General features: G+C 56.5%; 51 protein-coding genes (2 of these 51 cut by a window edge). 35 read left to right on the forward strand and 16 right to left on the reverse strand.

What is annotated here, in order from left to right; translation table 11 throughout:
• Positions 1-1,351 carry the 5' portion of an exopolyphosphatase gene (gene ppx, locus AC0IXH_RS00220; RefSeq protein ID WP_013203376.1) on the reverse strand. Its footprint begins 182 nt before the window's first position, so 1,351 of the gene's 1,533 nt are visible here — the first part of the coding sequence; its start codon is at positions 1,349-1,351; its stop codon lies off the left edge, out of view.
• A 6-nt stretch (positions 1,352-1,357) separates the two neighbouring features.
• Entirely contained in the window at positions 1,358-3,418 is a 2,061-nt protein-coding gene (gene ppk1, locus AC0IXH_RS00225) for a polyphosphate kinase 1 (RefSeq protein WP_013203375.1), read from the reverse strand.
• Between the two features lie 157 nt (positions 3,419-3,575).
• Between ppk1 and AC0IXH_RS00230 the strand changes: the two genes are divergently transcribed.
• The 3 genes from AC0IXH_RS00230 to pstB are packed head-to-tail and all read left to right on the forward strand — an operon-like array spanning position 3,576 to position 8,141.
• Positions 3,576-5,711: an ABC transporter permease subunit gene (locus AC0IXH_RS00230; protein ID WP_471719725.1), complete on the forward strand. Its 2,136-nt coding sequence runs from the start codon at positions 3,576-3,578 to the stop codon at positions 5,709-5,711.
• Entirely contained in the window at positions 5,708-7,354 is a 1,647-nt protein-coding gene (gene pstA / locus AC0IXH_RS00235) for a phosphate ABC transporter permease PstA (RefSeq protein WP_013203373.1), read from the forward strand. The genes AC0IXH_RS00230 and pstA overlap by 4 nt, the downstream gene beginning before the upstream one ends.
• A gap of 13 nt (positions 7,355-7,367) precedes the next feature.
• Positions 7,368-8,141 carry a phosphate ABC transporter ATP-binding protein PstB gene (gene pstB, locus AC0IXH_RS00240; protein WP_013203372.1) on the forward strand — a complete coding sequence of 258 codons (774 nt, stop codon included), beginning with the start codon at positions 7,368-7,370 and terminating at the stop codon, positions 8,139-8,141.
• 50 nt (positions 8,142-8,191) lie between these two features.
• On the opposite strand, the gene purN is transcribed toward pstB, so the two are convergent.
• Both purN and purM read right to left on the reverse strand, forming a co-directional pair.
• Entirely contained in the window at positions 8,192-8,830 is a 639-nt protein-coding gene (purN, locus tag AC0IXH_RS00245) for a phosphoribosylglycinamide formyltransferase (RefSeq protein WP_013203371.1), read from the reverse strand.
• Positions 8,827-9,867, reverse strand: coding sequence for a phosphoribosylformylglycinamidine cyclo-ligase (gene purM, locus AC0IXH_RS00250; protein WP_041692384.1), 1,041 nt, complete (start codon positions 9,865-9,867; stop codon positions 8,827-8,829). Before purM ends, purN begins: the two co-directional genes overlap by 4 nt.
• A 243-nt stretch (positions 9,868-10,110) precedes the next feature.
• On the opposite strand from purM, the gene upp reads away from it, so the two are divergent.
• The 3 genes from upp to hda all read left to right on the forward strand — a co-directional run bounded on the left by upp (position 10,111) and on the right by hda (position 12,877).
• Positions 10,111-10,737, forward strand: coding sequence for a uracil phosphoribosyltransferase (upp, locus tag AC0IXH_RS00255; RefSeq protein ID WP_013203369.1), 627 nt, complete (start codon positions 10,111-10,113; stop codon positions 10,735-10,737).
• Positions 10,738-10,804: 67 nt separating this feature from the next.
• Entirely contained in the window at positions 10,805-12,088 is a 1,284-nt protein-coding gene (uraA, locus tag AC0IXH_RS00260; RefSeq protein WP_151036794.1) for a uracil permease, read from the forward strand.
• A gap of 87 nt (positions 12,089-12,175) precedes the next feature.
• Complete coding sequence (hda, locus tag AC0IXH_RS00265; protein WP_219845779.1) at positions 12,176-12,877, forward strand: DnaA inactivator Hda; 702 nt, start codon at positions 12,176-12,178, stop codon at positions 12,875-12,877.
• Between the two features lie 35 nt (positions 12,878-12,912).
• Here hda and bepA read toward each other — a convergent pair whose 3' ends face one another.
• Positions 12,913-14,373, reverse strand: coding sequence for a beta-barrel assembly-enhancing protease (bepA, locus tag AC0IXH_RS00270; RefSeq protein WP_134822555.1), 1,461 nt, complete (start codon positions 14,371-14,373; stop codon positions 12,913-12,915).
• Between the two features lie 823 nt (positions 14,374-15,196).
• On the opposite strand from bepA, the gene AC0IXH_RS00275 reads away from it, so the two are divergent.
• From AC0IXH_RS00275 to AC0IXH_RS00315, 9 genes are all read left to right on the forward strand, one after another.
• Positions 15,197-15,802 (forward strand): DsrE family protein, encoded by a 606-nt coding sequence (locus AC0IXH_RS00275; RefSeq protein WP_013203365.1) that lies wholly within the window; start codon positions 15,197-15,199, stop codon positions 15,800-15,802.
• Positions 15,803-15,983: 181 nt separating this feature from the next.
• The gene (locus AC0IXH_RS00280; protein ID WP_471719726.1) at positions 15,984-16,997 is read left to right on the forward strand and encodes a LacI family DNA-binding transcriptional regulator; all 1,014 of its coding nucleotides are present in this window, start codon (positions 15,984-15,986) and stop codon (positions 16,995-16,997) included.
• Between the two features lie 34 nt (positions 16,998-17,031).
• The gene (locus AC0IXH_RS00285) at positions 17,032-18,051 is read left to right on the forward strand and encodes an ABC transporter substrate-binding protein (protein ID WP_471719727.1); all 1,020 of its coding nucleotides are present in this window, start codon (positions 17,032-17,034) and stop codon (positions 18,049-18,051) included.
• Positions 18,051-18,929, forward strand: coding sequence for an ABC transporter permease (locus AC0IXH_RS00290; RefSeq protein WP_471719728.1), 879 nt, complete (start codon positions 18,051-18,053; stop codon positions 18,927-18,929). Before AC0IXH_RS00285 ends, AC0IXH_RS00290 begins: the two co-directional genes overlap by 1 nt.
• A complete protein-coding gene (locus AC0IXH_RS00295; RefSeq protein ID WP_134822552.1) occupies positions 18,929-19,750 on the forward strand; it encodes an ABC transporter permease in 822 nt (273 codons plus the stop codon). Before AC0IXH_RS00290 ends, AC0IXH_RS00295 begins: the two co-directional genes overlap by 1 nt.
• Positions 19,750-20,730, forward strand: coding sequence for an ABC transporter ATP-binding protein (locus AC0IXH_RS00300; protein ID WP_013203360.1), 981 nt, complete (start codon positions 19,750-19,752; stop codon positions 20,728-20,730). The genes AC0IXH_RS00295 and AC0IXH_RS00300 overlap by 1 nt, the downstream gene beginning before the upstream one ends.
• Positions 20,731-20,753: 23 nt before the next feature.
• On the forward strand, positions 20,754-21,587 hold the full coding sequence (locus tag AC0IXH_RS00305) for a phosphodiesterase (protein ID WP_471719729.1): 834 nt from the start codon (positions 20,754-20,756) through the stop codon (positions 21,585-21,587).
• Between the two features lie 159 nt (positions 21,588-21,746).
• The gene (locus AC0IXH_RS00310; RefSeq protein WP_471719730.1) at positions 21,747-23,354 is read left to right on the forward strand and encodes a sensor domain-containing diguanylate cyclase; all 1,608 of its coding nucleotides are present in this window, start codon (positions 21,747-21,749) and stop codon (positions 23,352-23,354) included.
• 105 nt (positions 23,355-23,459) lie between these two features.
• Entirely contained in the window at positions 23,460-24,533 is a 1,074-nt protein-coding gene (locus tag AC0IXH_RS00315; protein ID WP_013203357.1) for an AI-2E family transporter, read from the forward strand.
• Between the two features lie 102 nt (positions 24,534-24,635).
• Here AC0IXH_RS00315 and bcp read toward each other — a convergent pair whose 3' ends face one another.
• The gene (bcp, locus tag AC0IXH_RS00320) at positions 24,636-25,103 is read right to left on the reverse strand and encodes a thioredoxin-dependent thiol peroxidase (protein ID WP_013203356.1); all 468 of its coding nucleotides are present in this window, start codon (positions 25,101-25,103) and stop codon (positions 24,636-24,638) included.
• Positions 25,081-25,674, reverse strand: a complete 594-nt coding sequence (locus AC0IXH_RS00325) for a glycine cleavage system transcriptional repressor (protein WP_013203355.1) — start codon at positions 25,672-25,674, stop codon at positions 25,081-25,083. The genes bcp and AC0IXH_RS00325 overlap by 23 nt, the downstream gene beginning before the upstream one ends.
• Positions 25,675-25,832: 158 nt before the next feature.
• Here AC0IXH_RS00325 and dapA point away from each other — a divergent pair, with 158 nt between their 5' ends.
• The 5 genes from dapA (at position 25,833) to AC0IXH_RS00350 (ending at position 31,685) form a co-directional block, all read left to right on the forward strand.
• Positions 25,833-26,711, forward strand: a complete 879-nt coding sequence (gene dapA / locus AC0IXH_RS00330) for a 4-hydroxy-tetrahydrodipicolinate synthase (RefSeq protein ID WP_013203354.1) — start codon at positions 25,833-25,835, stop codon at positions 26,709-26,711.
• Positions 26,712-26,726: 15 nt separating this feature from the next.
• Positions 26,727-27,761, forward strand: coding sequence for an outer membrane protein assembly factor BamC (gene bamC / locus AC0IXH_RS00335; protein ID WP_013203353.1), 1,035 nt, complete (start codon positions 26,727-26,729; stop codon positions 27,759-27,761).
• A gap of 129 nt (positions 27,762-27,890) precedes the next feature.
• Positions 27,891-28,604: a phosphoribosylaminoimidazolesuccinocarboxamide synthase gene (gene purC, locus AC0IXH_RS00340; protein WP_013203352.1), complete on the forward strand. Its 714-nt coding sequence runs from the start codon at positions 27,891-27,893 to the stop codon at positions 28,602-28,604.
• A 172-nt stretch (positions 28,605-28,776) separates the two neighbouring features.
• Complete coding sequence (ypfJ, locus tag AC0IXH_RS00345) at positions 28,777-29,649, forward strand: KPN_02809 family neutral zinc metallopeptidase (RefSeq protein WP_013203351.1); 873 nt, start codon at positions 28,777-28,779, stop codon at positions 29,647-29,649.
• A gap of 2 nt (positions 29,650-29,651) precedes the next feature.
• Complete coding sequence (locus tag AC0IXH_RS00350) at positions 29,652-31,685, forward strand: tRNA(Met) cytidine acetyltransferase TmcA (protein WP_471719731.1); 2,034 nt, start codon at positions 29,652-29,654, stop codon at positions 31,683-31,685.
• 46 nt (positions 31,686-31,731) lie between these two features.
• On the opposite strand, the gene AC0IXH_RS00355 is transcribed toward AC0IXH_RS00350, so the two are convergent.
• Genes AC0IXH_RS00355 through AC0IXH_RS00365 form a run of 3 tightly spaced genes read right to left on the reverse strand, consistent with a single transcriptional unit; the run spans position 31,732 to position 33,427 of the window.
• Positions 31,732-31,920: a YpfN family protein gene (locus AC0IXH_RS00355; RefSeq protein WP_013203349.1), complete on the reverse strand. Its 189-nt coding sequence runs from the start codon at positions 31,918-31,920 to the stop codon at positions 31,732-31,734.
• Positions 31,921-31,937: 17 nt separating this feature from the next.
• A complete protein-coding gene (gene dapE / locus AC0IXH_RS00360; RefSeq protein ID WP_013203348.1) occupies positions 31,938-33,065 on the reverse strand; it encodes a succinyl-diaminopimelate desuccinylase in 1,128 nt (375 codons plus the stop codon).
• A 2-nt stretch (positions 33,066-33,067) separates the two neighbouring features.
• Positions 33,068-33,427 carry an ArsC family reductase gene (locus AC0IXH_RS00365; RefSeq protein WP_013203347.1) on the reverse strand — a complete coding sequence of 120 codons (360 nt, stop codon included), beginning with the start codon at positions 33,425-33,427 and terminating at the stop codon, positions 33,068-33,070.
• A 143-nt stretch (positions 33,428-33,570) separates the two neighbouring features.
• Between AC0IXH_RS00365 and AC0IXH_RS00370 the strand changes: the two genes are divergently transcribed.
• Positions 33,571-33,765 carry a hypothetical protein gene (locus tag AC0IXH_RS00370; RefSeq protein ID WP_013203346.1) on the forward strand — a complete coding sequence of 65 codons (195 nt, stop codon included), beginning with the start codon at positions 33,571-33,573 and terminating at the stop codon, positions 33,763-33,765.
• Positions 33,766-33,803: 38 nt separating this feature from the next.
• Here AC0IXH_RS00370 and AC0IXH_RS00375 read toward each other — a convergent pair whose 3' ends face one another.
• On the reverse strand, positions 33,804-34,238 hold the full coding sequence (locus tag AC0IXH_RS00375; RefSeq protein WP_041692382.1) for a GNAT family N-acetyltransferase: 435 nt from the start codon (positions 34,236-34,238) through the stop codon (positions 33,804-33,806).
• 198 nt (positions 34,239-34,436) lie between these two features.
• Between AC0IXH_RS00375 and ypfM the strand changes: the two genes are divergently transcribed.
• The gene (gene ypfM, locus AC0IXH_RS00380; protein ID WP_141653794.1) at positions 34,437-34,499 is read left to right on the forward strand and encodes a protein YpfM; all 63 of its coding nucleotides are present in this window, start codon (positions 34,437-34,439) and stop codon (positions 34,497-34,499) included.
• An 85-nt stretch (positions 34,500-34,584) separates the two neighbouring features.
• Here ypfM and acrD read toward each other — a convergent pair whose 3' ends face one another.
• Together acrD and narQ are read right to left on the reverse strand one after the other, a co-directional pair.
• Positions 34,585-37,701 carry a multidrug efflux RND transporter permease AcrD gene (gene acrD, locus AC0IXH_RS00385; protein ID WP_346593935.1) on the reverse strand — a complete coding sequence of 1,039 codons (3,117 nt, stop codon included), beginning with the start codon at positions 37,699-37,701 and terminating at the stop codon, positions 34,585-34,587.
• Positions 37,702-37,963: 262 nt separating this feature from the next.
• A complete protein-coding gene (gene narQ, locus AC0IXH_RS00390; protein ID WP_471719732.1) occupies positions 37,964-39,622 on the reverse strand; it encodes a nitrate/nitrite two-component system sensor histidine kinase NarQ in 1,659 nt (552 codons plus the stop codon).
• 379 nt (positions 39,623-40,001) lie between these two features.
• Here narQ and AC0IXH_RS00395 point away from each other — a divergent pair, with 379 nt between their 5' ends.
• The 10 genes from AC0IXH_RS00395 (at position 40,002) to AC0IXH_RS00440 (ending at position 49,808) form a co-directional block, all read left to right on the forward strand.
• Positions 40,002-40,277: a YdgH/BhsA/McbA-like domain containing protein gene (locus tag AC0IXH_RS00395; protein ID WP_013203341.1), complete on the forward strand. Its 276-nt coding sequence runs from the start codon at positions 40,002-40,004 to the stop codon at positions 40,275-40,277.
• Between the two features lie 319 nt (positions 40,278-40,596).
• Positions 40,597-42,066, forward strand: a complete 1,470-nt coding sequence (gene ansP / locus AC0IXH_RS00400; RefSeq protein ID WP_013203339.1) for an L-asparagine permease — start codon at positions 40,597-40,599, stop codon at positions 42,064-42,066.
• A 324-nt stretch (positions 42,067-42,390) separates the two neighbouring features.
• On the forward strand, positions 42,391-42,963 hold the full coding sequence (locus AC0IXH_RS00405) for an ATP-binding cassette domain-containing protein (RefSeq protein ID WP_471719733.1): 573 nt from the start codon (positions 42,391-42,393) through the stop codon (positions 42,961-42,963).
• On the forward strand, positions 42,884-43,150 hold the full coding sequence (locus AC0IXH_RS00410; protein ID WP_471719734.1) for a hypothetical protein: 267 nt from the start codon (positions 42,884-42,886) through the stop codon (positions 43,148-43,150). Before AC0IXH_RS00405 ends, AC0IXH_RS00410 begins: the two co-directional genes overlap by 80 nt.
• A 33-nt stretch (positions 43,151-43,183) precedes the next feature.
• The gene (locus AC0IXH_RS00415) at positions 43,184-44,167 is read left to right on the forward strand and encodes an autoinducer 2 ABC transporter substrate-binding protein (RefSeq protein ID WP_471719735.1); all 984 of its coding nucleotides are present in this window, start codon (positions 43,184-43,186) and stop codon (positions 44,165-44,167) included.
• Positions 44,167-45,144, forward strand: a complete 978-nt coding sequence (locus AC0IXH_RS00420) for an ABC transporter permease (protein WP_471719736.1) — start codon at positions 44,167-44,169, stop codon at positions 45,142-45,144. Before AC0IXH_RS00415 ends, AC0IXH_RS00420 begins: the two co-directional genes overlap by 1 nt.
• Entirely contained in the window at positions 45,141-46,085 is a 945-nt protein-coding gene (locus AC0IXH_RS00425) for an ABC transporter permease (RefSeq protein ID WP_013203335.1), read from the forward strand. The genes AC0IXH_RS00420 and AC0IXH_RS00425 overlap by 4 nt, the downstream gene beginning before the upstream one ends.
• Before the next feature lie 3 nt (positions 46,086-46,088).
• Positions 46,089-47,417: a M20 family metallopeptidase gene (locus AC0IXH_RS00430; protein ID WP_346566330.1), complete on the forward strand. Its 1,329-nt coding sequence runs from the start codon at positions 46,089-46,091 to the stop codon at positions 47,415-47,417.
• A 63-nt stretch (positions 47,418-47,480) separates the two neighbouring features.
• Complete coding sequence (gene nudK, locus AC0IXH_RS00435; protein ID WP_013203333.1) at positions 47,481-48,059, forward strand: GDP-mannose pyrophosphatase NudK; 579 nt, start codon at positions 47,481-47,483, stop codon at positions 48,057-48,059.
• Positions 48,060-48,716: 657 nt separating this feature from the next.
• A complete protein-coding gene (locus AC0IXH_RS00440; protein ID WP_053144486.1) occupies positions 48,717-49,808 on the forward strand; it encodes a DUF1176 domain-containing protein in 1,092 nt (363 codons plus the stop codon).
• Positions 49,809-49,946: 138 nt separating this feature from the next.
• On the opposite strand, the gene tkt is transcribed toward AC0IXH_RS00440, so the two are convergent.
• From tkt to rpiB, 3 genes are all read right to left on the reverse strand, one after another.
• Positions 49,947-51,947, reverse strand: a complete 2,001-nt coding sequence (tkt, locus tag AC0IXH_RS00445; RefSeq protein WP_471719737.1) for a transketolase — start codon at positions 51,945-51,947, stop codon at positions 49,947-49,949.
• 25 nt (positions 51,948-51,972) lie between these two features.
• The gene (tal, locus tag AC0IXH_RS00450) at positions 51,973-52,923 is read right to left on the reverse strand and encodes a transaldolase (protein ID WP_013203330.1); all 951 of its coding nucleotides are present in this window, start codon (positions 52,921-52,923) and stop codon (positions 51,973-51,975) included.
• A 319-nt stretch (positions 52,924-53,242) separates the two neighbouring features.
• Positions 53,243-53,701 carry a ribose 5-phosphate isomerase B gene (gene rpiB, locus AC0IXH_RS00455; RefSeq protein ID WP_471719738.1) on the reverse strand — a complete coding sequence of 153 codons (459 nt, stop codon included), beginning with the start codon at positions 53,699-53,701 and terminating at the stop codon, positions 53,243-53,245.
• Positions 53,702-54,116: 415 nt separating this feature from the next.
• Here rpiB and AC0IXH_RS00460 point away from each other — a divergent pair, with 415 nt between their 5' ends.
• The 3 genes in view from AC0IXH_RS00460 to AC0IXH_RS00470 are tightly spaced (each overlapping or abutting the next) and all read left to right on the forward strand, a layout consistent with a single transcriptional unit that may run on beyond the window.
• Entirely contained in the window at positions 54,117-55,457 is a 1,341-nt protein-coding gene (locus tag AC0IXH_RS00460; protein WP_471719739.1) for an MFS transporter, read from the forward strand.
• Entirely contained in the window at positions 55,454-57,205 is a 1,752-nt protein-coding gene (locus tag AC0IXH_RS00465) for a dihydroxyacetone kinase family protein (protein ID WP_471719740.1), read from the forward strand. The genes AC0IXH_RS00460 and AC0IXH_RS00465 overlap by 4 nt, the downstream gene beginning before the upstream one ends.
• A protein-coding gene (locus AC0IXH_RS00470) for a triose-phosphate isomerase family protein (protein WP_471719741.1) crosses the window boundary here: on the forward strand, positions 57,205-57,671 show its 5' portion. 328 nt of this gene lie beyond the right edge of the window; 467 of the gene's 795 nt are visible here — the first part of the coding sequence; it begins with the start codon at positions 57,205-57,207; the stop codon falls past the right edge of the window. The genes AC0IXH_RS00465 and AC0IXH_RS00470 overlap by 1 nt, the downstream gene beginning before the upstream one ends.

Here is a 57,671-nt window from a genome sequence, read left to right on the forward strand (position 1 = left end):
GACGCTGATTATTCAGCAGCGTGGCAAGGCGCAACAGGAACACTAATGGCAGGAACTGCTTTTTCTTGAACAGGGTAAGACGAGGCATTTCATCGACTTTCACCGCTTTACGGTGGAAGCGTACCAGGGTTGCCAGCAGCGTTTGTTGATCCTGGTTAAAGCCCGGCAAATTGGTATTTTGCAGGATATACGCGGAGTGGCGCTGCATGCCGCTGTGGTTGATGGTCAGTCCGACTTCATGCAGCATCGCAGCCCATTTCAGCATGGCTGACAGCTGTGGATTGGTCAGCTTCGGATTCTGTTCGCGCCACTGAAGGTAGAGTTTTTCGGTGGTTTCCAGCACGCGACGCGCCTGGTCGCTGTCGATGGCATAATGATTTGCCAGACTTTGCGCGGTACGGCTGCGAATATCCTGATGACGGAACCGACCTTCCATTTCATACAGCACGCCTTCACGCAGCGCGCCGTCCGACAGACGCAGTTCGCGAATGGCCAGCGCATCGAACACGCCGCTGAGAATGGCTAAGCCCGGCACAAACACCGCTTTGCGCTCTTCAGACAGGCCTGGCAGGCTCAGGGCATCAAACGATTTATGTTTGATCACTTCGTCGTACAGCATCTCAATGCGTTCAGGCGTGATGAGCTTCTCTTTCTCACCCATCGCCAGCAATACTTCACAGGCGGCTTTGATGCTGCCAGACGCGCCGAGGGCAAACTGCCAACCTGTCAGGCGATATTGCCAGGCCATGGTTTCCAGCTTTTGCGCAGCGGCCAGGCGGGCACGGCGGAAATTCTCTTTGCTGATCACGCCGCCAGGGAAGTAGAGGTTAGCAAAACTGACGCAGCCCATGCGGCGGCTCTCGACCAGCTTGGGCTCGAAGTCTTCACCGATGACCATTTCCGTTGAGCCGCCGCCGATATCAATGACCAGCTTGCGTCCTTTCTCCGGCTGCGTGTGCTCGACGCCCATAAAGATCAGACGGGCCTCTTCATTGCCGGAAATCACCTCAATCGGGTAGGGGATGACATCGGCGGCACGACGCAGAAAATCTTCGGCGTTGACCGCTTCACGCAGCGTGTGAGTACCGACGATGGTCACATTGGCCGGGCTGAAACCCTGCAAACGTTCGGCAAACAGCGCCAGGCAGCTTAACCCGCGCTCAATCGCCTCTTCGCCCAGCACGTTATTGTGATCCAGGCCGTCGGCCAGATGAACCCGCTGTTTCAACCTGCCGAGCACCTGCATGGCACCATCCACCACGCGGGCAATCACCATATGAAAACTGTTCGAGCCCAGGTCGATTGCGGCGAATTCCTGCGGTTTGGGCGTATTTTTCTGGGATATTGGCATAGTGAGTTAGTCAGGTTGTTCCAGAGATTTAATGTAATCGTAAATAGCCAGCTGGGCGCGCACTTTGCGGCGATTGCCGCGCGGAACATACTTATTGCTCAACTCTTTGTCTACGAAGCGCGCTTTAAGCGTATCACTTAACAGGATGCCAATAATATCCAGCACCCGCTGTTTCAGAATAGGGTCAAGAATGGCGACGGCCACTTCGATACGGTAATCGATGTTGCGGGTCATCCAGTCAGCCGAGGAGAGATAGACTTTTTTGTCGCCACCGTTATCAAAAATATAGACGCGATCGTGCTCAAGGTAGCGGTCAACAATACTAATTACGCGGATATTTTCACTGATGCCTTCCAGATTGGGGATCAGCGAGCACATGCCACGGATCAGCAGATCGACCTTCACGCCGACGCTGGAAGCGGTATACAGCCTGTCGACCAGGCCTTTATCCACCAGATTGTTCACTTTAAGCGTGATGCCAGCCTGAATGCCTTTCTGCGCATTGGCGATCTCATTATCGATCAGCTGATACAGCATCTGGCGCGAGTTCTGTGGCGAAACCATCAGATGCTCGAAGGTGACCGGGCGATAAGGGTTTTCAATAAAGTTAAACACCCGGCGCACTTCGTTAGTGATACGCGCATCGGCGGTCAACAATGAGTAGTCGGTATAAATACGCGCGGTTTTTTCGTTGAAGTTACCGGTGCCGATATGGGCATAACGGGCAATCTCGCCGTTTTCACGCCGTGAGATTAAGAACAGCTTGGCGTGAATTTTCAGTCCAGGAGCCGAGAAAATCACGTGTACGCCGGCTTCCGTCAGGCGTTTGGCCCAGTGAATATTCGCTTCTTCATCAAAGCGCGCCTGCAGTTCCACCACCACGGTGACTTTTTTGCCGTTATAGGCCGCATGGATCATCGCGTCGATAATGCGCGAGTTCTTGGCGACACGGTAAATATTGATTTTGATGGCTAACACCGCCGGGTCAAACGACGCCTGACGCAGCAGTTCCAGCACATGCTCAAAGGTGTGGTACGGGTAATACAGCAGCACATCGCGATTACGGATGGCATCGAAGCCGTTGCGGAAACGGTCGAACCAGATGTGGCGCAACTGCGGCAGCGGTTTGTTAACCAGATTGGCCTTGCCGACGTTCGGGAAGGTAATAAAGTCTTTAAAGTTATGGTAACGGCCGCCCGGCACAATGGAGTCGTAGTTGGTGATGTTCAGCTTTTTGCTCAGCATCTCAACCATCGCATCCGGCATATCACGCTGATAAACGAAGCGCACCGGCTCGGCGGTTAAACGCTGCTTCAGGCTGGAGGACATCAGTTCCAGCAGGCTGGATTCCATCTCGGTGACCAGATCGTATTCGGCATCGCGCGTCATCTTCATCGAGTAGGCATTTAGCGCATCGTAATCAAAGAAGCCGCGGAAAATATCGCCCAGGCAATAGCGCAAAATATTGTCCAACAGGATCATCGGTTTGCGGCGGCGCGGCGTTTCCGGCGGCAGGTTGACGAAGCGCGGCACCTTGTCTGACGGGATTTCCAGCAGCGCATAGCTGATCTGATCGCCACGGATGATCTCTACCGCCAGATAGGTGTAGTCATCCTTCAGAAACTCAATCAAGTCGGTGTCGTGATTGACCAGAATCGGCGTGATGTGCTGACGCAGTTGGTGTTTGAAATAGTGGCGCAACCAGCTCTGCTGGTTTGGCGAAAGCTGGCGCTCGTTAATCAGGAAGATCTGATTACGGGCCATCTCCAGCAGCAAATCATTGTACAGGCCGTCGAATTCCTGGTCCGCTTTCAACACCCTGGCCTGAATTTTTTTCAGTAAGTGGCGCGGGGTATTGGGAATGCCTTGCTCTTCGCCAATCAGAATGCGGCGTTTCAGGTCGGCGAAGCGGACTTTATAGAACTCCTCCAGGTTATTGGAGTAAATGCCTAAAAAGCGCATACGCTCAATCAGGGGGTTGGATTTATCTGCCGCTTCCTGGAGAACGCGCTCATTGAACGATAACCAGCTCAATTCTTTTTCTATATACAGCTTTTCCTGACCCATTTTTACTCCGTATGAAGATCCTGCCCTTGACCGGCCATTGTCTCACTTCATTATGGCGAGAGTATGGCAGGAAAGTCCAACGGACATTGTTGATTGTCTTATTAACCACATACGGGCAACATAGCGGCTTCAATGCCCACAGGAAAGCACTTAACGCATGAGTTCGACCCCCATTCCCGCCCAGTTCAACGACCGGCGCCGTCAATTTATTGATCGGCTGACTCGCCGCGTCGTCAGAGTCTGCGGGCTGGCGATCCTGCTGGTGATGCTGCTGCTGTTTGTCTGGCTGCTGTGGGTGGTGGTGCCGCTGTTCTCGTCACCGTCGATTGGCAGTGCGCAGACCATCAGGCTGCCTGCCTCAACACCGTCAGTGGCGCTGGGGATGGATACCCGGCAAAAGTGGGCATGGCGAATTGACCGCCAGGGACAGGGCATGTTTATCCCGCTTGATGCACAGCCGCCGTCAGTGGCCTTTCCGCTTGCCGCTGGCGAAGTCAGTGCCGTGACGTCCGCCGATAATGGCAGCGTGTTGCTGCATAGCGCCAGCGGACTGGTGTTGGTTCAGCCACAGCTAACCGTCAGCCACGACGAACCGGTGTGGAAATTCCCGCTCGGCGATCGACCGTTAGCGGGCAGCGATGCCAATGCAACGGTCATGAGCCTGGCCCATGCCGACGATCGCTGGCTGATTGCTCAGGGCAGTGCGCAGCAGATCACGCTGTTGCGGTATGCGGCAGGCGCTGCGCCTGAGAAATTCACGCTTGCGGTGCCGGATATCAACCAGCTGCTGCTTTCCCCGGATGGCAAACTGCTGTTCGGCGTCGCCGGCAATATTCTCCGCGTCTGGCGGATCGCCCCGGACGGGCCGGTTCTGCGCGATACGCGCACCTTAACCAGCGCACCCCATCGAATTGCCTTACTGAGCGGCGGAAGCTCGTTGCTGTTGTCCGATGCCAATGGGATTGCGCAGTGGTTTGATATCGCCAGCGAAACCGGGCCGCATTTGCAGCCTATCCGCCAGTTTGCCGGAGCAGAAGATCGCGGGCTGCTGTTCAGCGAGGCGCATCGGCGGGTATTTGCCACGCTCAGCCCCGCCGGTGAACTCAAGCTGTATGCCAGTAAGCAAAGAGGCGCGATTTTGTCACGCCAGCTGGCTGCCAATGCCGAAAATGGCGCATTTTCGCCGCAGGGTGATGGTTTGCTGCTGGAGCACGGCGGCATGTTGCAGCACTACAAAATTGATAACCCGTGGCCCGATATCAGCTGGCGAAACCTCTGGCAAAAAGTCTGGTATGAACACTATCCATCGCCCGATTACGTCTGGCAATCGACCTCGGCTAATGACGAATATCAGGGCAAATTCAGCCTGGTCCCGATGGTGATGGGAACATTGAAAGCGGCTGGCCTGGCGATGCTGTTTGCCACGCCGCTGGCACTGGCTGCGGCAATGTATACCGCCTGGTTTATGGCGCCGGGTTTACGGCGCTGGGTGAAACCGGCGATAGAGATGATGGGCGCATTGCCCAGCGTGGTCATCGGCCTGATTGCCGGGCTGTGGCTGGCCCCGCTACTGGCTGACAAACTGCTCGGCGTGCTGCTGTTGCCGCTAATGCTGGCTGGCGTCCTGCTTTTATGCAGTTGGGCCTCGCTGAAACTGCCTGCGCGCTGGCGTCGCCGCCTGTGTGATGAAGGGCGTGAAATCTGGATCCTGCTGCCGCTAATGCTGCTGACCGGCGTCTTCTGCCTGGGGTTGCTGCCCGCCATTGAGCACAGCCTGTTTGGCCAGGGTCTGGCCGACCGTTTCAGCAGCGGCTATCAGCAACGTAACTTATTGATTGCCGGCGTGGCGATGGGCTTTGCGCTGGTGCCGTTAATATTCACCCTGGCGGAAGATGCCATCTTCAGCGTGCCGGCATCGCTAGGGCAGGGCTCACTGGCGCTTGGTGCAACGCAGTGGCAAACGCTCACTCGCGTGGTGGTGCCGGGCGCCTCTTCCGGCATTTTCGCCGCCCTGATGATCGGCTTTGGTCGGGCGCTGGGTGAAACGATGATTGTATTGATGGCAACCGGCAACACGCCGGTCACCGAAGGCGGTTTATTACAGGGCGTGCGCAGCCTGGCGGCTAACGTGGCGATTGAAATGCCCGAGGCGGCTGCCGGAAGCGGTCACTACCGCATCCTGTTCTTAAGCGCGCTGGTGCTGCTGGTGTTTACCCTGACGGTAAATACCCTGGCTGAATTGATCCGCCAGCGCCTACGCCGGCGTTACAGTCAGCAGGAGGAGACGCTATGAGTGGAGTGATGAACAATCACCGCTGGCGCTGGCTGACCGGTGGCGCGGTGGCGGTCAGCCTGCTGGCGTTTATTTTGCTGATCGCTCTGCTTGCCTGGCAGGGCATGAAGTATTTCTGGCCGCATCCGGTCACGCTGTATACGGTTCAGCAAACGGTCGGCACCACGCAGATGCTGGGTGAAGTTGCCCAGTCACAGACGGTTTCCCGCCAGCAGCTTGAGGAGAGTGGCCGCGTGTTGCCAGCCGGGCTGCCGCAAGAGCTGACCCGCTATCTGATTAAAACCGGCAACCGCGATTTCGCCGCCTCCGATTTTCACAGCATCTTAAGCAGCCAGATTGTGTCCAGCGAGCAGCCTACCGGGGTGATCGCGCTGCAACGTCGCACCGGCGGCATGGCGTACGGCTGGTTCGACGGCCTGCTGGAGAACGGTCAGCCGCTGGTGGCGCGCAATATGATGCGCACCTTGCAGCAGCGGATAAAACAGTCGCAACAGCATATGTCGCAGGCGGAGAAAATCCGCCGGGTGAGCATGGCCAGGCTGAACAGCGAACTGGAGCAGCTGGCGCAGCAACAGCGGCATCTTCAGCAACAGCACCAGTACACGGCGCAGGCACAGTCGATCCATCAGGCGGACAGTGCCGAGCTGCAGCGTCAGTTTGTGCAGAAGGCCCAGCAGCTCAGCGACCTGAATGATGAAAGCAGCAGCACGGTGCTGATCCTGCGGGATGCTCAGGGCCAGCAGCACCGCATTGCGATGAACGAGATCCTCGGCGCCTGGTATCCCAATGCGATGAGCTACGGCGAGAAATGGCTGCATCTGGCCTGGCAGATCTGGCACTTTGTCAGCGGCACCCAGGGCGACAGCCTGGGCGAAGGCGGCGTGTTCCCGGCGATATTCGGCACCGTGCTGATGGTGCTGCTGATGTCGATCGTGGTGATGCCGCTGGGGGTGATCGCGGCAATCTGGCTGCATGAATATGCCGGAAACGGCCTGATGACCCGGCTGGTGAGAATTGCGGTGGTAAACCTGGCGGGTGTGCCTTCGATCGTTTACGGCGTGTTTGGCCTCGGCTTCTTTGTCTGGCTGGTGGGCGGCAGCCTCGACAAACTGTTCTTTGCCGATGCCTTGCCCGACCCCACCTTTGGCACGCCTGGCCTGCTGTGGGCCTCGCTGACGCTGGCATTGCTGACGCTGCCGGTGGTGATTGTCGCCACTGAAGAAGGCCTGTCGCGTATTCCTAAATCCCTGCGTCAGGGCTCGCTAGCCTTAGGGGCCACCCAGGCGGAAACGCTGTGGCATGTGACCCTGCCGCTGGCCGTTCCCGCGATGCTGACCGGCCTGATCCTCGCCGTGGCGCGCGCAGCAGGAGAGACCGCGCCGCTGATGCTGGTGGGCGTGGTGAAAATGGTGCCAGAACTGCCGATCGATGCGGTGTTTCCTTATTTGCATCTGGACCGTAAATTTATGCACCTCGGATTCCAGATTTACGATCTGGCTTTCCAGAGCCCGAATGCTCAGGCGGATCGTCCGCTGGTCTTTGCCACCGCGTTGTTGCTGGTAACGATAATTCTGGCGCTGAACCTGCTGGCGATGGTGTTACGGCATCGCCTGCGGGAACGCTATCGCGCCCTGATGAACTGATGGTGAGAGAAAAATGGTGAAGTCCGATTTGCTGGAAAGCACGCTTGAGCTGGAGAACCTGTCGCTGTGGTATGGCGAAAAGCAGGCGCTGAATGAAATCAACCTGCGGATCCCAAAAAATCGCATCACCGCGCTGATTGGCCCTTCCGGTTGCGGGAAATCGACGCTGTTACGCAGCCTGAACCGGATGAACGAACTGATTGATGGCTGCCGCACCGAAGGCGATATCCGGCTGAATCAGCAGTCGATCCTCGGCAGCAGTCAGGACTTATCCTCGCTACGTCGGCGCGTTGGCATGGTGTTCCAGCGGCCCAACCCGTTTCCGAAAACCATCTATGAAAACATCGTTTATGGCCTGCGCCTGCAGGGCGTTCGCGATCGGCGGGTGCTGGATGAAGCGGTTGAGCGGGCGTTGCGGGCGGCGGCGCTGTGGGGCGAAGTGAAGGATAACCTGTGGCAGAATGCGCTGACGCTGTCCAGCGGTCAGCAGCAACGGCTGGTGATCGCCCGTGCGATTGCGATTGAACCGGAAATTTTGCTGCTGGATGAACCGACCTCGGCGCTGGATCCGATTTCGACGCTGGTGATTGAAGAGCTGATGAGCAGCCTGAAGCAGCACTTCACGCTGATTCTGGTAACGCACAATATGCAGCAGGCCGCGAGGGTGTCAGATTACACCGCGTTTATGCATCAGGGGAGCGTGGTGGAGTTTGGCGAGACTGACGAACTGTTTACCACGCCGCGCCAGCGTCGCACGGAAGATTACATTACCGGCCGCTACGGCTAATAAAAAAGGGGGAGATCGACGATCTCCCCCTTAATATGCGCTACGACAAGCTAGTCGCCAGCATGCCCTTCTTCAGGCAGCTTTTCACCGTCCAGCCACGCCGCATCATCACGCATCGCCAGTCTGCCATCGACAAACCAACTGACCACCAGCGGATAAATAGCGTGCTCCTGATGCTGAACGCGGGCGTTCACATCCTCTTCGCTGTCTTCTGCAAACACCGGCACCTTCGCCTGAAGGATCACCGGGCCGCCGTCCAACTGCTCGGTAACGAAATGCACCGAGGTGCCGTGCTCTTCATCGCCATTTTCAATCGCCTGGCGGTGAGTGTGCAGACCCGGGTATTTCGGCAGCAGGGAAGGGTGGATGTTCAGCATGCGTCCGGCATAGTGCTGGACGAAGGCCGGGCTGAGGATCCGCATGTAACCGGCCAGCACCACTAAATCGGGCGCATAAGCATCGATTTCCAGCATCAGCTGGCGATCGAACGCTTCACGGTCAGCAAACTGGGAAGCGGCGAGCGCATGGGCCGGAACACCGGCCTCACGCGCGCGGGTCAGACCGTACGCGTCCGACTTGTTGCTGAACACGGCAGCGACGCTGCCGTGGATCTGGCCTTGCTGGCAGGCATCCAGGATTGCCTGAAGATTGCTTCCCTGGCCGGAAACCAGCACGACTAGCCGTTTCATGCGTTAATGACCACACGCTCTTCAGAATCGGACGCTTTGATCACGCCGATTTTCCAGGCTTTTTCGCCCGCGTCAGTCATCAGCTGTACCGCTTTATCAGCTTCGTCTGCGCTGAGGGCGATTAACATGCCCACGCCGCAGTTAAAGGTGCGGTACATCTCAAAGCGGCTGACGTTGCCCGCTTCCTGCATCCAGCCGAAGACGGCCGGCCACTGCCAGCTTGACTCTTCAATCACCGCCTGGGTGTTGTCTGGCAGCACGCGGGGGATATTTTCCCAGAAGCCGCCACCGGTCAGGTGAGCAATCGCGTGAACATCAACCTGTTCGATCAGGCTGAGGATGTTCTTCACATAGATGCGGGTAGGTTCCAGCAAATGATCGGCCAGCGACTTGCCTTCCAGCTGCGTCGTTTCCGGATTGGTGTTGCTGACTTCCAGAATTTTACGTACCAGCGAGTAGCCATTGGAGTGCGGGCCGCTGGAGCCGAGGGCAATCAGTACGTCGCCGTCCTGAACTTTGCTGCCATCGATGATTTCTGATTTTTCAACCACGCCAACGCAGAAGCCTGCCACGTCGTAATCTTCGCCGTGGTACATGCCCGGCATCTCTGCGGTTTCGCCGCCGACCAGCGCACAGCCAGACTGCGAGCAGCCTTCAGCAATGCCGGTGATCACGCTGGCTGCGGTGTCGACTTCCAGTTTGCCCGTGGCATAGTAATCCAGGAAGAACAGCGGCTCGGCGCCCTGAACCACCAAATCATTCACGCACATCGCGACCAGATCGATACCGATAGTATCGTGGCGTTTAAGGTCCATCGCCAGACGCAGCTTGGTGCCGACGCCGTCAGTGCCGGAAACCAGAATCGGCTCGCGGTATTTTTGCGGCAGCGCACAAAGGGCACCGAAACCGCCTAGTCCACCCATCACTTCCGGGCGACGAGTCTTTTTCACTACGCCTTTAATACGATCGACTAAAGCATTACCCGCGTCGATATCTACGCCGGCGTCTTTATAGCTGAGAGAGGTCTTATCGGTCACTGCGAAATCCCCACGCGGTTTGCGGTTGGTGGTATGGAAAATAAAGCGCGGCAATTCTAACAGCGCAGGCAAACGTTTGCGAGTGCCATCTTCAGACGCGTTGCGGATAACTGGATTTTAGCTAATTATTGACGGGTAGGGACGGTTTAATCAAAAGTTGCACTAAGTCATATGGCGTGGAGCGTAAATGGCGCTATAATCTCGCGATTTTTTTTTGCAGCTTAACACTCCGGGAGTACAACAATGAAGATCGTGGAAGTCAAACACCCGCTGGTCAAACATAAACTGGGTCTGATGCGTGAGCATGACGTAAGCACCAAACGTTTTCGTGAACTCGCCTCAGAAGTGGGAAGTCTGCTGACTTACGAAGCCACCTCTGATTTAGCCACCGAAACGGTGACCATTGAAGGCTGGAATGGTCCGGTAGAAATCGAGCAAATCAAAGGTAAGAAGATCACCGTTGTGCCGATCCTGCGTGCGGGACTGGGCATGATGGAAGGCGTACTCGAGCACGTGCCAAGCGCGCGCATCAGCGTTGTCGGTGTTTACCGCGATGAAGAGACGCTGGAGCCGGTCCCGTATTTCCAGAAGCTGGTTTCCAATATCGAAGAGCGCATGGCGCTGGTGGTGGATCCAATGCTGGCTACCGGTGGGTCAATGATTGCCACCATCGACCTGCTGAAAAAAGCCGGTTGTACCAGCATTAAAGTGCTGGTGCTGGTCGCCGCACCGGAAGGCATTGCCGCGCTGGAAAAAGCGCACCCGGATGTTGAGCTGTACACCGCGTCTATCGATCAGGGTCTGAATGAGAAAGGGTATATCATTCCGGGCCTCGGTGACGCAGGCGATAAGATCTTCGGCACCAAATAAGCCGTCATCAACGAGACAAGCCGACCGCAGAGTCGGCTTTTTAATGGGTAAAACAAGGGGTAATACTATGACACGTCGTGCAATTGGCGTCAGCGAGCGGCCACCGCTGCTGCAAACCATCCCACTCAGCTTCCAGCACCTGTTTGCGATGTTTGGCGCCACCGTGCTGGTGCCAATCCTGTTCCATATCAATCCGGCCACGGTATTGCTGTTTAACGGCGTCGGCACCTTGCTCTATCTCTTTATCTGTAAGGGCAAAATCCCGGCTTACCTCGGTTCAAGCTTTGCCTTTATTTCTCCGGTGTTACTGCTGTTGCCGCTCGGGTATGAAGTGGCGCTCGGCGGCTTTATTCTCTGCGGCGTGCTGTTCTGCCTGGTGGCGTTGATTGTCAAAAAAGCTGGCACCGGCTGGCTGGACGTGATGTTCCCACCGGCGGCAATGGGCGCGATTGTGGCGGTTATCGGGCTGGAACTGGCGGGCGTGGCGGCGAAAATGGCCGGACTGCTGCCCGCTGACGGCGCTTCCGTTGACAGCAAAACCATTATCATCTCGATGGTGACGCTGGGCGTAACGGTGTTTGGCTCGGTGCTGTTCCGCGGCTTTCTGGCGATTATCCCGATCCTGATTGGGGTGATTGCCGGTTATGCGCTCTCTTCGGCGATGGGCATTGTCGACTGGTCTTCGGTAGAAGCTGCGCACTGGTTCGCGCTGCCCACCTTCTATACGCCGCGTTTCGAATGGTATGCGATGTTAACTATCCTGCCGGCCGCGCTGGTGGTGATTGCCGAGCATGTCGGTCATCTGGTGGTCACCGCCAACATCGTGAAAAAGGACCTGTTGAAAGATCCGGGTCTGCATCGCTCGATGTTTGCCAACGGCATTTCTACGGTCATCTCCGGCTTCTTTGGATCCACGCCCAACACCACCTACGGTGAAAATATTGGCGTAATGGCCATCACCCGCGTCTACAGCACCTGGGTGATTGGCGGCGCGGCCATTCTGGCGATCCTGCTGTCCTGCGTCGGTAAACTGGCCGCGGTGATCCAGGCGGTACCGGTGCCGGTGATGGGCGGCGTATCACTGCTGTTATACGGCGTGATTGGCGCTTCCGGTATTCGCGTGCTGATTGAGTCGAAGGTTGACTATAACAAGGCGCAGAACCTGATCCTGACCTCGGTAATCCTGATTATCGGCGTGAGCGGCGCAACGGTGCATATCGGTGCGGCGGAGCTGAAAGGCATGGCGCTGGCCACCATCATCGGCATTCTGCTGAGCCTGATCTTCAAGGCGATCGGCCTGATCCGCCCTGAAGAAGTGGTGCTCGATCCGCAGGATCGCGATCGCCTGTAAGCGACGGCAATCCGGCCTGCGTTTATTAACAGAAGAAAGTTGTGATAAACTCCAGCCGGATTTTGCCCGATCAACACTGAGGTGCTTCTGAACACACCGGCACAGCTGTCTTTGCCCTTGTATTTGCCCGATGACGAAACCTTCGCCAGCTTCTGGCCGGGGGAAAACCCGTCGCTGATTGCCGCGCTGCAAAGTGCGCTGCAACAGGAGCACGGCAGCTATTTTTATTTCTGGTCGCGTGAAGGGGGAGGTCGCAGCCATTTGCTGCATGCCGCCTGCGCCGAGCTCTCCGCCCGTGGCGAGGCCGTCGGCTATGTGCCGCTGGATAAGCGCACCTGGTTTGTGCCGGAAGTGCTGGATGGCATGGAGCAGCTGCCGCTGATTTGCATCGACAATATTGAATGCATTGCCGGGGATGAACCCTGGGAAATGGCGATTTTCGATCTCTATAACCGCATTCTGGAAACCGGCCGCACCCGCTTACTGATCACCGCCGATCGTCCTCCCCGCCAGTTAAACCTCAAGTTAGCCGATTTAGCTTCCCGCCTCGACTGGGGGCAGATTTATCGCCTGCAGCCGTTATCCGATGAGGATAAGTTACAGGCGCTGCAGCTGCGGGCCAGACTGCGAGGTTTTGAACTACCGGAAGACGTGGGCCGTTTTCTGCTGAAAAGGCTGGATCGTGAGATGCGCACGCTGTTTGAAACGCTGGATAAGCTGGACCGCGCTTCAATCAGTGCCCAGCGTAAGCTGACCATTCCTTTTGTGAAAGAAGCGCTCGGTCTGTAGTTCGGCAACGGGCCACTGCATCAGCCCGCTCTGGATCACGATCGCATATAAGGCTTGAACCGCTGCTGTAACTGACGCAGCTGATCGATTCTCGCATCATATCTTGCCTGCTTCAGGCTACCCAACGGCACCGAGGCACTGGCACTGCTCAAACTTCTGATCGCCTGATCGAGCTGGCCGTTCAGCGCCAAACTCTCCGCTCTGGCCGCTTGCTCTTCGTCGGTTAATCCCTGATCGGCACTGGCCTGCGCCAGTAAATCCCAGCCGTTCGGATCGTCTTTGTGCGCCCAGGTATAGCGATTGAGAATCTTGCTGGCTTCGGCGGGTTGCTTCGCTTCGACATAGGCATTCGCCAGGTTGAGCTGAACCACCGCGCTGGCACTGACGCCTTTCGCGGCCAGCAGCATCGAGATTGCCTGCTGCGGCTGATTAAGCCCGATATCAATATCGCTCATAATATCCAGATACCAGACGTTGTCCGGCTGCTTTGCCAGTAACGGCGCAATGATCTTTTTGGCATTGGCGAAGCTTTTGGCCTGTAAAAACTGCACGGCTTTTCCGTACTGTCCCGCCGCCTGCTCCCGCGTGTTGCCTTTATTCAGCGTATCCAGCAGGTCATCGGTCAGCTGGTTTTGTCCGGTGGAGTACATGCCCAGCGCGCGAACTTTCGCCATGTAATAGTCCTGCGAAGACTGCACCACCACCGGCTTCATCTGGTTGGCGCGGTTGCGGGCATCCGACAGGCGGCTATCCGGTAAAGGGTGCGTTAACAGGATCTCCGGCGGCTTGGAGGAGAAGCGGGACTGATCGGCCAGTTTTTGCAGGAAGTTCGGCATTGCTTCCGGATCAAAGCCCGAACGCTGCAACACCTGAATGCCGATGCGATCGGCTTCCTGCTCGTTTTGCTGGGTAAAGCTGATCACCCCTTGCTGCGCGCCCGCCAGCGTACCGCTTAACGCCGCCATCCCCGCCTGCGGGCTGGCCATGGCCAGCAGGATTGAGCCCAGCGCACCCACCCAGGTCAGCGGGGCATTGCGCTGCTGCTCTTCCATCGCGCGCGCCAGGTGTCGTTGGGTGACGTGCGAGATTTCGTGCGCCATCACCGAGGCCAGCTGGCTTTCATTGTCGGTATAGCGGAAGAGGGCAGAATGCAGCACCACATTGCCGCCAAAGAAGGCGAAGGCGTTAATTTCATCATTGCGGATAAGGAAGAAGTGGAACGGCGTTTTTACCGACCAGGCGTGAGCGACCAGCCGTTGGCCTAACTGATTGATGTAGTCGTTTAACAGCGGATCGTTGATCAACGGCGCGCTGCCACGCAGCTGGCGCACATAGAAGTCACCCATCTGCATTTCCTGGCCGATGGAAAGCGTATTGCCTGCCGTGGTGCCAATGTCCGGCAGATTGTCGCTGACGTCCGCTTTCAACGGCAGTGAAGCGGCCGAAAGAGAAAAGATGAGTGAGGCCAGAGCACACTGCTTCAATCTACTGATCATGCGGAATCCCATTCTGATGACGTCTTCTTTCGACCGACAGTCTGACCAAATGTTCTGGCAGCCGTGGGCAATCGTTGCACTTTTCGCAGGGTATCTTAATCACTAGTCAGTCGGAAGGGAACGGTTGCAACAGACGGTTACTGAATGATTTTCTGCAAAACGGCCATTATTGCCGTAAAAAATTGACTATCTCATCGCTAACCCCAATTACGCGGCTTAACGTACTTTGGTCTGAAAAGAACAGGCAGCGCCTGATATTTCTGCTTTTACTGCGTCCCCGATCACAAATAAATTTTACCAATCGGCGAATCGTAACCGCGCCTTTCTTAAAGTTAGGTAAATTTATTCAATTAATCTGATGATGGCATGGAATTTGATTAGGTTTAGTCCTAAAAATACTCCTATTGAATCGGGGAGTGAACGATGTGTTTATTAGCATAGTTACTTTATTTGGACTGATATCAGAAATTAAACAGAGCCAATAATTAATTTATTTTTTAACCAACAGTACCATTAATAACTTAAGTTAAATTTTAATTATGGATGTTAACCATGACGATAAAAAATACACTCTATTTAATGGGCTGAGCACTGGCTGGATCTTTACGCAACCTGTTGTAATCAGTAACTTTAAATATTTTTTTGATATTGCATAATATCAATGATTTCATCGCTAAACTAATTGCGCTCTTATGCTTTTTTCAGCCGCAAGCAATTCGTCAAAGCTATGGTATAGATCCTGTTATCGCCGCAGTTGGCGACACTCTACAGCCTTTTTATCCGTGAGCCATCTGACTCGTTGCCCTGTTGCGGAGAGCATCCTATGCGTCCTGTCGTATCCTATTTAGTCATCGCTGTTGTAGCCGGTTTTGTCGGCGCCAGTTTTTCAAAGGCCCCCGATATTGCCGATAAAATCAGTGCCCGTTTTGGCACCCCGGCTGCCGATCCCGCAGGTTTCTGGTCAACTCCAACCATTGAGGGTTACGGCAAAATTCATTACGAATCAGACGTGGCGTATAAACCGGCTGTGGGTGAGAGTAATAAAATCGTTTTCCAGATCACCAAAGCGGAAAATGGCCCCAACGATCCTAATCTCGGCCTGGAGCGCGTTGCCAGGGTTGTGAATCTGTATGTCGCTTCTGGCGTGCCGGTCGACCAGCTGAAGTTCGTGGTTTCTGTCACCGGTGATGGCACCCCGGCGATGTTAAATAACGAACAGTATAAAAAAATGTTTGGTATGGATAATCCTAACCTGAAGCTCATCAGCCAGCTGCGGGCCAAAGGAGTGGATGTCTCGGTCTGCGATCAGTCTGTCGCCTTCCACCATTTCCAGCATGACTGGATCGATAAATCCGTTACCCATGCGCTGTCCAGCCCGACCACGGTTTCAACCCTGGAAAACCAGGGCTACGCCTTCCTCGCGATGTAATTCTGCCGTCCCTGCGATAACGCGGGCCGCTGGCCCGCAAATCCGGACTCAGGCTTCTGCCGCCTTTCGTTGATCACCTTCCCTGAGCCGCTGCACGGCCCTTTCTGCGATCATTTTTCTGTCATAAATCGTTGTTAACTTGCCTGCCATGAGATCGATCTCATGGTGAAAAGGTGAGCGAATGACGGATTTATTGCGGGTAGCAAAACTGGCGGGCGTTTCACGCGCTACGGCAGCACGGGCTTTCTCTTCGCCTGAGCTGGTGCGTGAAGAGACCCGGCTGAAAGTATTTGCTGCGTCAGATGCGCTTGGCTTCCGGCCAAATCTTATTGCCCGCCAGCTCCGCACCCAATCTTCCCGCACGCTGGGGGTGTTGTTGCCTTCGTTAAGTAACCCCGTTTTTGCTGAACAGCTGCAGGCGATGGAAGTGGCTGCTCAGCAAAGAGGCTACGGGCTGCTGATTGCCACCAGTGATTATCAGCCGCAGCGCGAAGCGGACATCGTGGAAAATATGCTCCGCCAGCGCGTTGATGGGCTGGTGCTGACCGTCGCCGATGCCGACAGCAGCCAGGTTCTCGCCAACCTTCAGCGGGAAGATGTGCCGGTGGTCTTGGTCCACAACGCGCCGCAAAAAATCACGCTGCCGTCGGTGTGTGTTGATAACCGCCAGGCCATGCGTCAGGCCACCGGGCACCTGCTTGGCCTCGGGCATCGCCACATCGGCATGATTGCCGGGCCAATCCTGCAATCTGACCGCGCGCTTCAGCGTTATCAGGGCTACTGCGATGCGATGAACGCCGCCGGTCTGACGCCCGCCGCGGTGCTGGAAATGCCCAGCCATACCCGTTCAGACCTGCAGACGCTGCAACCCGCCTTACAGGGCCATCAGGCGATGACCGCGCTGCTCTGCACTAACGATCTGCTGGCCATAAGCGTGATCGGCGAGCTGCTTCGTGCGGGCTATCGCGTGCCGCAGCAAATTTCAATTATTGGCTTCGACGGAATCGATCTCGGGCGGCTGGTTTATCCGTCGCTCAGTTCCGTGGTGCAACCTTTACAGAATATGGGAACGCAGGCGATTACCCATCTGCTGGCATTAATTGCCGGTCAGCGTCCGGATCCTGTTGCGCCGCTACCGGTGCAACTGCGGTTGGGTGAAAGCATCGCGCCGCCGCCAGTTCTGCCTTTGCCTTAACCTTTTTTTATTACACCAACATCCGGGAAAACTTATGTTACAGCGTAAACAGTTCAGCAAGATTGCCGTCGCCGCGCTGCTGGCGGGGAGTGCAATGGTCAGCCAGCTGGCGTCAGCAGCCGATGCCATTTGTTATAACTGCCCGCCAGAATGGGCTGACTGGGGCACGCAGTTAAAAGCGATTGCCACCGATACCGGCATCAACGTGCCGCAGGACAATAAAAACTCCGGTCAGGCGCTGGCACAGATGGTGGCGGAAAAAGCCAACCCGGTGGCCGATGTGGCCTATCTGGGCGTCACCTTTGGTATTCAGGCGGCAAAGTCGGGCGTGGTGGAGACGTATAAACCCGCCGGATGGAATGCGATCCCGGCTGGCATGAAGGATCCTGACGGGAAGTGGGTCGCGCTGCACTCTGGCACCATGGGCTTTATGGTCAATGTCGATGCCTTAGGCGGCTTGCCGGTGCCGCAATCCTGGAATGACCTGTTGAAGCCGGAATATAAAGGCATGATTGGCTTCCTCGACCCTTCCAGCGCGTTCGTCGGTTACGTGGGCGCGGTCGCCGCGAACCTGGCAATGGGCGGCACCCTGCAGGACTTCGGACCTGGCCTGGCGTACTTTAAAAAACTGTCAGCCAATAAGCCGATTGTGCCGAAGCAAACCGCCTATGCGCGTCTGCTGTCCGGCGAAATCCCAATCCTGCTGGATTATGACTTCAATGCCTATCGCGCGAAATACACCGACCATGCCAACGTCGCCTTTGTGATCCCGAAAGAGGGGACCGTTACCGTGCCGTACGTCATCAGCCTGGTAAAAAACGCGCCACACGCGGATAACGGCAAAAAGGTGATTGATTACGTGCTGTCCGACAAAGGGCAGGCGATTTGGGCCAATGCTTATCTGCGCCCGGTCCGGCCGGAAGCGATGTCGGCTGAGGCGAAGAAACGCTTCCTGCCTGACAGTGATTATGCCCGCGCCAAAACCGTCGATTATCAGCAGATGGCTGACGCGCAAAAAGCCTTTTCCGCGCGTTATCTGAGTGAGATCCAGTAATGTCTGCGCCATTAGTCAGCAGCGGTTCGCGTCCCCATGTCGGGGCGCGCGCCACGCCATTTCTCCGCCGGATAAAGGTGCAGTGGATGCTGGTTCCCGCCCTGTTGTTTTTTGCGGCGTTCTGGCTGCTGCCTTTCGCCACTCTGATCATGATGGGCACCGAAGCCGATAACAGCACCGGTGTGAATGCGTACTGGACCATTCTGACGCAGCCGCAATACCTGCGCAGCCTCGGGGTGACGGTGCTGCTGTCGCTGTTGGTTTCCCTGTTGGCGGTAGCGATTTGTGCCATCGTCGGCTGTTTTCTGGCGCGTCACCGCTTTGCCGGGCGCTCGCTGTTGCTGGCGGTGTTAACTTTCCCGCTGGCTTTTCCAGGCGTGGTGGTGGGCTTTCTGGTGGTGATGCTGGCGGGACGCCAGGGGCTGATTGCGCAATTTAGCCTGACGTTGTCCGGCGAACGCTGGATGTTTGCCTATTCGCTGGCGGGGCTGTTCGTGGGCTATCTCTATTTCTCCATCCCTCGCGTGGTGATGACGCTGGTCGCCGCCTGCGAAAAACTCGATCCGTCGCTGGAGGAGGCAGCGCGATCCCTTGGTGCCAGCCAGTGGCGAGTGGTGTGGGATGTGATTGTGCCGGGGATCTCGCCGGCACTGTTTTCCAGCGGCGCCATCTGCTTTGCCACCAGTATGGGCGCTTTTGGCACCGCGTTTACTCTTGGCACCGACCTGAAGGTTTTGCCGCTGACGATTTACGGTGAGTTCACCAATTACGCCAATTTTGCCACGGCGGCCGCATTATCCGTGGCGATGGGCGGTGTCGCCTGGCTGGCGTTGATTCTGGCGCGCTGGCTGGCCGGTGAACATAAGGAGATGGCGTAATGAAACGCACCGGACTGTTCTGGTTACAGCTGATTTTCACGCTCAGCCTGTGTCTGTTTATGGTGGTACCCATCGTCCTTTCGCTGCTGGCAGGGGTGACGGAGAACTATTTTATCGGGCTGAAAAGCGGGCTGACGCTGCGCTGGGTTGCCCAGGTTTGGGAGCTGTACGCCGGCACGATCGGGCTGTCGCTACTGATCGCCGTCAGCTGCCTCGGGTGCGTGTTGGTATTAGGCGTGCCAGCCGCATGGGGATTATTGAAAACCCCCTCACGTTGGGCCAGCCGCATTGAAGAGTTTCTGTTGCTGCCGGTGGCATTACCCGGACTGGCCACGGCGCTCGGCCTGATTGTCATCTATGGCGGCTTCCACGGTTTACGCAGCAGCTGGCTGTTTATTTTGATCGGCCATGTGCTGTTCACTCTGCCCTTTATGGTGCGTCCGGTCCTGTCGGTGATGCGCGCCAGCCAGCTGCTACAACTGGAAGAAGCGGCCGCCAGCCTGGGCGCCGGTTTCTGGCGTCGGTTCTTTACCGTCATCGTACCGAACTGCCGTAACGGCATTCTTGCCGGGGCATTTATGGTGCTGACGCTGTCGATAGGTGAATTTAATATCACCTGGATGCTGCACACGCCGCTGACGAAAACGCTGCCGGTGGGTCTGGCGGACAGCTATGCCTCAATGCGTCTGGAAGTGGGCTCGGCCTATACCCTGATTTTCCTCGCGATTATTTTGCCGCTGTTGCTGGCGCTGAGCTGGGTCACCCAGTTTGCTCAGCGCCGGGCAGATGCGCGAGCGTTACCCGTTAAGGAAACCGTCTGATGGCAGACTCCCTGAGTATTCATTTACGTCACTGTTCACGTACTTTTGCCGGCGGTTCAGTGGCATTGCACCCGTTGGATCTCGACATTGTGGCTGGCGAAACGCTGGTGCTGCTGGGGCCGTCTGGCTGCGGGAAAACCACCACGCTGCGCATCATCAGCGGCCTGGAAACGCCAGACGCTGGCGGTGAAGTCTGGTTTGGCGATCGTAACGTCACCCACTTGCCGATTGAGAAGCGCAATGTCGGCATGGTGTTCCAGAACTATGCGCTGTTCCCCAATTTAAACGTTGCGGATAACGTCGGCTACGGCCTGCGTATTCAGGGTGTGCCCAAAGCGGAACGGCAGGAAAGGGTGGATGAGATGCTGGCGATGGTCGATCTGTTGCCCTTTGCTCATCGCCCGGTGCAGGCGCTTTCCGGTGGGCAAAAGCAGCGCGTGTCGCTGGCCCGCGCATTGGCAGCCCGGCCAAAGGTTCTGTTGTTTGATGAGCCGCTGGCGGCGCTTGACGTGAAGCTTCGTGAGCGCCTGCGTGAGGATATCGGCCATCTGCTGAGAACGCTGGCCATCACTGCCGTCTATGTCACGCACGATCAGCAGGAAGCGATGGCGTTGGGCGACCGGATTGCGGTGCTTGAGCGTGGACGGATCGCGCAGATCGACACGCCGCGTGCCATTTATCAGCAGCCTGCCACCCGGTTTGTCGCTGATTTTGTCGGTGCCATCAACTGCATTCAGCCAGCCGGATACGGCACGCCGGCCCGTTTCTGCCGGCCTGAAGATATTCAGCTTGGTCAGCCGGATGCCGGTCTGCGTCAGGGCCGTATCGTCGAACAACTGTTTCTCGGTGCCAGCCAGCGCTTGCTGATTGATATCGGCAGCGAAAAACCGATTCAGGTCGAACGTTCTGCCCGTGAGGTCTGGCAGACCGGTCAGAGGGTAGGATTGATCATCACCGACGAACGGGTGATGCATTTTTAATTCGGGATTAAGGGATCGTTATTTTGACTCAGCAAGCGGTGTTACTGGCCCAGATCAGTGATTTACACATTAAAGCCCAGGGCAAATTGTCCTACCGCAAAGTGGATACCCTTGGTGCATTACGCCAGGTGATTGCCCGACTGAATGCGCTGTTGCCACGCCCTGATGCGGTGGTGATTACCGGCGATCTGGTCGACTTTGGCCACGAAGAAGAGTATCTGACGCTGAAGGAAGCGTTATCCCACCTTGAATTGCCGTACTGGCTGATGGCGGGCAATCACGACGATCGTCAGATGATGCGAAAAATCTTTGCCGACCAAACGCATCTTTTTCAGCACCACGAATTCATTCAGTGGGAAGGCGAATGCGGGCCGTTACGCCTGCTGGCACTGGATTCCACCGTGCCACAGCAACCGCAAGGGGAACTCTGCGAAGAACGTCTGGGCTGGCTGTCTGACAGGCTAAAGGAACAACCGCTGCGGCCGACAATAGTGATGCTGCACCATCCACCGTTTATCAGTGGGATTGACCATATGGATCGCCAGTGGCTGCGTAATCCCCAGCCGTTAGCTGCGGTGATCAAGGGCCATCCGCAGGTGGAAAGGGTGCTGTGCGGGCATCTTCATCGCAGTATGCAGGTCAGGTTTGCCGGTACGCTGGCGTGCAGCGCGCCAGGTGTATCCCATCAGGTGGCGTTTGATTTGCAAACCGACGGCCCGGCCAACTTCTGCCTGGAGCCCGCCGGTTATTTACTGCACCGCTGGACGCCGGAGCAGGGGGTGGTCACCCATCAGTGCGTCGTCGGGCAATTTGATGGCCCTTATCCCTTCTATGATGCCAACGGGCTTATCGATTAAACCAAATTATTATTGGTATAAAGGGCGTCAGAATATTCCCAAAACGAACGAGAGGTGTACAATTGGCGTGTGCTTTACCAGGGCATAACACGCACTTATCAAATGCGCACATAAAATAATAAGGCGCTACATTATGAAACGTCTCACCGAGGTGAGTCCATGTTGAGGCTAAGTCGCCCCAAGACGGACTTACGCACGCTTATTACATTATTAGCCGTGGCCAGCATCGTGATTACACTGGCCAACTCACTGTACGCCACCTGGCGAGTACAGCGTGAAGTGCTGATCAATAATACGCTCGAATCCAACCGCGTTTACGCCACGAAACTGGCCTCCACCACTGAAATGTTTTTTCAGCTGGCGCAGTCACAGCTGGCGTTCAGTGCCAAAGTGCTGGGCGACGGTATGGATAACGATGCGGCGTTGCAAAGTGAGGTCGATCGCCTGCGCGAACAGACCAACAGCTTTAACTCGGTGGTGATTGTCGACGCCAATGGCTGGGTGAAAGCGATTTCGCCCGAGTCTTTGATGCTGAAAGGCATGCATCTCACTACCAGCAGCACCACGCAAGCACTGACTGAGCGCAAACCGCTGATCGGCAAACCGAGCATTTCGGCGGCCAACAACCTGATGGTGTTTGTCTCTTATCCTGTCTGGTCAAAAACCGGCAGCTATCTGGGCTTTGTCGGCGGCACGATTTACCTGAAGAAAAAAAGCATTCTCAATGAATTGCTCGGCGAGCAGTTCTACCGCGATGGTTCGTCACTGTATGTGGTTGATGGCGAGAACCGGGTGCTCTACCACCAGAACGCCAAACTGATTGGGCAGAAAATTGCCCCGCTGATCGCGGACGATGTCCGGGAGAAGAACAGCAACGGCTACCAGCAGATCCCGAAAGCCAGCGGCGAACCGATGCTGGCAGGTTACGCCACGGTCTCCACGCCGGGCTGGACCATCGTCGCGCTTAAACCGACGCAGACCACCCTTGAACCGCTGAACAGCCTGTTGATGAAGGTGCTGCAGCATTCGGTTCCCTTCGCGCTACTGACCCTGATTTGTGCCTGGATCCTTGCGCGCCTGATTGCGTTACCGCTATGGCAACTGGCCCGTAAGGCCAGCCAGATGGACGCGCCAGGCGTGTCGAAAGAGATTAACGGCATCCGCTCCTGGTATTATGAATCGTCGCAAATCAAACGCGCGATGCTGGCCGGGATTGGTTTGTTGCAGGATAAAATCGGCCGGCTGAAGTTCGAAGTGCAGACCGATCCAATGACCGAACTGCTTAACCGTCGCGGCCTGAACGCGGTGCTGGAATATTTCCTCGCGACCCGTCAGCCGTTTGCCGTGCTGGCGGTGGACATCGATCACTTTAAGCGGGTGAACGATACCTGGGGTCATGATGTGGGCGATAACGTGATTAAAAGCGTCGCCGATCAGCTGGGTAATAGCTCCCGACAGACCGACGTTGTCTGCCGTAACGGCGGGGAAGAGTTTCTGATGATCATGCCTGGCGCCGATCGTGATGTGGCGATGGCGATTGCCGAGCGCGTCAGAAGAAAGATTGAGCAGCTGGAATTACCGACCGTTGGGCATATTTCGATTTCGATTGGCGTGGCGTTCTGGTCACCGGATGAAATCTCGATGGAGCGGGTGTTCAAGCAGGCTGATGATGCGCTTTATCAGGCGAAAAATGCCGGACGTAACCGTGTCATCGCCAGCCAGCCAGAACCGCAGCTTGAGATGCACCCGCAACGTCACAGCGGCTAATCCTCACCCGTCCGGCCTGGCATCCCGCCACGCCGGACAGCCACGCGACAGAGCCTCACCCTTCAGGTAGACTGTTTCCCCCCTTAGTACGCAAGGACGTTTCACATGCTGGACCTCTTAATTCAGTGGTATCGCCGCCGCTTCAGCGATCCACAGGCTATCGCCTTGCTGGCCATCCTGATCGCCGCCTTTTGTATTCTGTTTTTCTTTAACGGCCTGCTGGCCCCGCTGCTGGTGGCGTTAGTGGTGGCGTATCTGCTGGAGTGGCCAACGGTGCGCCTCGAACGCCTGGGCTGTTCCCGTACCTGGGCGACCGCCATCATCCTGATTATCTTTGCCTCTTTATTAATGGTGTTAGTGCTGGTGGTCGCGCCCGTTGCCTGGCAACAGGGGATTAACCTGGCGCATGAACTGCCGACCATGCTTAACGGCCTGTATCACTATGCCACCCGCTTACCGGAGCGCTTCCCAACGCTGATGGACGTGGGCATCGTCGATATCGTGGTGGAGAACCTGCGCAGCCGCCTGAGCGGCATGGGCGACCAGCTGGTGAAGTACTCGCTGGCTTCGCTGGTGGGCATTATGACCCTGGCGATTTATCTGGTGCTGGTGCCGCTGATGGTGTTCTTCCTGCTGAAGGACAAAGATCAGATGCTGGCGGCCATCAGCCGCGTTCTGCCGCGCAACCGTGGCCTGGCCGGTCAGGTGTGGGCAGAGATGAACCAGCAGGTCTCCAACTACATTCGCGGCAAAGTGCTGGAGATGGTGGTGGTCGGTATCGCCACCTGGATTGGCTTCCTCGCGATCGGCATGAACTATGCGCTGCTGCTGGCGGTGTTGGTTGGCTTCTCGGTGCTGATCCCGTATGTCGGCGCGCTGGCGGTGACCATTCCGGTCATCGGCGTGGGCCTGGCACAATGGGGCCTCGGCGGCGACTTCTGGACGATGATTATCGTCTATCTGATTATTCAGGGGCTGGACGGCAATATTCTGGTGCCGGTGCTGTTCTCAGAAGCGGTCAATCTGCATCCGCTGGTGATCATTCTGTCGGTGGTGATATTTGGCGGGCTGTGGGGATTCTGGGGGGTGTTCTTCGCCATTCCGCTGGCCACGCTGATCAAAGCGGTGGTGCATGCCTGGCCTGATGAGCTGAACGTCGAGCCGAAAAAACGCACATAGCGGGATAAGAAAAGGGCAGAAGCGGCGCTGTGCCTTAATCTTCGGCGACAAACCGGAGATTAAGGGGCACTCTCTTCTGCCCTTTTTATGTTGCGCCTGGGATCAGGCGCTCTTCAGGTAGTCCATCACGATGTCGTGGTGAGTGGCGGTTTTGAAGTCATCAAACACATGCTCAACCTTGCCATCGGTGCCAATCAGGAAGCTGATCCGGTGGATGCCATCATAGGTTTTGCCCATGAACGTCTTCTCACCCCAGATGCCAAACTGTTCGCAGACCTGATGGTCTTCATCGGAAAGCAGCGTAAAGTTCAGCAGCTCTTTCTCAACAAATCGCGACAGTTTCTCTGGCTTATCGGTGCTGATCCCTAACACATCAACACCGGCTTTTTTCAGCTCATCCATGCTGTCACGCAGACCGCAAGCCTGAACGGTGCAACCTGGCGTCATCGCTTTCGGGTAGAAATACACCAGAACGCGCTGTCCCTGGAAGTCGGTCAAATTTACTTGTTCGCCATCCTGATCGGGCAAGCTAAATTTCGGTGCGGTATCACCGGCTTTCAGTGGATTCATCACTACTCTCCATTTTTTCATCATGCTGTGGGTACTGGACGACGTTAATAGTGCCTTGCGCCTGCAGTTCTGTACATAGCCTGTTGAATGCCTGCTCAATAAATGAGGCATCCTGGCTTGCGGGGCTGTGAGCGGTAATTTGAATATAGAGTAAAGGCGGCTGATTTTCTTGCGCGGGCTGCGTGCGGGACACCAGCTCGGCGATGTTCATCTGATGGGAATCAAACAGATCGGTGAAGCGCTCAATAATATGCGGTGAATCCTTTACTTCCACCTGAACCCAGACCGTGGCGGGCATGGGCGGCCGTTCGCGGAAGGTGGTGCGCTTCATCACGATCAGCAGCTCCAGCTCCGCGCCTTTTAGCGGCAGGGTGGATTCAATCAGCGTAATCGCGTTCCAACTGCCGGAAAGCAGCATGATAAAGCTGAATTCCTCACCCAGCATGGCCAGACGGCTATCTTCAATGTTGCAACCGCAGCTGCTGACGTGGCGGGTGATGGTGTTAACGATCCCCGGGCGGTCAACCCCCAGTGCGGTGATAACCAGATGATGTTGCTGTGACTGCGGCAAAATGATGCTTCCTGTCCGTCATGATGATTAGCAATTGTGATAACTCTAAGGTAAACATAAAAAATACCCTATGCCAAGTGGCCTGGGGGGCTTGTCTGCTTGCTTTTAGAGTGCCGTAAACCGTACCATGAAGGACTTGTTTGTGGAGGGGATGGCTAATGTTCACGGGAAGTATTGTTGCACTCGTCACGCCGATGGATGACAAAGGGTTTGTCTGCCGTGCGAGTTTGAAAAAACTGATTGATTATCATGTTGCCAGCGGAACCGCGGCAATTGTCTCAGTAGGGACTACCGGTGAATCCGCCACATTAAGCCATGACGAACATGGTGACGTGGTGATGATGACGCTGGAACTGGCCGACGGCCGCATTCCGGTGATCGCCGGAACCGGCGCTAACGCCACCGCTGAAGGGATTGCTCTGACCAAACGCTTTGAAAAAAGCGGCGTGGTAGGCTGCCTGACCGTGACGCCATACTACAACCGTCCCACTCAGGAAGGGCTGTATCAGCACTTCAAAGCCATTGCTGAAAGCACCGATTTGCCGCAAATGCTGTATAACGTCCCGTCACGTACGGGTTGCGATATGCTGCCAGAAACGGTAGGTCGCCTGGCGAAAATAAAAAATATTATCGGAATCAAAGAGGCTACCGGGAACTTATCGCGGGTTAGTCAGATCCAAGAGCTGGTTGATGAAGATTTCATCCTGGTAAGTGGCGACGATGCAACTTCCCTCGACTTCATGCAGCTTGGCGGACAGGGCGTAATCTCTGTAACGGCAAACATTGCCGCGCGTGAAATGGCAGAATTGTGCAAACTGGCCAGCCAGGGCAATTTTACCGAAGCGCGACGCCTTAATCAGCGCCTGATGCATCTGCATCAGAAGCTATTCATTGAGCCTAATCCTGTCCCGGTTAAATGGGCTGCTAAGCAGTTAGGATTAATTGCAACCGACACGCTGCGTCTGCCGATGACGCCGATGACTGATGCCGGTCGTCCGGTTGTTGAGCAGGCACTGAAAAGCGCAGGTCTGCTGTAAATTTAGGGAGTTTTAATGGCTTATTCAGTACAAAAGTCCACGGTAGCAAAAGTGGTAGGGCTTTCTTTGGTGATGCTGCTGGCAGCATGTTCCAGCGACCAGCGTTACAAGCGTCAGGTCAGCGGCGATGAATCTTATCTGAAAGCGGCTGATGTAAGCGATCTGCACGCCCCGGCAGGGATGGTGATGCCGTTGCAGAATGGCGATTTCGACATTCCTTCCGCCAGCACCACCGGCGCGATTGGCAAGCAGCTGGACATCCGTCCACCGGCTCAGCCACTGGCGTTGATGAACGGCACCCGGACGCAGTTTGCCGGTAATTCTGGCGTCCTGTTACTGGACAGCGCGCGTACCGGTTCACTGTGGCCGCAGGTTGTCGATGTGGTGCAGGCGAAGAATTACCCGATTGCCAGCCGGACTGATGCCACCCAGACGCTGACCACCGATTGGGTGCAGTGGAACCGTGCTGATGAAGATCATCAGTATCGTGGCCGCTACCAGATCAGCGTGCAGCAGCAGGGTTATCAGCAGGCATTGTCGGTCAAACTGCTGGAACTGCAGCAGGAAGGCAAAGGCGTGAACTCACCGGTCCAGCTGCAGCGCTACACCGCGCAGATGCTGAACGAGCTGAGCAGCGGTCTGGATAAAAACGAAACCTCACGTGAAAACGCGGCAGCTAAACGCAGTTCCGCGCAGATTGACGTGCAGAGCGGCGCAGATGATACCGGCTTGCCGGATCTGATTGTTCGCGCACCGTTCAACACCGTGTGGGAACGTCTGCCAGCAGCCCTGCAACGCGCAGGCTGGAAAGTCACCGATACTAACCGTTCTCAGGGCAGCCTGAACGTGACTTACAAAACGCTGGGCAGTGATGAGTGGGACGCGCTGGGCGCGAAAGATCCGGGTCTGACCAACGGCGATTATAAGCTGCAGGTCGGCGATCTGGATAACCGCAGCAGCCTGCAGTTCCTCGATCCTAAAGGCCATACGTTGACCCAGTCGCAAAACGACGCACTGGTTGCCGTATTTAACGCAGCCTTTAGCAAGTAAACCCTAAGGCCGGATCTCTCCGGCCTTTTTTATTCCTCTGTACGTAAACGATTGCTTCGATTTTTTCGCCACAGAGAATAAACTAGCGACAGCACAATTTTTCCCGTTCTATTTTTGGAGTTTAAGAAGATGCAAAAGCAAGCTGAGTTGTATCGCGGCAAAGCGAAAACCGTTTACAGCACCGAAAACCCGGATCTGTTGGTACTCGAATTCCGCAACGATACGTCAGCACTGGACGGTGAACGTATCGAACAGTTTGATCGCAAAGGAATGATTAACAATAAGTTTAACCATTTCATCATGACTAAACTGCAGGAAGCCGGTATCCCAACGCAGATGGAAGCGCTGCTGTCTGATAACGAAGCGCTGGTCAAAAAGCTGGATATGGTCCCGGTAGAGTGCGTGATGCGTAACCGTGCCGCTGGCTCGCTGGTGAAGCGTCTGGGCGTGGAAGAGGGAATGATCCTCAACCCACCGCTGTTTGACCTGTTCCTGAAGGATGATGCCAAGCACGATCCGATGGTTAACGAATCCTACTGCGAAACCTTTGGTTGGGTGAACAAAGAGAATCTGGCCCGTATGCGTGAGCTGACCTACAAAGCGAACGAAGTACTGAGCAAGCTGTTCTCCGATGCTGGCCTGATCCTGGTGGACTTCAAGCTGGAGTTTGGCCTGTTCAAGGGTGAAGTGGTGCTGGGCGATGAGTTCTCGCCGGACGGCGCGCGCCTGTGGGATAAAGACACCCTGAACAAAATGGACAAAGACCGTTACCGTCAGAGTCTGGGCGGCCTGATTGAAGCCTATGAAGAAGTCGCCACCCGTCTGGGTGTGAAGCTCGACTAAGATTTGTGGCTGCGGCGCTCATACCGCAGCCTTTCTTTTCCCTCGCATTGCCCGTATTCTCCCCGTCTGATTAACTCAAATCGCAGGTTACGCCCGGTTAGCTGGTGTTACCTGAGACACACGTCTAAAATCAATCTAACAGCCGTGAAATGGACATAACGAGAGGTAAGGTATGCGTTGGCAAGGGCGCCGCGAGAGCGACAATGTGGACGATCGCCGTGATGATTCTGGTTCGTCGCCATCAATGGGGGCGGGAAGAATGCGCATTCCCCGGGGCAAAGGCGGCATCATTCTGCTGATTGTGGTGGTGATCGCCAGCTACTATGGCTATGACCTTAGCCCGTTGCTGACCGGTGAAAGCAGCAGCGTTTCTCAGCCAGCCCCGCAACGCCAGAGCAGCATCAAGCCGCAGCAGGATGAAGCGGCCAAATTTACCTCAGTGATCCTTGCCACCACGGAAGATACCTGGCAGCAGCTTTTTCAGAAAATGGGTAAAACCTATACGCCACCCAAACTGGTGATGTATCGCGGGGCCACCCGCACAGGTTGTGGTACCGGTCAGTCAGTGATGGGGCCTTTTTACTGCCCGGCTGATACCACGGTTTACATTGACCTGTCGTTTTACGATGAAATGAAAAACAAGCTGGGGGCGGACGGAGATTTCGCCCAGGGATATGTTATTGCTCATGAAGTGGGTCACCACGTACAGAGATTGTTGGGCATTGAGCAAAAAGTCCGCCAGATGCAGCAGGGTGCAAGCCAGACTCAGGCTAATCAGCTTTCGGTGAAAATGGAGTTACAGGCGGACTGCTTTGCTGGCGTGTGGGGTTACTACATGCAAAAGCAAAATATCCTTGAACCTGGCGATTTGCAGGAAGCGCTTAACGCCGCTGAAGCGATCGGTGACGATCGTCTGCAACAGCGTGGTCAGGGTCGGGTAGTACCGGACAGCTTTACCCATGGGACGTCAGAGCAGCGTTACAGCTGGTTCAAAAAAGGGTTTGATAGCGGTAATCCGGGCCAGTGCGACACCTTTAGTCGCTGATTATGGCCGGGGTTAACGACACACTACGCCATAGCGAACATCTCAGGCAGCAAGGGCTGCGGCAAATCCTGGTGATCAGCGGCGACGATAGCTGGTGCCAGCATCAGGCCGAGCAGTGGATGGCCTGGTTACCGGGCGACTGGATGTGGCTGGGCGATGCACCCCACAGTCCGCTGAACTGCGCGCCGGCGGCGGCAAGAACCCTGCTGGGGCGCGAGTTTCTGCACGCGGTGTTTGATGCCCGCAGCGGTTTTCATGCCGAAGCGCTGGCCGCACTTTCCGGCACGCTAAAAGCAGGCAGCTGGCTGCTGATGCTGGTGCCCGACTGGTCGCGTTGGGCCACCTTACCAGACACCGATTCATTGCGCTGGAGCGAACAGGCTTCGGCCATTCCTTCCTGTAATTTTATCCGTCGTTTTCAGCAACTGGTTGAGCAGGACGACAGCATTGCGCTGCTCCAGCAGCATCAGCCATTCACCTTACCGTCTCTGCCCACATCGCCTGCCTGGCGGCCTGATGATACGTCACAGCAGCAGGCAGTGCTAGATGCGTTGCTGGCCAGCGAGCCCGGTATCTCTGTGATTGTCGCACCGCGCGGCAGAGGAAAGTCTGCGCTGGCCGGGCTGCTGGCGGCACGCTGGCCAGGGCGTTGCCTGATAACCGCACCGGCCAAAGTGGCCACCGATGTGCTGGCAGAATTCGCCGGCGACGCTTTTGAGTTTATCGCACCGGACCGGCTGCTGGCTCTCAGCCCTGAACAGCGGCCGCAGCCGATCGACTGGCTGCTGGTGGACGAAGCCGCAGCCTTACCGGCGCCGATCCTGCGGCAGCTGGTGGCGCTGTATCCCCGCGTGTTGCTGACCTCGACCTTGCAGGGTTACGAAGGCACCGGTCGCGGCTTTATGCTGAAATTCTGTGCCAGCCTGCCGCAGGTGACGCTGCGTAAACTGGATCAGCCGCTGCGCTGGTCAGCCGATGATCCGCTGGAGCGCTTTATTAATCAGGCGCTGCTGATTGCGGAAGCGGAGCCAGAGCAAAGCACGCTGCCGCTGCAATTTTCGTTCCCTGAGCAATCCGCTTGGCTGACTCAGCCGCAACAATTGTCCGCCATGTATCAGCTGCTGGCGAGCGCCCACTACCGTACTTCGCCGCTGGATTTGCGGCGGATGATGGATGCGCCAGGCATGCATTTCAGCCTGGCATCGCAGGGCAATACCGTGCAGGGGGCGATGCTACTGGTTGATGAAGGTGGTTTGACAGCCGCTCTGTCCGAGGCGGTCTGGGCCGGCTTTCGGCGTCCCCGGGGAAATCTGGTGGCGCAGTCTCTAGCCGCTCATGGTGGCTGGCCCGCAGCCGCCCAGCTTCGTTCCCGGCGTATCAGTCGGATTGCCATTGCACCTGAACGGCGGCGCCAGGGCATCGGCCGTCAAATGGTGGAACGGAGCAGGGAAGATGCCGACGGGCTGGATTATTTGTCGGTCAGCTTTGGGTATACCGCAGAGCTTTGGGCCTTCTGGCAATCCTGCGGCTTTAAGCTGATGCGGCTGGGCAGCCAGCGTGAAGCCAGCAGCGGCTGTTTTACGGCGATGGCGATCCTGCCATTAAGTGAACCGGCTGAACAGCTGCAGGCCTGTGCCGAAAAACGGCTTCAACGCGACTGGCCGTGGTTACAGCGACTTGTTCCCGGCATCGCACTGCAACTGCCTGAGGCGGACGATTGGCAGCTGAATGAAGAAGACTGGCGCGAGCTGGCAGGCTTTGCCTGGGGCCACCGTCCGTTTGAAGCCAGCTTTGGCGCGCTGGGGCGGCTGGTCAGCCAGTGCCAGAGCGATCTGCCGTTGCTTAACGGGGCGATGGTGGGGGAGAAGTCGGCAGCGGAACTCAATCAGCACTTTGGCCTGTCTGGCCGCAAGGCACTGCTGGCCGGTTGGCGACAGGAGACGCAAAGAGCGTTAACGGGCCTGGATGCCGCAGCCAGCGAACGCTGGCAGAGCCTGATGCACGCCATCAGCGCGTCATCGAAATCAGGAAAGTGAGCGGGTAGAACGGGAAGGGTAAAGCAGGGGCCGAGGCCCCTGCGACTTATTTCTTTTTCGGCAGGTCGTCGTCGTCATCCCACTTATCGTTAAAATCCCGATGCGGTGGCAAATCCGGTTTGTTCGCCATATATTTTTTCGGATCGATGCGCTTCAGATCTTTATAGACGTTCATCAGCACGCCTACCATCAGCACAATCACCAACAGCCACCAATACTCTTTCAGCCATTCCATATTCTCACCTTATTCGCTTAAGCGATTAGCTGTTCCATAATCCGCTGGTACATGCGGCTCAGCAGTTGCAGGTCGGCGGCTTTGACACACTCATTGATTTTATGAATGGTGGCATTCACCGGACCCAGTTCAACCACCTGCGCACCCATTCGGGCGATAAAACGACCGTCTGAAGTGCCGCCGGTGGTCAGCAACTGCGGTTTAATTTCATTATAGTGCTCAACGGCATTTACTACCGCATCGACCAACTTGCCGCGAGACGTCAGGAACGGCTGGCCGGAAACATTCCACTCCAGCGTGTAACGCAGCTGGTGACGATCCAACAGCTCCTGCACTTTCTGCTTAATCATCGCGTCCGTCAGCTCGGTGCTGAAGCGGAAGTTAAACTGCACAAAGCATTCACCGGGGATCACATTGTTGCTGCCGGTTCCGGCCTGCACGTTGGCAATTTGCATACTGGTCGGCGGGAAGAATTCATTGCCCTGATCCCACTCGGTGGCGACCAGCTCATTGAGCGCCGGCAGCGCGCGATGTACCGGGTTGTCGGCCAGATGAGGATAGGCCACGTGACCCTGAACGCCATGCACGGTCAGATTGGCGGTCATCGATCCGCGGCGGCCATTTTTCACCACGTCGCCGACGATTTCGGTGCTGGACGGTTCGCCGACCAGACAGTAATCCATGCGCTCTTTGCGCGCCATCAGCGCTTCAACCACTTTCACCGTGCCATTGGTGGCACTGGCTTCTTCATCTGAGGTGATCAGAAATGCCAGACGACCTTTATGGTTCGGATTACTGGTCACGAAGCGCTCAGCCGCAACAATCATCGCTGCCAGCGAGCCTTTCATATCGGCTGCGCCGCGCCCGTAAAGCATGCCATCACGGATGGTCGGTTCAAACGGCGGGTTGATCCAGCGGCTGGCATCGCCGGTTGGCACCACGTCGGTATGCCCGGCAAAGGCCAGCGTTTCGCCCTGGCCACGCCACGCCCAGACATTGAGGGTATCGCCAATGTTCATCGGCTCAATGGTGAAGCCAAGCGCCTTAAGGCGTTCGATCAAAATAGCCTGACAGCCGGCATCATCCGGGCTGAGGGAAGGGCGACGAATAAGCTGCTGCGTCAGCTCGATGACCGGACAAAACATAATCAGGACTTCTCCGAAATAAATGGCTGGTAGGTTGCTTCACTAAAGCCCAGCAGCATAGAGCCGTCTGCGCTGCAGAGCAACGGGCGTTTGATGATTGCCGGCTGTTCCAGCATCAGTTCGCGTGCAGTTGCCGCATTATTCACCCCATTGCGCGTTTCCTCGCTGAGCTTGCGCCACGTGGTGCCACGGGTGTTCAGCAAGGCTTCCCAGCCCAGCACGTCGATGAAGCCCTGCAAGGTTGCGCTGTCCAGGCCATCGGCACGGTAGTCATGAAACTGATAGGCCACCGCCTCGGCTTCCAGGTACTTTCGCGCCTTCTTAATGGTGTCGCAATTTTTGATGCCGTACATTGTAAGCATGACGGTTCCCTTCTTTTTTCTGTGGGTTTCAACTATATTCGATACTGTTCAGGCGGTTAGTCTACAACGGATGCGCCTGCGAGGCAGCAGGGAAGCACAGAATATCATCACCCAGACAGAGACTTAGCGTAAGGAGGGACAATATGAACTATATGAAAGCGTCTTCCGCCCATTCGGTTGAAGAGACACAATCAATGATCGTGATCGTGCGGAAGAAAACCAGCCGGTGTGATGAGTTCAATCACATCGTTGAGGCGGTGATGCTGGACCATCCCGATGCCAAAACGCATATCGACAGCGAGAGCGGCGGCTACGATAAAGTGATAGTTCTGAAATAACAGTGGACGTGGATGGGGGGCGCAGGGCCCCCCAGGTTCTATCCGCTGACGAATCCCTTCTCCTGCAACCTCAGTAATGCCGTCCCTTCTGCATAAATCATCCCGGTCGTTAATGGCGCATAGCCCAGTTTCTTATAGAAGCTGATTTTGTCCGGCATTGAGTAGATAAAGACTTTTCCACAGGGCGCCAGCGCTTGCATAATCGCCGCCATCAATTGCCCGCCATATCCCTTGCCCTGGAAAGTCGCGTCGACAATCACATCGGAAAGGTAGGAAGCATAGGTCATGTCGCTAATGGCATGCGCCGTCGCCATCAGCTTACCTTCGACGTAGCCAAACCAGACAAACTGAGAATGCTGATAGGCGCGCTGAAGAGTGTGCGGATCGCGGCGGCTAAGGCCGGCGCGCTCGATAAGATCGGCCAGTTCCTGCCAGTCGACGTCAGGTTTTTCGTAAGAGGTCGTCAGTACCATCTGAATCATGCTTTTCCCTCTGGTTTTCGAACGATAATCACGCTATTGATTAGTCTGCCAATGATAACGGCAGAACTGTGTCCTGCCACGCAAATTACAGTTTTGATCGAAACTGCCGATGGTATGGGTGAGCGAAAATGATTCACTTCGCCTTAGGATTAATCCTATAATGGACCCACAATAAAAGAGAGGTGATTTATGATTGATACAGAAATGGGGACCTGGAAAGACTTTATCGAAGCAATGTTAACGCGTAAATAACACCTTCTTTAAGTAAGGCGGATCGGGCAACACCGGCCACCTCCAGAACAGAAAAAGGCAGCACCTCGGTGCTGCCTTTGTTCGTTTATTTGCCGGGTTTTTCCTGTACCGGGAAGCGCCGTCTGACTAACACAAAGAACAGCGGGACAAAGAAGATCGCCAGCACCGTGGCGGAAATCATACCGCCCATCACGCCCGTGCCCACCGCATGCTGGCTACTGGAGCCGGCCCCGTTACTGATCACCATCGGCAATACGCCAAAGATAAAGGCCAGTGAGGTCATCAGAATCGGACGCAGACGCTGTTTCGAGGCTTCCAGGGTCGATTCCAGCAGATCCCGGCCTTTTGAATTGATTTCATTGGCGAATTCCACAATCAGAATGGCATTCTTCGCCGACAGGCCGATAACCGTCAACAGGCCAACCTGGAAGTAAACGTCATTTTCCAGACCGCGTGCCCAAGTGGCCACCAGCGCGCCGATCACGCCGAGCGGCACCACCAGCATCACCGAGAACGGAATCGACCAGCTCTCATACAGTGCCGCCAGACAGAGGAACACCACCAGCAGAGAAATAGCATACAGCGCAGGCGCCTGCGAGCCGGACATCCGTTCCTGATAGGACGCGCCGGTCCATTGCAGGCCAAAGCCGGTAGGCAGTTTGCTGACCAGATTTTCCATCACGTCCATGGCGGTACCGGTACTGATCCCCTGACCGGATTCACCGACAATTTCCACCGCGGAATAGCCGTTATAGCGCTCCAGGCGTGGCGAACCGGTTTCCCAACTGGTGGTGGCGAATGCGGTAAACGGCACCATGCCGCCGCTGCTGTTGCGCACGTACCACTTGCTGATGTCGTCCGGCAACATGCGGTATTTTGCTGCGGCCTGAACATAGACCTTCTTCACGCGGCCACGGTCGAGGAAGTCGTTAACGTAGGTCGAGCCCCAGCCGGTCTGCAGGGTGTTATTGATATCATCAATGGAAACCCCCAGCGCCTGAGCTTTATGCTGGTCGACGTTAATCCGTAACTGCGGCGTATCATCCAGACCGTTATGGCGCACGCGCACTAACGAGGTATTGCCCTCGGCGGCGGCCAGCAGCCGATCGCGCGCCTTCATCAACGCATCGTGGCCCAGGCCGGCGTGATCCTGCAATTCCATATCAAATCCGGCTGAGTTCCCCAGCCCGGTAATGGCCGGCGGGCTGCTGGCAATCACGCGGCCTTCTTTGATCTTCTTAAAGGCGGCCGTTGCCCGTTCAATGATCGCGAAGGAGGTGTTTTCGGCGCCTGGGCGGTCTCCCCAGTCTTTTAAGCGGACAAACATACGCGCCACGTTCTGACCATTCCCGCCTGGACCGGCACCAATGGTCGAGAACACCGACAGCACGTTGTTCTTCTCCTCGGTCAGATAGTACTGCTCAACCTTATTAACCACCTTATTGGTTTCCTGCAGCGTGGAGCCCGGCGGTAACTGCACCTGGGTGGTGAACACGCCACGGTCTTCAAGCGGCAGGAAGGAGGTTGGCAGGCGCAGGAACATAAAGGCCATCCCGGCGATCAGCAGCACATACAGCACCATCCAGCGTCCGGCTTTGGCCAGAATTTTGCCCACGCCACGTTCATAGCGTTCGGCATTGCGGTTGAACATGCGGTTGAACCAGCCGAAGAACCCGCGGCGACCATGATGATGGCCCTTAGCGATAGGTTTAAGCAGCGTGGCGCACAGGGCAGGGGTCAGGATCATCGCCACCAGCACCGACAGCACCATGGCGGACACGATGGTCACCGAGAACTGACGGTAGATTGCTCCGGTGGTGCCGCCAAAGAAGGCCATCGGAATAAATACCGCTGACAGCACCAGCGCAATCCCCACCAGCGCGCCCTGAATCTGTCCCATCGATTTTCGGGTGGCATCACGCGGCGAGAGTCCTTCCTCACTCATTATTCGCTCAACGTTCTCCACCACCACAATGGCGTCATCGACCAGCAGCCCGATTGCCAGCACCATGGCGAACATGGTCAGGGTGTTGATACTGAAACCGAAGGCAGACAGGATGGTAAAGGTCCCGAGCAACACCACCGGTACGGCGATGGTTGGGATCAGCGTGGCGCGGAAGTTCTGCATAAACAGATACATCACCACAAATACCAGGATCACCGCTTCAATCAGGGTTTTGACCACATCCTCAATCGACGCTTTAACAAACGGCGTGGTTTCATAAGCGACCTCTGCTTTCAGCCCGTGTGGGAAGAAGTGCGACAGCTCTTCAATACGGGCGCGCACCAGCTCATCGGTTTGCAGCTCATTCGCGCCGGACGCCAGCTTGATCCCCAGACCGGAGGCGGCCTGGCCGTTGTACTGGCTGAGGAAGTCATATTTCTCCGCGCCCAGTGCCACATCCGCCACGTCGCCGAGTTTTACTTCTGACCCGTCCTGGTTTACCCGCAGGGTGATATCGCGGAACTGCTGCGGCGTGTTTAACAGGGATTGCGAGTTAATGGTGGCATTCAGCGCCTGGCGATCGACAGACGGCAGGCCGCCCAGCTGACCCACGGCCACCTGGCTGTTTTGCGACTCAATCGCCGAAACTATATCCGAGGTGGTCAGGGCGTAATTGATCATCTTGTTGGGATCGAGCCAGATGCGCATCGCGTACTGCGAACCGTAAGCATCCACTTCGCCCACGCCATCAATACGGCTGAGTGGATCCTGCACGTTACTGGCGACGTAATCGGAAATATCCTGCTTATCCATACTGCCGTCGGTGGAGACGAACGCCACCATCAAAATATTGGTGTCACCGGTTTTGGTCACCGTGACGCCCTGGGTCTGCACGTCCTGCGGCAGCTTACGCAGCGCGGCCTGCAGCTGGTTCTGCACCTGCTGGCGCGCTTCATCCGGGTTGGTTCCGGCGGTAAAGGTCAGGGTGATGGTTGCCTGCCCGGTATTACTGCTCTGGGAAGACATGTACATCATGTTATCGATGCCCGTCATATTCTGTTCGATAACCTGGGTTACGGTATTCTCCAGCGTTTCGGCGGAGGCGCCAGGATAGTTGGCAGTGATGCGGACGTTAGGCGGAGCCAGGTCGGGATATTGCTCAATGGGGAGTTTTAAAATAGCCAGTGTGCCGGTCAGGCAAAGTAAAATCGCTATCACCCACGCGAAGATCGGGCGATCGATAAAAAAATTCGCCATTGAATAAGGCTCCTGGCAAGTAATCGGGAAAGGAAATGCGCCGGCCTTATTCTTGGGCGCGGGCTTCTGAAATCCGGTCCGCCGCAAATTTTTCTAGTTTATTCAAACTGCTTCGGCAGCAAACACTTTACCCTCAGCATTGTGAAGAATCGTGGAGAAAATGAGGAGAAAGTGTAAATTATCGTGCTAATTCGTCCGCAGACGTACGCCGTCAGCCCTTGTGCCATCAGCAATATCTGATCTGACGACCGTGACCTCATCGCTATGCCGGGAAGCGTAATGAGACGGTGGTCCCCTGGTCGTCGGCGGAACAGATGGTTATGCCGCCGTGCAGGCTTTTGGCCCGTTCCTGCATAATCGACAGGCCGTAATGCCCGGGTGGCGAGGCCGCGTCGGCGATACCGACACCATCATCATGAATTTCAATCAAATTTTCTCCCGGACCCGTGCGGCTGCAGCGGATCACAATCCGCGATGCCTGGGCATGACGAATGGCATTGAGCAGGGCTTCGCGCACGATTTGCAGCACATGAACCTGCTGTTGTGCCTCCAGATGCTGTACTGCTGGCTCACTCTCTAACACGATTTCAGCGCTGGACTGCGTGCGCAGGGTGGCGATCGCCTGGCGCAGCGCGGTGGCTAAATCTGCGGGTTCAACCGACAGGCGGAAGGTGGTCAGTAACTCGCGCAGCTGAATATTCGCTTCGGTCAGGGCGCGATCGATCTCAGCCACAATCGCCAGCGCCGGTTCCGCCTTGCTATCGACCACCCGTTTTAATCTGGCGAGCTGAATGCGCAGATAGGCGAGGGACTGTGCCAGGGAATCATGCAGCTCGCGGGCGATGGTGGCGCGCTCCTCGATCACCAGCAGATGGTGAACTCTTTGCTGCGCACGATCGAGTTGCAGCGAGCGGGCCAGCATGGTGGCCAGTCCCTGCATCAGTTGCGGCTCACTGGTTGTTGCCTGCCAGCGTAATGCCGATGCGGGTTTCTCCGCCAGCGGCAGGCTCAGCCACGGCAGATGGGGATTGGGCTGGCCAGCGCTCAGCGTGCCGTGGGGATCGGCGCTCAGTTCAATCGCGCTGAGGCCTTGATGCTCAATGACTTTTTCCAGCACCTCCGGCCAGGCGTCGGCAGGATTCAGGTGGCGGTTAAGGGTTTCCGAGCAGTGATAAAGCAGCGCCAGATGGCGGTTAGCCTGACTCAGGTCGCTGGTTTTCTCTTTTACCGCCTGTTCGAGGCGTTGCACCTGCTTATCCAGTTCAGCCGACATGCTGGTGAAGGCGCGGGCCAGCACGCCCAGTTCGTTGCTCAGTCCGGTATCCAGCGGCGCGTGCTGAAAATGGGCCTGCTCAATCTCATGGCTGGCGTTCACCAGCTTATTCAGCGGGATCACCACCTGGCGCTTCACCCGTCTTAACGTCAGAAACACCAGCAGGGCGATGGCGATAAAGCCGAGCAGGCTGACGCCGGCCACCAGTTTCATCTTCAGTTCGGCCCAGTGCTGCAGCGCCAGCACAAAACGATCGATCTGCGCGACATATAAGGAGACGTTTTGCTGGTAGTGCTGAGTCTCTCCCGCCAGTAACGCCGGCTGCAGGCTCTGCCAGTCATGGAGCAGGGCATGATAGCGGGCCCGGACACTCTCCGGCACATAGGCCCGATCCAATGCTTTTAAAGGCGGCGCCTGCACGGATTTCTGATACGCGGCGATATCTTTCGCCAGTTCAGACCGCTGGCTGGCGGCATCCCACGCCAGTCGATAGCTTTGCATCCGCAGGGATCCGGCAATGTTCACCGCTTCCGCATCGCGCAGGCTGGTGGAGAGCGTCAGCAGCGCCAGACCGGTCGACAGCACTGAAAGCAGGGCAATGGCGAACAGCGCGCGGGCGAGGCTGCCAGTGACGGAACGTTTAAACATCCGGCTTATCCTTTATCAGAGAGGCGGTCAGTATAGCCGCAACCCACAAGCAAAATACTGACCTGAAGCGGCTGCAAAAAAGAATGTTCAAAACGTGCGGTGTATCGCTTGAAGCGCCGTGGCAACCCGGATAGAGTGGTTTAACTGCTTAAAATACCCGATTAAATGTATCTCCCCCGTGCGGTTTGACACCTCTGTTTACATCCCAGGTTAAATGTAACTTTTATTGACGCTTCTTAAGATAAATCCGCGATCTCTTCACAATCCTTAAACACCTTTACCCCTCGCTCACCCTGCTTTTCATTAGCACGGTCATAATTGATCCCGTAACCAACATCAACTTTCTGACGAATGATAACTTTCGACGAGGAAATCAATTATGAATATCAAAATACCTGCGCTTGTCGCCGCCACCCTTTTAGCTGCAACCTCTTTCTCAGCATTGGCCGCTACTCAGGTCGATGCGCAGCAGAGCCAGAATCTGCAATCAATGGGTACAGTGTCCGTCTCGGCCGTTAGCGGTTCGCTGGATGACGCAACCCATCAGCTTTCTCAGAAAGCATCTGAAATGGGCGCCACGCACTATCGTGTTATCCGCGCTGATACCCCGGGTGATTCAAGCCTGTGGAGCGGTAACGCAGAGATTTACCGTTAAGCTGTACCCTCTCCGTTTTATCCCTGTGTAGCCTTAGTGATTTCACTGAACCGACCGCCCTTTGCGGTCGGTTTTTTTATGCGCCATCCGGCAAAAATTACAAAAGCTCACGATTTCACGCGCGGAACTTTTGCGTCAGCTTTCCAGAACGGTTAGGATGCATCGCCGCAATTTTGCCGCTTCCGCTAAGAATATAATTACAGGAAGTCGGCTTTTGCCCAGACGTTTGTGCTGCGACGCAATCGTTTGGTTGGCGACAGACATCAGGATACCTGGGACGGGTAACCGTAATACTGTGGACAGGATAATAGGAAAGAAAATGAAAGCTGATAAAACAGCGGTCGCAGACAAACGCGCCGCAAGAAGACGTTGGTTAAATTCTCATGACTCTGGCTATCACAAGGCCATGGATAATCGTCACGTTCAGATGATTGCGATTGGTGGGGCGATAGGGACAGGACTGTTTCTTGGTGCGGGAGCCCGTCTGCAGATTGCCGGCCCGGCGCTGGCAATCGTCTATTTAGTGTGTGGCATCTTCTCCTTCTTTATCCTGCGTGCGCTGGGTGAGTTGGTTCTTCACCGCCCATCAAGCGGCAGCTTTGTTTCCTATGCGCGTGAATTCCTTGGCGAAAAAGCCTCCTACGTGGCGGGCTGGATGTACTTCGTCAACTGGGCGATGACCGGTATCGTGGATATCACGGCGGTGGCGCTGTATATGCACTACTGGGGCGCGTTCGGCGATGTGCCGCAGTGGGTGTTTGCGCTGGGCGCGCTGGCGATTGTCGGCACCATGAACATGATCGGCGTAAAGTGGTTCGCCGAAATGGAGTTCTGGTTCGCGCTGATCAAGGTACTGGCTATCGCCATCTTCCTGATTGTCGGCGTGGTGTTCCTCGGCACCGGTAAACCGCTGGACGGCAACTCAACCGGCTTCCACCTGATCACCGATAACGGCGGTTTCTTCCCGCATGGTCTGTTACCGGCGCTGGTGCTGGTGCAGGGTGTGGTCTTCGCCTTTGCCTCCATTGAACTGGTGGGGACGGCGGCCGGCGAATGTAAAGACCCGAAAACCATGCTGCCGAAGGCAATCAACAGCGTGATCTGGCGTATCGGCCTGTTCTACGTTGGCTCGGTGGTGCTGCTGGTGCTGTTACTGCCGTGGAATGCTTACCAGGCAGGTCAAAGCCCGTTCGTCACCTTCTTCTCGAAACTGGGCGTGCCTTACGTTGGCAGCATCATGAATATCGTGGTGCTGAGCGCGGCGCTGTCCAGCCTGAACTCCGGCCTGTACTCCACCGGCCGCATTCTGCGTTCGATGTCGATGGGCGGCTCGGCACCTAAGTTCATGTCAAAAATGAGCGGTCAGCAGGTGCCTTATATGGGCATCCTGGTGACGATTGGCGTCTATATTATTGGGGTTTACCTCAACTATATCGTGCCATCGCGCGTGTTTGAGATCGTGCTGAATATCGCTTCACTGGGCATCATCTCTTCCTGGGGCTTTATCGTGGTTTGCCAGATGCGTCTGCGTAAAGCGATCAAAGAAGGGAAAGCGGAAGACGTCAGCTTCAAAATGCCGTGGGCACCGTTCACCTCATGGCTGACCCTGGTGTTCCTGGCCAGCGTGCTGGTGCTGATGGCGTTTGATTACCCTAACGGGACTTACACCATTGCTGCCGTGCCGCTGATTGCGTTGATCCTGATCCTCGGCTGGTTTGGCGTGCGCAAGCGCGTGCATGCGGTGGCGCAAACCGAGCATGCACCGGTGAAGGAAACCTCAGCGAAGTAATCCTGAGACGTTCAGAAAAAGGCGGCCTTTTACAGGTCGCCTTTTTTTATGCCCGTGCCTCACACTGGCGCAATTATGCACAACGAAGTCGCATCCTTGATTTAACACGGAAAAATCCCGCTGCTGACACGTGAACCGGTTTACCAGACCATTCACAAATTAGTGCAGGGTTTTCAGTCGCCTGGCTTTTATATCTGTCACAACCCCTCTGAACTGGCACGCGAACTGCTTAATAATCCTCCATAAGACCACCGCCGTAAGCCCGGTATGTTGAAAAGGGGTAAACCGGTTTACTCGTTTATTGCCAGCATCAGGGAAACCGTTATGGGTGACGTTTTGGTTAAAGCTACCAACATTACCAAGCGCTTTGGCGCGCTGACCGCGCTCAACGGCGTCAACATGGAGATCAACCGGGGAGAGGTGCTTGCGCTGCTGGGGGATAACGGCGCCGGAAAGTCGACCTTCACCAAAGTCCTGTCGGGTGCCTACAGCGCCACGGAAGGCGAGCTGGTTGTTTCCGGCAAGAGCGTGCGTTTCTCCTCGCCGAAAGAGGCGTCCGACTGCGGCATCGCCACCATTTATCAGGAGCTGGCGCTGGCGGAAAACCTGTCGATTGCCGAAAACGTCTTTCTCGGTCGCGAGTTGAAACGGCAGGTGCTGGGCATCCCATTTTTACGTATGCAGGCGATGCGTGAACGGGTGCAACAGCTGCTGGCCGAACTGGATGCGCATATCTCCGATGCAGAAGCGCCGGTAGGCAGTCTGTCAGGCGGTGGCGATCTGCCGCGCGCTGAATCTCAATGCCCAACTGGTGATCATGGACGAACCGACCGCCGCGCTGGCGGTAGCCGAAACCCGCAAGGTGCTTTCACTGACGCGGCGGCTGGCCGAGCGTAACTGTGGCGTGGTGCTGATCAGCCATAACATCAGCGACGTGTTTGAAGTGGCCGATCGCATGGTGGTTTTCCGCCGTGGCCGCAAAATTGCCGAACGGCGACGGGAAGAGACCTCGCCGGATGAAATCGTCTCGCTGATCACCGGCGCGCATCCCGATGCGCGCGCCTTTGAACAACGCCGTGACTAACCAATCGTTCCTTTCTCTGGGTGGAATTTAACTATGTTGAAACGCGTCACTCTTACACTGCTTGCGTCTTCTGTTTACCTTGTCAGCCAGTTGGTAAGCGCTGCCGACAAACCGAAAGTGGCCTTTGTGCCGCAGATAGTCGGCATTCCGTACTTCCAGGCGATGCAGGACGGTGGCAACCGTGCGGCGAAGGAACAGGGCGTCGATTTTATCTATTCCGGCCCGGTGGACACCAACCCGATGGATCAGCTGCAAATCGTGCAGAACCTGATTGCGCAGGGCGTAAAGGCCATTTCGGTCAGCGTGCTGGATGCCTCCAGCCTGGCCCCGGTGGTTGAACAGGCCAAATCACGCGGCATCTCGCTGTACACCAGCGACAGCGATGCGCCGGACAGCGGCCGGGCGGTCTATGTTGCCCAGGCCACGGACCAGGGATTGGGCGAAAGCATCATTGATGAGATGGTTAAACGGGTAGGCGATCGCAGCAAAATTGGCATCGTCTCTGGCGAAGCGACCGCATCGAATCTCAATGCCTGGATCGGTTTTATGCAGGCGAGGGTGAAAGCGAAATACCCGAACGTTACCTTACTGGCACCGCAGTTTGCCGGTGGCACCGCCAGTCGTGCGGCACAAATCTCCACCGATTTGATGTCTTCCAATCCTGACCTGAAAGGCATTATTGCCGTCGCGTCCACCACCTGCCCTGGCGTGGCGCAGGCCATCGAAACCGCCGGGAAAATCGGCAAGGTGATTGGCGCAGGCTACTGCAGCCCGAACACCGCGCGCGCCTATCTGAAGAGCGGCGCCTTTGGTTACAGCGTGCTGTGGGACCCGGAGAAACTGGGCTACCTGACCGTCTGGGCTGGCAAAGCGCTGATCGACGGCAAAAAATTTGCGGCGGAAAACCGCGTGCCGGGCTTTGCCGAGCCGGTCCGCTATGACAGCAAAACCGGTATCCTGCTGCTGGGTGCTCCTGCGGTCTTCACCAAAGATAACGTCGATCAGTATCACTTCTGATGAGCATGCAACTTAAAGGAACCCTGTGGCGCTGGTCGGCGCGTGAAATCACCCTTGCCATCGTCTGCCTGCTGGCCTGCGCGATCTTCTCACTGGCCTCGCCCTGGTTTGCCACCGTCGACAACCTGGGCACGGTATTGCGTAACAGCGTTGAGCTGCTGCTGATTGGTTTGGGAATGACGTTGATTCTGGCGATGGGCGGCGTCGATGTTTCCGTCGGCGTGGTGATGGGGCTGGCGGCCTGGGGCGTGGGACAGTTATTGGGGGCGAACGCGGTGTTGGCCGCAGCGATTGCCGGCCCGCTGATTGGCATGCTGGTCGGTGCCTTTACGGCGGTGGTGGTGGTGTTGGGACGCATCCCGGCCATTGTCGGCACGCTGGGTTTGTACGGCGTCTACCGCACCGCCATTTTTGCCTTACTCGGCGGTCAGTGGTTATCGGATCTGCCCGATGGGCTGACGCGTTGGGTGGATGGCCGCTTGCTTGGCCTGCCGCTGATGGCGTGGCTGATAGCGCTGGCTTATCTGCTGGTCTGGCTGGCGTTGCGGCGCACGGCCTATGGCCCGCATCTGCTGGCGATTGGCCATTCGGAAGAGAAAGCCCGCCTGTCCGGCGTACCGGTCACCCGGGTGCGCTTTATCACCTTTATGTTGAGCGGCCTGCTGTGCGGGCTGGCAGCCACCTTTTATGTGGCCACCTACCGCAACGTGGAGATGACCGTCGGCAGCACGCTGGCGCTGGAAGCCATCGCGGCGGTGGTGCTGGGCGGAACCCGCATCACCGGCGGGCAGTGCAGTTTGTTGGGCACGGTGTTAGGCGTTCTGCTGCTGCGGATTTTGCAAAACGGCCTGCTGCTGGTGGGCGTGCCGTCGCTGTGGCAGACGGTGGTGACGGGCGTGTTGTTATTGCTGGTGTTGAGTGCGGAAGTGATTAGCGGACGCGTAAACCTGAATGGACTGAAGCGGGGAAGGGCATGAAATTTTTACGTGCGCATCTGGTGACCTCTCTGCTGGTGTTGTTGTGGTGTCTGCTGTTGGGCACGGTATTGATTCTGCAACCCGGCATGCTGGACCCGATAACCCTGACCACCATCCTGCAATTTGCCACCGTACTGGCGCTGGTGGCATTAGGCCAGGCGCTGGTGGTGCTGGCCGGCGGCGCCGGGATCGATTTGTCGGTCGGTGGCAACGTTTCGCTCTCGGCAGTGGCGGGCATGATGGCGCTGCACGCCGGTTTACCGCCGGTGCTGCTGCCGGTTATTTGCCTGCTCTGCGGTTTCCTGCTTGGCCTGTTCAACGGCTATCTGGTGGCGAAGCTAAAAATCTGGCCGCTGATCGTCACGCTGGGCACGTTCTACGCCTGGTCCGGTCTGGCACTGGCGCTGACCGGCGGGGCCGCCCAATCCGGCGTCCCGCGCGATATTTTGCCGTGGGGACGCGGCGTACTGGCGGCCATTCCGCTGCCGTTCCTCTGCTGTGTGATCCCCGCGTTTGTTATCGCCTGGGCAATCCTGCGCTTTACCAGCTGGGGCCGATGGATTTATGCGATGGGATTCAACGAACGTTCGGCCAGGCTGGTGGGCATTCCTGTCGATCGTCTGCGCATGCTGGTGTACGGCATTTGCGGTGCGCTGGCGGGCTGTGCCGGATTTATTACTCTGGCCTGGCTGGGCAGCGGACGCCCCAATGTCGGCGTGAATCTGGAGCTGGAATCGCTGACCGCCGCGCTGTTGGGTGGCATGGCGATTTTTGGTGGCCGGGGCGGTGTGGTCGGCGTGTTTGCTGCCACTCTGTTGCTGGTGGCGATCAAAACCAGCCTGTTGCAGTTTGGCATCAATACGGTATGGCAAGTGGGCGTGGTGGGGGTGTTACTGATCGCCGTGCTGCTGGCCGACCGCTTCTCATCTTACCGGAGATAATTCATGACATTAGCACAGCAGATTGCGCGTCACGTTGAGGCCAACACCGATCGTCTGGTGCAGACGCTTTGCGATCTGATCGCCTTCCCATCGATCGTCAAAGTCGATCCGCGTGAAGCCGGGCCGGGCGAGCGTGGCTGCCAGCTTTACCTTCAGCAACGGCTGCAGGCATTAGGCATGACCACCGATCTGTGGGATCCCGATGGCCCGGCGCTGTACGCCAAATACCAGGGCCGACCGGGCGCCAATAAAGGCCGCACCTTTGAAGGACGGCCGAATCTGGGCGGGATTCTGGCGGGCAGCGGCGGCGGGCGTTCAATCATGCTCAACGGCCATGTCGACGTGGTGCCGCCGGGTGCTGCGGAGCACTGGCACACCGATCCTTTTACCCCGGTGGTGAAGGACGGTGCTGTGTATGGACGTGGCTCGGTAGATATGAAAGGCGGCGTCACCTGCATGTTGATGGCGCTGACGTTTCTCAAAGAGTTGAACATTCCGCTGGCCGGAGATGTGGTTTTCACGACGGTGGTAGACGAAGAGATTGGTGGCATGGGATCGCTGGCGATGGTCGATCGCGGCTTTAAGGCCGATGCCGGGATCATGACCGAACCCACCGCCAACCGCATCGCGCCGATCTGCCATGGCGTGCTGTGGGGCAAAATTGTGCTGGAGGGCATCGGTGGCCACGCGGAGTTGACGCCGAACGCCTGGAACAGCAGCGGGCCGGTCGACGCCATTATGCTGTGCCGCCAGATGCTCGATGCGATAGATATTCTGAATCGCCGCTGGCAGACCGACCCACGCAAAAATCATCCGTTGATGGATCTGCCGAATCAGATCATCGTCACGCAGCTGAAGGCCGGTGAGCATCCGGCGTCGATCGCCGGACGGGCCGAAATCATTATTGACGTGCAGTATCTGCCGGCGGAAAAGGATCAATTCGGTCTCGGCGGCCACGTTAAGGCCGAGCTGGAAGACTATCTGGCGCGGGTCTGCGCGGTCGATCCCTATTTGCAGCAGCATCCGGCGCGCATTGAATGGATCCTCGATGCCGACTGCGCGGAAGTGCCCGCCGACCATCCTTTCGTCACCACCTTCCAGTCAGCGGTCACCGAAGCGGCAATGCCGCCGGCGCTGGTCGGCTTTGGTGCACACAGTGATATTGGCCTGCCGGGATTATTCGGCACGCCGACCGTCAACTTTGGCCCCGGCGACCCGGCGTTATGCCATCAGCCCAATGAACATGTTCCGGTGGCTGACCTGATTGCCTGCACCACCGCCATCGCGCTGGCGATCGCCCGCTGGAGCGGCCCGCAACAAAGCCTGAATTAGGATAGTTTTCCGCTAAGCCTGGCCTTATGATGACAGGCTCCTTAAAAACGCAACGGAGCCTGTATGTCAGCCAAAATCGAAGTGATTAAGAATAAAATCCTGTCAGAAAACTGGTTCGTTTTGCGTAACTTTACCTACGATCTTACCGCCAACGATGGCTCCACTATCCGCCACAAGCGCGAGGTTTATGACCGCGGCAATGGCGCGACCATCCTGCTGTATAACCGCGAAAAAAACAGCGTGATCCTCACCCGTCAGTTCCGTATTGCGACCTTTGTTAACGGCAATGAAACCGGCATGTTGATTGAAACCTGCGCCGGGCTGCTGGACGATGATTCGCCGGAAGACTGCATCCGTAAGGAAGCGATTGAGGAGACCGGCTACGAGGTCGGCCACGTTGAGAAGCTGTACGAAATGTATATGTCGCCGGGCGGCGTGACCGAACTGATCCACTTCTTCGCCGCAGAATACAATGATGCCCTGCGCGCCAATGCGGGCGGCGGCGTGGACGATGAAGATATCGATGTGATGGAAATTCCTTTCCCCAAGGCCTGGGCGATGGTCAAAGAGGGGCGCATCAAGGACGGCAAAACGGTGATGCTGTTTCAGCACGCCTTGCTGGAAGGCTGGCTGAAACTGTAACCCTCTCTGACCGGCTTACGCGGAGAGCATCGCGGCCGGACTTTTCCCAGATAGCGGCAGCTAAACTGCCGCGTCATGCCGCTATTGTTGCAAAATAAAGTCAACATTTGCCGGGGCACACCAACCCGATTAATCAGATCAACTCTCTCTCAGCATACTGATAATTAAAAGCTCCCATAGGCTAATAGCAAATACGGGAAGAAGAACATCAGCAATTTTCGGATATCCTTAATAAAGATTTTCTTTGCCGGAAAAAAGCATGAGGAGTTTAAAAAAGCGCTAAACGCATATCCCTTCAGTAAATATACTGGATCAATGAATTAACCGCAGTTAAGTCATTTTCTGATGGGAAGGTGATTAATTTAAATCATTGAATGGCAATGTTTTTAAGTCCGCAACTTGAACCACATCACATTATTTCGCTATTGCAGCACGGTGCCGCAGAGAAATAGTCAGCTACGGTCTTATTGCCGAATCAGAATAACATGACCGCTTTTGACCGGATGCGTGGATTTGACTGATTTAACGTTTTACTAACACTGTCCGAAAAATCCGATTGAGCTGCCCGCCTGCAGACGTCATTATAGCGGTATCGAATTTTTGATCTTATCCGCACGTTTCCGTCGCCATTACGTCACCCTGGGATACACGTTTTCAATGCCTTACTGGATGAAATTACCTTTTGCTTCGCTGCTGCTGTTTGCTGCTTCGCTACATGCCGAGCCGCTGCAAAAAGTCTTTTCCGACTGGCAGATTACCTGCAATAACCTTAATAGTTGTGTGGTGCGTAATTTTCCCGGCGATAATGGCCTGGTGATGACCCTCAGCCGTAATGCCGGAATTAATGACCGGCCGCTGCTGCGCATTGATTATGGCAACCGCTATACCGGTGAGCTGAAGGGCGCCGCGCTGAAGGATAACCTGCTGCTGGACGGGCAGCGACTGAAGCCCGACCTGAAGCACTGGGAGGTGGAACCTCATCATCTGACCACCGCGCATAACATCTCCATCGATGAGTTTCTGGCGCAGGTGATGGACGCGGATAATATCCAGTTGCTGTACCGGCCAAACGCCACCATTTCCCTGCACGGGCTGAAAGCGGCGCTGCTGCTGATGGACGACGTTCAGGGACGGGTTAATGGCATGAGCGCCTGGATTAAGCGGGGCGATCGTGCGGCGATGGATGTGCCGCCTGAGCCGGCGATGCCTGAAATCATTCCGCCGCCGCGTCCGCCTTTACCGCTGACGCGCGAAGAAACCACCGGCCTGATTGATTTTGGTACCTGGCGGATCAATACCGATGAGTGCTCGCTGGATCCGCAGCGTCGTGAAGTCAGCGTCGCCCCGTTATCCGATCAGAAAGCGCTGCTGCTGGTGAGCTGTGAGATGGGAGCGTATAACGTCATCGATCTGGCTTTTGAAGTCAGCCGCAGCGAACCCTATATTGCCAAGGGCATCACGCTGACCTTGCCGTTTGTGCCGCCTGGCCACGGTGATAAGCAGCTGGAATTGATTAATGCGGAATATGACGCCAACTCGGGAGAGCTGCTGACCTTCAGCAAGGATCGCGGGCTGGGAGATTGTGGTACCGCGTCACGCTGGCAGTTCAACGGACGTCAGTTTGTGCTGGCCGAGTTCGCGGAAGAGGGCACCTGCGATGCCTGGCACGGCAGCGATGACTGGCCAACGCTGTGGACCAGCAAAACCTTGCCGGTGACGCCAACCGGTAATGTGGAAATGACGCCTTAACCTCCTAGCGGGAAGCCCGGTGATTAAGCCATCAGAGCCGCTTCTCGCGGCATAAAAAAAGCCCGGCAATCAGATTGCCGGGCTTTTTGTTGTCCATCAGCGATCGCCTTCAGTCAGCGATCGTAACGGTCAGTCACCTCAGTGAGGTTTCAGCAGTGCTTCAGCATGGCTGACGATATTCTCAACCGTGAAGCCAAACTCGTTAAACAGCTTATCGGCAGGCGCTGACTCACCAAAGGTGGTCATGCCGACGATAGCGCCGTTCAGGCCAACATATTTGAACCAGTAATCTGCAATGCCCGCTTCCACCGCAACACGCGCGGTGACGTTGGATGGCAGCACCGATTCACGGTAACCCACTTCCTGCTTATCAAACAGCTCGGTCGACGGCATCGATACCACACGCACTTTATGGCCGCTGGCGGTCAGTTTCGCCGCTGCGCCCAGCGTGATTTCCACTTCTGAACCGGTGGCAATCAGGATCACTTCCGGCGTACCTTCGCAATCTTTCAGCACGTAAGCACCACGAGAGATGTTGTCGACCTGCTCTTTACTACGCTCAGGCTGCAACAGGTTCTGACGTGACAGGATCAGCGCGGTTGGCCCATGATGGCGCTCAACGGCATGTTTCCACGCCACGGCGGTCTCAACCTGGTCACACGGACGCCAGACGCTCATATTTGGCGTGACGCGCAGGCTGGCAAGCTGCTCAACCGGCTGGTGCGTCGGGCCATCTTCGCCCAGACCAATCGAGTCATGGGTATAAACCATAATCTGACGGGCTTTCATCAGCGCGGCCATACGCACGGCGTTACGGGCATATTCTACAAACATCAGGAAGGTCGCGGTGTACGGGATAAAGCCACCGTGCAGTGCCAGACCGTTGGCAATGGCGGTCATACCAAATTCGCGCACGCCGTAGTGAATATAGTTACCGGCATGGTCTTCTTTGATCGACTTAGAGCCAGACCAGATGGTCAGGTTACTTGGCGCCAGGTCAGCGGAGCCGCCCAGATATTCCGGCAGCAGCTTACCGTAAGCTTCCAGCGTATTTTGTGACGCTTTACGGCTGGCAATTTTCTGCGGGTTAGCCTGCAGTTCAGTAATGAACTTCTGCGTTTCCTGCTCCCAGACGTCCGGCAGATCGCCGGCCATACGGCGTAAAAACTCTTTCGCCAGTTCCGGATGCGCGGCTTTATAAGCAGCAAACTTCTCGTTCCACGACTTCTCGTATTTCGCACCGGCTTCTTTGCCATCCCACTGGGCAAAAATGTCTTTCGGGATTTCAAAGGCAGGGTAGTTCCAGCCGAGCTGCTTACGGGTCAGCGCCACTTCTTCAGCGCCCAGTGCGGCACCGTGCGCTTCTTCCTTACCGCCTTTGTTCGGCGAACCAAAACCAATCACCGTTCTGCAGATAATCAGTGAAGGCTTATCGGTAACGCTTTGCGCTTCTTTGATGGCATTTTTGATGGCATCGGCATCGTGACCATCAATTTCGTGGATCACATGCCAGTTGTAGGCTTCAAAACGCTTGGCGGTATCATCGCTGAACCATCCTTCCACTTCGCCATCAATCGAGATGCCGTTGTGGTCATAGAAACCGATCAGTTTACCCAGACCCAGCGTACCGGCCAGAGAAGAGACCTCATGGGAAATCCCTTCCATCAGGCAGCCATCGCCCATGAAGACGTAGGTGTTGTGGTCGACGATATCGTGACCCGGACGGTTAAACTGCGCGCCCAGCGTACGTTCCGCAATTGCCATACCGACCGCATTCGCCAGACCCTGACCCAGCGGGCCGGTGGTGGTTTCGACGCCCGGCGTATAGCCGTATTCCGGGTGACCTGGCGTTTTAGAGTGCAGCTGACGGAAGTTTTTCAGCTCTTCAATCGGCAAATCGTAGCCGGTGAGGTGCAACAGGCTGTACAGCAGCATTGAACCGTGGCCGTTAGACAGGATAAAACGGTCGCGATCGGCCCACAGTGGGTTGGTCGGGTTGTGATGCATAAACTCGCGCCACAACACTTCGGCGATATCTGCCATGCCCATTGGGGCACCTGGGTGACCGGAATTGGCTTTCTGCACCGCATCCATACTCAATGCACGGATGGCATTAGCCAGTTCTCTACGTGAAGACATATTTTTCTCCCTGGTTATTGAGTGTTTACAGCTTGGCGGACAGCACGTCTTCCAGCTTCTGCTGGTCAACGGCGAACTGACGAATACCTTCTGCCAGCTTGTCATTCGCCATCGGATCCTGATTGTGCTCCCAACGGAACTCGGCTTCAGTCATCGGCGTTGGCTGGTTAAAGGCCTCGGTTGACGGCTTCAGCTTACGCTCAACTGGCGCATCGCTGGCCTGCAGTTCTTCCAGCAGGTTAGGGGAGATAGTCAGACGATCGCAGCCGGCCAGTGCCAGGATCTGCTCAACTTTACGGAAGCTGGCACCCATGATCACCGTGTTATAGCGATGCTGTTTGTAGTATTCATAGATGTTGCGTACGGACACTACGCCCGGATCTTCATCAACGACATACGGGTCGATCGGCTTGCGGCTGTTGTACCAGTCGAAGATACGGCCAACAAACGGCGAAATCAGGAACACGCCGGCTTCAGCACAGGCGCGCGCCTGAGCGAAGGAGAACAGCAGCGTCAGGTTACAGTTGATGCCGTTCTTTTCGAGTTCTTCCGCAGCGCGGATACCTTCCCAGGTGGAAGCCAGTTTGATCAGGATGCGCGAACGGTCAATGCCGTTGTCTTCGTACATTCTGACCAGCTTCTCAGCCTTGGTGACACACATACCGCGATCGAACGACAGACGTGCATCCACTTCGGTTGAAACGCGTCCTGGAACGCTTTTCAGAATTTCCATACCGAGGTTAATCGCGACCTTGTCGCTGGCATTGATGATCTGAGTCTCTTTGCTGCCGCCCTGTTTTTTGGCGTAGTCGATAGCGTCGGTAATCAGGTGTTTGTAAGAATCGAGGCTGGAGGCTTTCAGGATCAGAGACGGGTTGGTGGTGGCATCTTCCGGGTGATAATTGCGGATGGATTCGATATCGCCACTGTCAGCCACCACGGTGGTGTATTGTTTCAGTGCGTCTAGCTGGTTCATCTCTTGGCTCCTTGATGTGCAATCTGCATACGTTTACGACCCTTGCGGACAACGTGGGCTGAAGGCCAACTATCCAGCCTTGAATCTTCTCATAAGGGGGAATTTTCAGTGGCTAACAGCCGGTCTGCCCGACAGGGTTTTCTGTTCTCAGGCCAAACATTGCATCAGACGTCCTGTAATAGAAATGCGTTTTCTCTGATTATTGCAATGGGTTCGCCCAATGGTCAGGCCGCGCGGACGAAAAAAATGCCGCACTTTTCAGTGTAGCACTTCCCTGGGATTTCGTGATGGCGCGCACGGTTGCGCGCCAACGGCAGGCTTATTTCGCGACGGCGTGCTGCTCGTAATAGCTGATTTTATCGACCTTCTCCGACGAACCGCCGCCCTCAAATTCCGAATTCAACCAGCTGGATACAATCGATCGCGCCAGTTCAGGGCCGATCACTCGCGCACCCAGCGTCATCACCTGCGCATTGTTACTTTTGCGGGCGCGCTCGGCGGAATAGGTATCGTGGCACTGCGCCGCACGAATGCCCGGCACCTTGTTGGCGACGATCGCCATGCCAATGCCGGTGCCGCAAAGCAAAATCCCACGCTCATGCTTGCCGTCTTTAATGGCATTGGCCAGCGTCCAGGCGATGTCCGGGTAGATCGGTTTATCGGTCTGCGCATCATTACTGTAGTCGCTGACATCCAGATTCAGCGTCTGAAGGTACTGTTTAATCAGGTTTTTTAATTCCAGCGCCGCATCATCAGCACCAATTGCAATAGAAGTCATAGGTTACTCCACGGGTAAGGGGGCCGCTGGGCATCCTGACGTCAGGAAAACCGGTCGACGGCGAACTGCTATTACCCTCGCATAAAAATGCTCATATGTTCAATAGGTGTTCTTTTGTTTTTTTTGATCGTGAGATTAATATGCGAGGTATGGTGACGAGTGTCGCTTAATTGCGCTTTTATTCGGCGGAAGTCGGAAAAATGAAAGGTTTTGAGGTCGCTCACACTTTTGTGATTGTCCCGTGGGCAATGAGCATTGATACAGGTAGTGTTCATATGTTCACGCATTGATGCAATGCACAAGAAGACCCACTGAGGACTCAAACCATGCGTCAAATTCACTTTCAACCAGGTTCATCGCCCTACACAACGTTAGCCGTTTCTTCCTTGATGCCGGTGGCAAAAGGGGTCGTGGCATGACAACTCATCTGCAATCGGCCGTCGAAAAGTCGGCTATCCGCAAAGTCTCAATGCGGTTGGTGCCCTTTGTGGCGCTGATGTTTTTCATCAACTTCCTTGACCGTACGGCGATCTCTTTCGCCGGGCCAAACGGCATGAGCGAGGATCTGGGGCTGCACGCGGCGCAGTTCGGCCTCGCCTCGGGCATCTTCTTTATTGGCTATATCCTGCTGGAGGTGCCAAGCAACCTCGCGCTGCATCGCTTCGGCGCACGCAAGTGGCTGGCGAGGATCATGGTCAGCTGGGGCATCGTCTCGTTACTGTTTACCTGGGTAAGCAGCGTCGAAGGCTTGTACACCTTGCGGATGCTGCTGGGCGTGGCGGAAGCCGGCTTCTTCCCGGGTGCCATTCTGTTCCTGAGCATGTGGGTACCGGCGCGCCATCGCAGCAAGGTGCTGTCGCTGTTCTATCTGGCCCAGCCGCTGACGGTGGTGTTTGGTGCACCGCTGGCCGCCGCGCTGATCGAACAGCATGGCCTGTTTGGTTTATCCGGCTGGCGGGTGATGTTCCTTGGCGTGTCGATCCCGGCCATCGTCATCGGTATCGTCACCTGGTTCTATCTGGCCGACTCGCCGCGTCAGGCTAAGTGGCTTAACGCCGAAGAGAAAGCGTGGCTGAGCAGCGAGCTGGAAAAAGAGCGTGACCAGAAGCAGGGCAACGCCCATCCAGGCCTGCGCAGCGTGCTGTTTAATGGCCGCGTGTGGATGCTGTGCCTGATCTACTTCGGCTTCATCTATGGCCTGTACGCGCTGGCCTTCTTCCTGCCAACCATTATCTCTGGCTTCCAGCAGCAGTTCGGCACCTCGTTTAACGTGATTGAGAAAGGGCTGATTACCGGCGTGCCGTACATTTTTGCGGCGGTGGTGATGTTCTTCTGGTCGCGTGATGCGTCACGTCGTGGCTGCAAAACCTGGCATATCGCGCTGCCGGCCCTGACCGGTGCTATCAGCGTGCCGCTGGCGCTGTATATGGACTCGCCGATGGCGACCATTCTGGTGATTTCCATCACCGCCAGCTCAATCTTTGCTGCCTTACCTAACTTCTGGACTTTACCTACGCAGTTCCTGACCGGCGCTTCAGCAGCCGCGGCAATTGCCCTGATTAACACGCTGGGCAACGTGGCCGGATTCTCAGCGGGCTATCTGACCGGGATGCTAAAAGACGCCACCGGCAGCTACACCGTGTCGATGATGGTGGTCGGCGGCTTTATGTTGCTCTCCGCCGTGTTGATGCTGTTGCTCAACGCCAAACGTTCAGGAATGCAGTCTGCCCGTCTTTCACAGGAGCCTTCACAATGACCTATCTCTTTAACCAACCCTCTGCGTTTGCCAATGAACTGATCGAAGGGTTTGTGGCGGCGAATGCGGACAAAGTGCGTCAGGTGGCGGGCGGCGTGGTGCGCAGCACGCGCAGCAAGCCGGGCTGTGTGGCGATTGTTATCGGCGGCGGCTCCGGGCACTACCCGGCATTTTCTGGCCTGGTCGGGCAGGGGATGGCGCACGGTGCGGCGATGGGTAACCTGTTTGCCTCACCTTCCGCTCAGCAGATTTATAACGTGGCCCGCGCGGCCGACAATGGCGGCGGCGTGTTGCTGGCGTTCGGCAACTATGCCGGCGATGTGCTGCACTTCGGCCAGGCCTGTGAGCGCCTGAAATCCGACGGCATTCCCTGTGAACTGCTGGCGGTCACCGACGATATCTCCAGCGCGTCGCTGTCCGAGCAGGAAAAGCGACGCGGCGTCGCCGGTGATTTAGCGGTATTTAAAGCCGCCGCCGCCGCGGCTGAAGCGGGTTACTCGCTGGCCGAGGTCACCCGGCTGGCACGCCATGCCAACCACCGCACCCGTTCCCTCGGCGTGGCCTTCTCCGGCTGTACGCTGCCCGGCGCCAGCCAGCCGCTGTTTGAAGTGGCGCACGGCACCATGGCATTGGGAATGGGTATTCACGGCGAACCGGGCATCAGCGAATGTGCCATTCCACCGGCCGATACGCTGGCGGAGCTGTTTGTTGAGCACCTGCTGAAAGAGTGTCCGCAAGAGATTGGCGAACCGCGCGGTCAGCGCGTGGCGGCAATCCTCAACGGCCTTGGCTCGGTAAAATATGAAGAGCTGTTTGTGGTCTATCGCCGCGTTGCCCAGCTGTTGAAAGACGCCGGACTGGAAGTGGTTGAACCCGAAGTGGGTGAGTTTGTCACCAGCTTCAATATGGCCGGCGCGTCATTAACCCTGGTATGGCTGGATGACGAGCTGGAAACCTTCTGGCGCGCGCCGGCCAATGCCCCGGCCTTCCGCAAAGGCAGCGTGCTGGTGGCTGAACCGCTGAGCGCAGCCGAACTGATTTTGCCGCAGGTGGATGAGGTGCCGAACGCCTCGCAAGCGTCACAACAGTCCGCGAGCTGCGTGCTGGCGGTGGTGAAGGCGATGGCAGAGGTTATCTATCAGCATGAAGAAGAGCTAGGCCGCATTGATGCGGTAGCCGGGGACGGCGACCACGGCATTGGCATGGCGCGCGGCGTGACCGGTGCGGTGGAAAAAGCGGTCGAAATGCACCAGCGCCACGCGGGCGCCGGCACCTTACTGTGCCGCGCGGCCGGTGCCTGGGCGGATAAAGCCGGTGGCACCTCGGGCGCGTTGTGGGGCGTGGCGTTAACCGCCATTGGCTCCGCGCTGGGTGACGCTGAGTCGCCGAATGCGCAACGCGTGGCGCTGGGCGTGCAGCATGCCAAAGAGGGCATCATGCACTTTGGTAAGGCCAAGGTCGGCGATAAAACCCTGGTCGATGTGCTGGTGCCGTTCAGCGAAACGCTGAGCGCCCGCGTTGAGGCCGGTGACTCGCTGAATGACGCCTGGGCCGCCGCCGCCAGGCAGGCGACCCTGAGTGCCGAAGCCACCCGTCAAATGGTGCCGAAAATGGGCCGCGCCCGTCCGCTGGCCGAAAAAAGCGTCGGCACGCCGGATGCCGGTGCCGTCTCACTGGCGCTGATCGTCAACAGAATTCATCAACAGCTGACCGCGCAGACCGAAGCCCGCCTGCAGGGAGTGCACTGATGACACAGCCGCGTATAACGCTGGGCGTTAGCCTGAAGATGTATTTCAGCTATCAGCAGACGCTGGCGTGGAGTCAGGCGCTCGCGGCCATTGCCCGCAACCATCCGGCAATAATCAGTGGTGAGGTGGCGCTGTTTGTCCTGCCCGCGTTTCCCGCGTTGCCGCCGGTGCTTGAGGCATTTGCCGGCAGCAATGTGCTGGTCGGTGCGCAGGATCTGTGTCAGGAAGATAACGGTGCCTGGACCGGTGAAGTCAGCGGCGCGATGCTGGCGGAAATGGGCTGTGGCTTCGCCGAAATCGGTCATGCCGAGCGCCGTCGCTACTTTGCCGAAGACGACAGGCTGATTGCCGCCAAGCTGGCCGCTTCGCTGCGCAATGGCCTGACGCCGGTGCTCTGTCTGGGGGAGCCAGAACAGGGCACCAGTCAGGAGGCGATTGCCGTTTGTCGTCAGCAGCTGGACGCTTA

The sequence above is a fragment of the Erwinia sp. AC075 genome (assembly GCF_979253995.1).

Coding starts and splice junctions, on each gene's coding strand:
- ansP (WP_013203339.1), top strand. CDS start 40,597: ATGAAAGCTGATAAAACAGCGGTCGCAGACAAACGCGCCGCAAGAAGA.
- AC0IXH_RS00300 (WP_013203360.1), top strand. CDS start 19,750: ATGGCAGACTCCCTGAGTATTCATTTACGTCACTGTTCACGTACTTTT.
- acrD (WP_346593935.1), bottom strand. CDS start 37,701: ATGGCGAATTTTTTTATCGATCGCCCGATCTTCGCGTGGGTGATAGCG.
- tkt (WP_471719737.1), bottom strand. CDS start 51,947: ATGTCTTCACGTAGAGAACTGGCTAATGCCATCCGTGCATTGAGTATG.
- AC0IXH_RS00420 (WP_471719736.1), top strand. CDS start 44,167: ATGAGCATGCAACTTAAAGGAACCCTGTGGCGCTGGTCGGCGCGTGAA.
- ypfJ (WP_013203351.1), top strand. CDS start 28,777: ATGCGTTGGCAAGGGCGCCGCGAGAGCGACAATGTGGACGATCGCCGT.
- AC0IXH_RS00355 (WP_013203349.1), bottom strand. CDS start 31,920: ATGGAATGGCTGAAAGAGTATTGGTGGCTGTTGGTGATTGTGCTGATG.
- upp (WP_013203369.1), top strand. CDS start 10,111: ATGAAGATCGTGGAAGTCAAACACCCGCTGGTCAAACATAAACTGGGT.
- purC (WP_013203352.1), top strand. CDS start 27,891: ATGCAAAAGCAAGCTGAGTTGTATCGCGGCAAAGCGAAAACCGTTTAC.
- AC0IXH_RS00230 (WP_471719725.1), top strand. CDS start 3,576: ATGAGTTCGACCCCCATTCCCGCCCAGTTCAACGACCGGCGCCGTCAA.
- AC0IXH_RS00295 (WP_134822552.1), top strand. CDS start 18,929: ATGAAACGCACCGGACTGTTCTGGTTACAGCTGATTTTCACGCTCAGC.
- AC0IXH_RS00430 (WP_346566330.1), top strand. CDS start 46,089: ATGACATTAGCACAGCAGATTGCGCGTCACGTTGAGGCCAACACCGAT.
- dapA (WP_013203354.1), top strand. CDS start 25,833: ATGTTCACGGGAAGTATTGTTGCACTCGTCACGCCGATGGATGACAAA.
- AC0IXH_RS00405 (WP_471719733.1), top strand. CDS start 42,391: ATGGGTGACGTTTTGGTTAAAGCTACCAACATTACCAAGCGCTTTGGC.
- narQ (WP_471719732.1), bottom strand. CDS start 39,622: ATGTTTAAACGTTCCGTCACTGGCAGCCTCGCCCGCGCGCTGTTCGCC.
- ppk1 (WP_013203375.1), bottom strand. CDS start 3,418: ATGGGTCAGGAAAAGCTGTATATAGAAAAAGAATTGAGCTGGTTATCG.
- tal (WP_013203330.1), bottom strand. CDS start 52,923: ATGAACCAGCTAGACGCACTGAAACAATACACCACCGTGGTGGCTGAC.
- AC0IXH_RS00410 (WP_471719734.1), top strand. CDS start 42,884: ATGGACGAACCGACCGCCGCGCTGGCGGTAGCCGAAACCCGCAAGGTG.
- AC0IXH_RS00415 (WP_471719735.1), top strand. CDS start 43,184: ATGTTGAAACGCGTCACTCTTACACTGCTTGCGTCTTCTGTTTACCTT.
- AC0IXH_RS00365 (WP_013203347.1), bottom strand. CDS start 33,427: ATGCTTACAATGTACGGCATCAAAAATTGCGACACCATTAAGAAGGCG.
- purN (WP_013203371.1), bottom strand. CDS start 8,830: ATGAAACGGCTAGTCGTGCTGGTTTCCGGCCAGGGAAGCAATCTTCAG.
- AC0IXH_RS00460 (WP_471719739.1), top strand. CDS start 54,117: ATGACAACTCATCTGCAATCGGCCGTCGAAAAGTCGGCTATCCGCAAA.
- rpiB (WP_471719738.1), bottom strand. CDS start 53,701: ATGACTTCTATTGCAATTGGTGCTGATGATGCGGCGCTGGAATTAAAA.
- bcp (WP_013203356.1), bottom strand. CDS start 25,103: ATGAATCCACTGAAAGCCGGTGATACCGCACCGAAATTTAGCTTGCCC.
- AC0IXH_RS00375 (WP_041692382.1), bottom strand. CDS start 34,238: ATGGTACTGACGACCTCTTACGAAAAACCTGACGTCGACTGGCAGGAA.
- AC0IXH_RS00440 (WP_053144486.1), top strand. CDS start 48,717: ATGCCTTACTGGATGAAATTACCTTTTGCTTCGCTGCTGCTGTTTGCT.
- pstB (WP_013203372.1), top strand. CDS start 7,368: ATGGTGAAGTCCGATTTGCTGGAAAGCACGCTTGAGCTGGAGAACCTG.
- AC0IXH_RS00395 (WP_013203341.1), top strand. CDS start 40,002: ATGAATATCAAAATACCTGCGCTTGTCGCCGCCACCCTTTTAGCTGCA.
- AC0IXH_RS00285 (WP_471719727.1), top strand. CDS start 17,032: ATGTTACAGCGTAAACAGTTCAGCAAGATTGCCGTCGCCGCGCTGCTG.
- AC0IXH_RS00425 (WP_013203335.1), top strand. CDS start 45,141: ATGAAATTTTTACGTGCGCATCTGGTGACCTCTCTGCTGGTGTTGTTG.
- uraA (WP_151036794.1), top strand. CDS start 10,805: ATGACACGTCGTGCAATTGGCGTCAGCGAGCGGCCACCGCTGCTGCAA.
- bepA (WP_134822555.1), bottom strand. CDS start 14,373: ATGATCAGTAGATTGAAGCAGTGTGCTCTGGCCTCACTCATCTTTTCT.
- AC0IXH_RS00315 (WP_013203357.1), top strand. CDS start 23,460: ATGCTGGACCTCTTAATTCAGTGGTATCGCCGCCGCTTCAGCGATCCA.
- AC0IXH_RS00280 (WP_471719726.1), top strand. CDS start 15,984: ATGACGGATTTATTGCGGGTAGCAAAACTGGCGGGCGTTTCACGCGCT.
- pstA (WP_013203373.1), top strand. CDS start 5,708: ATGAGTGGAGTGATGAACAATCACCGCTGGCGCTGGCTGACCGGTGGC.
- bamC (WP_013203353.1), top strand. CDS start 26,727: ATGGCTTATTCAGTACAAAAGTCCACGGTAGCAAAAGTGGTAGGGCTT.
- AC0IXH_RS00465 (WP_471719740.1), top strand. CDS start 55,454: ATGACCTATCTCTTTAACCAACCCTCTGCGTTTGCCAATGAACTGATC.
- dapE (WP_013203348.1), bottom strand. CDS start 33,065: ATGTTTTGTCCGGTCATCGAGCTGACGCAGCAGCTTATTCGTCGCCCT.
- AC0IXH_RS00310 (WP_471719730.1), top strand. CDS start 21,747: ATGTTGAGGCTAAGTCGCCCCAAGACGGACTTACGCACGCTTATTACA.
- AC0IXH_RS00275 (WP_013203365.1), top strand. CDS start 15,197: ATGCGTCCTGTCGTATCCTATTTAGTCATCGCTGTTGTAGCCGGTTTT.
- AC0IXH_RS00370 (WP_013203346.1), top strand. CDS start 33,571: ATGAACTATATGAAAGCGTCTTCCGCCCATTCGGTTGAAGAGACACAA.
- AC0IXH_RS00290 (WP_471719728.1), top strand. CDS start 18,051: ATGTCTGCGCCATTAGTCAGCAGCGGTTCGCGTCCCCATGTCGGGGCG.
- AC0IXH_RS00350 (WP_471719731.1), top strand. CDS start 29,652: ATGGCCGGGGTTAACGACACACTACGCCATAGCGAACATCTCAGGCAG.
- nudK (WP_013203333.1), top strand. CDS start 47,481: ATGTCAGCCAAAATCGAAGTGATTAAGAATAAAATCCTGTCAGAAAAC.